Source organism: Terriglobia bacterium, assembly GCA_036496425.1.
GTDB lineage: Bacteria > Acidobacteriota > Terriglobia > 20CM-2-55-15 > 20CM-2-55-15 > 20CM-2-55-15.
Window position 1 is genome coordinate 1 of the sequence record DASXLG010000248.1, and the last position, 55,118, is coordinate 55,118.

Annotated in this window: 66 protein-coding genes and 1 pseudogene (1 of these 67 running past the window's edge); 20 read left to right on the forward strand and 47 right to left on the reverse strand. The window is 56.3% G+C overall.

Annotation, left to right across the window (positions count from 1 at the left end):
- From VGK48_17415 to VGK48_17435, 5 genes are all read right to left on the reverse strand, one after another.
- Window positions 1-579 (reverse strand): MotA/TolQ/ExbB proton channel family protein (locus VGK48_17415; GenBank protein ID HEY2382958.1); only part of this gene is annotated, 579 nt, incomplete at its 3' end.
- On the reverse strand, window positions 570-776 hold the full coding sequence (locus VGK48_17420) for a flagellar FlbD family protein (GenBank protein HEY2382959.1): 207 nt from the start codon (window positions 774-776) through the stop codon (window positions 570-572). The genes VGK48_17420 and VGK48_17415, both read right to left, overlap by 10 nt.
- Window positions 773-1,498, reverse strand: a complete 726-nt coding sequence (locus VGK48_17425) for a glycosyltransferase family protein (protein ID HEY2382960.1) — start codon at window positions 1,496-1,498, stop codon at window positions 773-775. Before VGK48_17425 ends, VGK48_17420 begins: the two co-directional genes overlap by 4 nt.
- Before the next feature lie 10 nt (window positions 1,499-1,508).
- The gene (locus tag VGK48_17430) at window positions 1,509-2,522 is read right to left on the reverse strand and encodes an N-acetylneuraminate synthase family protein (protein HEY2382961.1); all 1,014 of its coding nucleotides are present in this window, start codon (window positions 2,520-2,522) and stop codon (window positions 1,509-1,511) included.
- Window positions 2,483-3,469, reverse strand: a complete 987-nt coding sequence (locus tag VGK48_17435) for a hypothetical protein (GenBank protein HEY2382962.1) — start codon at window positions 3,467-3,469, stop codon at window positions 2,483-2,485. Before VGK48_17435 ends, VGK48_17430 begins: the two co-directional genes overlap by 40 nt.
- Before the next feature lie 388 nt (window positions 3,470-3,857).
- Here VGK48_17435 and VGK48_17440 point away from each other — a divergent pair, with 388 nt between their 5' ends.
- A complete protein-coding gene (locus tag VGK48_17440; protein ID HEY2382963.1) occupies window positions 3,858-4,292 on the forward strand; it encodes a hypothetical protein in 435 nt (144 codons plus the stop codon).
- A gap of 22 nt (window positions 4,293-4,314) precedes the next feature.
- Here the strand turns inward: VGK48_17440 and csrA are convergent, their stop codons facing one another.
- The 11 genes from csrA to VGK48_17495 form a co-directional block, all read right to left on the reverse strand.
- A complete protein-coding gene (gene csrA, locus VGK48_17445; GenBank protein ID HEY2382964.1) occupies window positions 4,315-4,563 on the reverse strand; it encodes a carbon storage regulator CsrA in 249 nt (82 codons plus the stop codon).
- A 78-nt stretch (window positions 4,564-4,641) separates the two neighbouring features.
- Window positions 4,642-5,058, reverse strand: coding sequence for a flagellar assembly protein FliW (locus VGK48_17450; GenBank protein ID HEY2382965.1), 417 nt, complete (start codon window positions 5,056-5,058; stop codon window positions 4,642-4,644).
- A 2-nt stretch (window positions 5,059-5,060) separates the two neighbouring features.
- On the reverse strand, window positions 5,061-5,297 hold the full coding sequence (locus VGK48_17455) for a hypothetical protein (protein ID HEY2382966.1): 237 nt from the start codon (window positions 5,295-5,297) through the stop codon (window positions 5,061-5,063).
- A 42-nt stretch (window positions 5,298-5,339) separates the two neighbouring features.
- Window positions 5,340-5,642, reverse strand: a complete 303-nt coding sequence (locus VGK48_17460) for a flagellar biosynthesis anti-sigma factor FlgM (protein ID HEY2382967.1) — start codon at window positions 5,640-5,642, stop codon at window positions 5,340-5,342.
- 274 nt (window positions 5,643-5,916) lie between these two features.
- Window positions 5,917-6,282 carry a hypothetical protein gene (locus VGK48_17465; protein HEY2382968.1) on the reverse strand — a complete coding sequence of 122 codons (366 nt, stop codon included), beginning with the start codon at window positions 6,280-6,282 and terminating at the stop codon, window positions 5,917-5,919.
- Window positions 6,283-6,289: 7 nt separating this feature from the next.
- Window positions 6,290-6,595: a FliM/FliN family flagellar motor switch protein gene (locus VGK48_17470; GenBank protein ID HEY2382969.1), complete on the reverse strand. Its 306-nt coding sequence runs from the start codon at window positions 6,593-6,595 to the stop codon at window positions 6,290-6,292.
- On the reverse strand, window positions 6,570-7,484 hold the full coding sequence (gene fliM / locus VGK48_17475; protein ID HEY2382970.1) for a flagellar motor switch protein FliM: 915 nt from the start codon (window positions 7,482-7,484) through the stop codon (window positions 6,570-6,572). Before fliM ends, VGK48_17470 begins: the two co-directional genes overlap by 26 nt.
- A gap of 2 nt (window positions 7,485-7,486) precedes the next feature.
- On the reverse strand, window positions 7,487-8,230 hold the full coding sequence (locus VGK48_17480) for a FliA/WhiG family RNA polymerase sigma factor (GenBank protein HEY2382971.1): 744 nt from the start codon (window positions 8,228-8,230) through the stop codon (window positions 7,487-7,489).
- Window positions 8,227-9,378, reverse strand: coding sequence for a flagellar biosynthesis protein FlhF (gene flhF / locus VGK48_17485; GenBank protein HEY2382972.1), 1,152 nt, complete (start codon window positions 9,376-9,378; stop codon window positions 8,227-8,229). The genes VGK48_17480 and flhF overlap by 4 nt, the downstream gene beginning before the upstream one ends.
- Window positions 9,375-11,405 (reverse strand): flagellar biosynthesis protein FlhA, encoded by a 2,031-nt coding sequence (gene flhA / locus VGK48_17490; protein HEY2382973.1) that lies wholly within the window; start codon window positions 11,403-11,405, stop codon window positions 9,375-9,377. Before flhA ends, flhF begins: the two co-directional genes overlap by 4 nt.
- 277 nt (window positions 11,406-11,682) lie before the next feature.
- A complete protein-coding gene (locus tag VGK48_17495) occupies window positions 11,683-12,198 on the reverse strand; it encodes a phosphate-starvation-inducible PsiE family protein (GenBank protein HEY2382974.1) in 516 nt (171 codons plus the stop codon).
- A gap of 107 nt (window positions 12,199-12,305) precedes the next feature.
- Between VGK48_17495 and VGK48_17500 the strand changes: the two genes are divergently transcribed.
- Entirely contained in the window at window positions 12,306-12,614 is a 309-nt protein-coding gene (locus VGK48_17500; GenBank protein ID HEY2382975.1) for a hypothetical protein, read from the forward strand.
- A gap of 127 nt (window positions 12,615-12,741) precedes the next feature.
- Here the strand turns inward: VGK48_17500 and VGK48_17505 are convergent, their stop codons facing one another.
- The 13 genes from VGK48_17505 to VGK48_17565 form a co-directional block, all read right to left on the reverse strand.
- The gene (locus VGK48_17505; GenBank protein ID HEY2382976.1) at window positions 12,742-13,023 is read right to left on the reverse strand and encodes a hypothetical protein; all 282 of its coding nucleotides are present in this window, start codon (window positions 13,021-13,023) and stop codon (window positions 12,742-12,744) included.
- A 175-nt stretch (window positions 13,024-13,198) separates the two neighbouring features.
- Complete coding sequence (locus tag VGK48_17510) at window positions 13,199-15,811, reverse strand: ADOP family duplicated permease (GenBank protein ID HEY2382977.1); 2,613 nt, start codon at window positions 15,809-15,811, stop codon at window positions 13,199-13,201.
- Complete coding sequence (locus VGK48_17515) at window positions 15,808-16,146, reverse strand: PadR family transcriptional regulator (GenBank protein ID HEY2382978.1); 339 nt, start codon at window positions 16,144-16,146, stop codon at window positions 15,808-15,810. The genes VGK48_17510 and VGK48_17515 overlap by 4 nt, the downstream gene beginning before the upstream one ends.
- Before the next feature lie 367 nt (window positions 16,147-16,513).
- The gene (locus tag VGK48_17520) at window positions 16,514-17,608 is read right to left on the reverse strand and encodes a hypothetical protein (GenBank protein HEY2382979.1); all 1,095 of its coding nucleotides are present in this window, start codon (window positions 17,606-17,608) and stop codon (window positions 16,514-16,516) included.
- Between the two features lie 76 nt (window positions 17,609-17,684).
- Complete coding sequence (locus VGK48_17525) at window positions 17,685-19,928, reverse strand: M56 family metallopeptidase (GenBank protein ID HEY2382980.1); 2,244 nt, start codon at window positions 19,926-19,928, stop codon at window positions 17,685-17,687.
- On the reverse strand, window positions 19,925-20,320 hold the full coding sequence (locus VGK48_17530) for a BlaI/MecI/CopY family transcriptional regulator (GenBank protein HEY2382981.1): 396 nt from the start codon (window positions 20,318-20,320) through the stop codon (window positions 19,925-19,927). The genes VGK48_17525 and VGK48_17530 overlap by 4 nt, the downstream gene beginning before the upstream one ends.
- Window positions 20,321-20,423: 103 nt before the next feature.
- Window positions 20,424-24,347 carry a PQQ-binding-like beta-propeller repeat protein gene (locus VGK48_17535; GenBank protein HEY2382982.1) on the reverse strand — a complete coding sequence of 1,308 codons (3,924 nt, stop codon included), beginning with the start codon at window positions 24,345-24,347 and terminating at the stop codon, window positions 20,424-20,426.
- Between the two features lie 169 nt (window positions 24,348-24,516).
- Window positions 24,517-24,714 carry a hypothetical protein gene (locus VGK48_17540; protein HEY2382983.1) on the reverse strand — a complete coding sequence of 66 codons (198 nt, stop codon included), beginning with the start codon at window positions 24,712-24,714 and terminating at the stop codon, window positions 24,517-24,519.
- Window positions 24,711-25,079 (reverse strand): hypothetical protein, encoded by a 369-nt coding sequence (locus tag VGK48_17545; protein ID HEY2382984.1) that lies wholly within the window; start codon window positions 25,077-25,079, stop codon window positions 24,711-24,713. Before VGK48_17545 ends, VGK48_17540 begins: the two co-directional genes overlap by 4 nt.
- A gap of 14 nt (window positions 25,080-25,093) precedes the next feature.
- The gene (locus tag VGK48_17550) at window positions 25,094-25,276 is read right to left on the reverse strand and encodes a hypothetical protein (GenBank protein HEY2382985.1); all 183 of its coding nucleotides are present in this window, start codon (window positions 25,274-25,276) and stop codon (window positions 25,094-25,096) included.
- Complete coding sequence (locus tag VGK48_17555; GenBank protein ID HEY2382986.1) at window positions 25,263-25,661, reverse strand: hypothetical protein; 399 nt, start codon at window positions 25,659-25,661, stop codon at window positions 25,263-25,265. Before VGK48_17555 ends, VGK48_17550 begins: the two co-directional genes overlap by 14 nt.
- A gap of 199 nt (window positions 25,662-25,860) precedes the next feature.
- On the reverse strand, window positions 25,861-27,726 hold the full coding sequence (locus VGK48_17560) for a sigma 54-interacting transcriptional regulator (GenBank protein ID HEY2382987.1): 1,866 nt from the start codon (window positions 27,724-27,726) through the stop codon (window positions 25,861-25,863).
- A 124-nt stretch (window positions 27,727-27,850) separates the two neighbouring features.
- Window positions 27,851-28,495, reverse strand: coding sequence for a fibronectin type III domain-containing protein (locus VGK48_17565; GenBank protein ID HEY2382988.1), 645 nt, complete (start codon window positions 28,493-28,495; stop codon window positions 27,851-27,853).
- A gap of 1,492 nt (window positions 28,496-29,987) precedes the next feature.
- Here VGK48_17565 and VGK48_17570 point away from each other — a divergent pair.
- Together VGK48_17570 and VGK48_17575 are read left to right on the forward strand one after the other, a co-directional pair.
- The gene (locus tag VGK48_17570; GenBank protein ID HEY2382989.1) at window positions 29,988-30,794 is read left to right on the forward strand and encodes a TIR domain-containing protein; all 807 of its coding nucleotides are present in this window, start codon (window positions 29,988-29,990) and stop codon (window positions 30,792-30,794) included.
- Window positions 30,795-31,222: 428 nt separating this feature from the next.
- Window positions 31,223-32,488 (forward strand): hypothetical protein, encoded by a 1,266-nt coding sequence (locus VGK48_17575; protein HEY2382990.1) that lies wholly within the window; start codon window positions 31,223-31,225, stop codon window positions 32,486-32,488.
- 23 nt (window positions 32,489-32,511) lie between these two features.
- On the opposite strand, the gene VGK48_17580 is transcribed toward VGK48_17575, so the two are convergent.
- The 4 genes from VGK48_17580 to VGK48_17595 form a co-directional block, all read right to left on the reverse strand.
- A complete protein-coding gene (locus tag VGK48_17580; protein HEY2382991.1) occupies window positions 32,512-32,916 on the reverse strand; it encodes a hypothetical protein in 405 nt (134 codons plus the stop codon).
- A gap of 147 nt (window positions 32,917-33,063) precedes the next feature.
- Window positions 33,064-33,384: a hypothetical protein gene (locus tag VGK48_17585; protein ID HEY2382992.1), complete on the reverse strand. Its 321-nt coding sequence runs from the start codon at window positions 33,382-33,384 to the stop codon at window positions 33,064-33,066.
- Window positions 33,385-33,486: 102 nt separating this feature from the next.
- On the reverse strand, window positions 33,487-33,930 hold the full coding sequence (locus VGK48_17590) for a TIGR03435 family protein (protein ID HEY2382993.1): 444 nt from the start codon (window positions 33,928-33,930) through the stop codon (window positions 33,487-33,489).
- Window positions 33,931-34,338: 408 nt separating this feature from the next.
- Window positions 34,339-35,127, reverse strand: a complete 789-nt coding sequence (locus VGK48_17595; GenBank protein ID HEY2382994.1) for an energy transducer TonB — start codon at window positions 35,125-35,127, stop codon at window positions 34,339-34,341.
- A 118-nt stretch (window positions 35,128-35,245) separates the two neighbouring features.
- Here VGK48_17595 and VGK48_17600 point away from each other — a divergent pair, with 118 nt between their 5' ends.
- Window positions 35,246-35,575: a DUF433 domain-containing protein gene (locus VGK48_17600; GenBank protein ID HEY2382995.1), complete on the forward strand. Its 330-nt coding sequence runs from the start codon at window positions 35,246-35,248 to the stop codon at window positions 35,573-35,575.
- Window positions 35,576-35,917, forward strand: coding sequence for a DUF5615 family PIN-like protein (locus VGK48_17605; protein ID HEY2382996.1), 342 nt, complete (start codon window positions 35,576-35,578; stop codon window positions 35,915-35,917). It begins immediately after the preceding gene.
- Between the two features lie 267 nt (window positions 35,918-36,184).
- Here the strand turns inward: VGK48_17605 and VGK48_17610 are convergent, their stop codons facing one another.
- Together VGK48_17610 and VGK48_17615 are read right to left on the reverse strand one after the other, a co-directional pair.
- Complete coding sequence (locus VGK48_17610) at window positions 36,185-36,601, reverse strand: type II toxin-antitoxin system VapC family toxin (GenBank protein ID HEY2382997.1); 417 nt, start codon at window positions 36,599-36,601, stop codon at window positions 36,185-36,187.
- Window positions 36,598-36,855 carry a type II toxin-antitoxin system prevent-host-death family antitoxin gene (locus VGK48_17615; GenBank protein ID HEY2382998.1) on the reverse strand — a complete coding sequence of 86 codons (258 nt, stop codon included), beginning with the start codon at window positions 36,853-36,855 and terminating at the stop codon, window positions 36,598-36,600. Before VGK48_17615 ends, VGK48_17610 begins: the two co-directional genes overlap by 4 nt.
- 187 nt (window positions 36,856-37,042) lie before the next feature.
- Here VGK48_17615 and VGK48_17620 point away from each other — a divergent pair, with 187 nt between their 5' ends.
- The 8 genes from VGK48_17620 (at window position 37,043) to VGK48_17655 (ending at window position 40,967) form a co-directional block, all read left to right on the forward strand.
- Window positions 37,043-37,207: a hypothetical protein gene (locus VGK48_17620; protein ID HEY2382999.1), complete on the forward strand. Its 165-nt coding sequence runs from the start codon at window positions 37,043-37,045 to the stop codon at window positions 37,205-37,207.
- Between the two features lie 106 nt (window positions 37,208-37,313).
- Complete coding sequence (locus tag VGK48_17625) at window positions 37,314-37,820, forward strand: hypothetical protein (GenBank protein HEY2383000.1); 507 nt, start codon at window positions 37,314-37,316, stop codon at window positions 37,818-37,820.
- A gap of 38 nt (window positions 37,821-37,858) precedes the next feature.
- On the forward strand, window positions 37,859-38,011 hold the full coding sequence (locus tag VGK48_17630; GenBank protein HEY2383001.1) for a hypothetical protein: 153 nt from the start codon (window positions 37,859-37,861) through the stop codon (window positions 38,009-38,011).
- 153 nt (window positions 38,012-38,164) lie between these two features.
- Window positions 38,165-38,407 carry an antitoxin family protein gene (locus tag VGK48_17635; protein ID HEY2383002.1) on the forward strand — a complete coding sequence of 81 codons (243 nt, stop codon included), beginning with the start codon at window positions 38,165-38,167 and terminating at the stop codon, window positions 38,405-38,407.
- 609 nt (window positions 38,408-39,016) lie between these two features.
- Window positions 39,017-39,298 carry a type II toxin-antitoxin system RelE/ParE family toxin gene (locus VGK48_17640; protein HEY2383003.1) on the forward strand — a complete coding sequence of 94 codons (282 nt, stop codon included), beginning with the start codon at window positions 39,017-39,019 and terminating at the stop codon, window positions 39,296-39,298.
- 12 nt (window positions 39,299-39,310) lie between these two features.
- Window positions 39,311-39,613 (forward strand): HigA family addiction module antitoxin, encoded by a 303-nt coding sequence (locus VGK48_17645; GenBank protein ID HEY2383004.1) that lies wholly within the window; start codon window positions 39,311-39,313, stop codon window positions 39,611-39,613.
- 420 nt (window positions 39,614-40,033) lie between these two features.
- Window positions 40,034-40,363, forward strand: coding sequence for a DUF433 domain-containing protein (locus VGK48_17650; protein HEY2383005.1), 330 nt, complete (start codon window positions 40,034-40,036; stop codon window positions 40,361-40,363).
- 343 nt (window positions 40,364-40,706) lie between these two features.
- On the forward strand, window positions 40,707-40,967 hold the full coding sequence (locus VGK48_17655) for a hypothetical protein (GenBank protein HEY2383006.1): 261 nt from the start codon (window positions 40,707-40,709) through the stop codon (window positions 40,965-40,967).
- A gap of 255 nt (window positions 40,968-41,222) precedes the next feature.
- Here VGK48_17655 and VGK48_17660 read toward each other — a convergent pair whose 3' ends face one another.
- Complete coding sequence (locus VGK48_17660; protein HEY2383007.1) at window positions 41,223-42,716, reverse strand: hypothetical protein; 1,494 nt, start codon at window positions 42,714-42,716, stop codon at window positions 41,223-41,225.
- A 479-nt stretch (window positions 42,717-43,195) separates the two neighbouring features.
- Between VGK48_17660 and VGK48_17665 the strand changes: the two genes are divergently transcribed.
- Window positions 43,196-43,801 (forward strand): sigma-70 family RNA polymerase sigma factor, encoded by a 606-nt coding sequence (locus tag VGK48_17665; GenBank protein ID HEY2383008.1) that lies wholly within the window; start codon window positions 43,196-43,198, stop codon window positions 43,799-43,801.
- A gap of 165 nt (window positions 43,802-43,966) precedes the next feature.
- On the opposite strand, the gene VGK48_17670 is transcribed toward VGK48_17665, so the two are convergent.
- Together VGK48_17670 and VGK48_17675 are read right to left on the reverse strand one after the other, a co-directional pair.
- Complete coding sequence (locus VGK48_17670) at window positions 43,967-44,293, reverse strand: XRE family transcriptional regulator (GenBank protein ID HEY2383009.1); 327 nt, start codon at window positions 44,291-44,293, stop codon at window positions 43,967-43,969.
- 38 nt (window positions 44,294-44,331) lie between these two features.
- Window positions 44,332-44,496, reverse strand: a pseudogene (locus tag VGK48_17675) (type II toxin-antitoxin system RelE/ParE family toxin).
- Between the two features lie 564 nt (window positions 44,497-45,060).
- Between VGK48_17675 and VGK48_17680 the strand changes: the two are divergent.
- The 3 genes from VGK48_17680 (at window position 45,061) to VGK48_17690 (ending at window position 47,297) form a co-directional block, all read left to right on the forward strand.
- Window positions 45,061-45,255, forward strand: a complete 195-nt coding sequence (locus VGK48_17680; GenBank protein ID HEY2383010.1) for a hypothetical protein — start codon at window positions 45,061-45,063, stop codon at window positions 45,253-45,255.
- A 2-nt stretch (window positions 45,256-45,257) separates the two neighbouring features.
- Window positions 45,258-45,983 (forward strand): TIGR03435 family protein, encoded by a 726-nt coding sequence (locus VGK48_17685; protein ID HEY2383011.1) that lies wholly within the window; start codon window positions 45,258-45,260, stop codon window positions 45,981-45,983.
- A gap of 144 nt (window positions 45,984-46,127) precedes the next feature.
- Entirely contained in the window at window positions 46,128-47,297 is a 1,170-nt protein-coding gene (locus VGK48_17690) for a hypothetical protein (protein HEY2383012.1), read from the forward strand.
- A 213-nt stretch (window positions 47,298-47,510) separates the two neighbouring features.
- On the opposite strand, the gene VGK48_17695 is transcribed toward VGK48_17690, so the two are convergent.
- The 6 genes from VGK48_17695 to VGK48_17720 form a co-directional block, all read right to left on the reverse strand.
- Window positions 47,511-47,735 (reverse strand): CopG family transcriptional regulator, encoded by a 225-nt coding sequence (locus VGK48_17695; GenBank protein ID HEY2383013.1) that lies wholly within the window; start codon window positions 47,733-47,735, stop codon window positions 47,511-47,513.
- Between the two features lie 77 nt (window positions 47,736-47,812).
- Window positions 47,813-48,439: a nucleotidyl transferase AbiEii/AbiGii toxin family protein gene (locus VGK48_17700; protein HEY2383014.1), complete on the reverse strand. Its 627-nt coding sequence runs from the start codon at window positions 48,437-48,439 to the stop codon at window positions 47,813-47,815.
- A complete protein-coding gene (locus VGK48_17705) occupies window positions 48,426-48,704 on the reverse strand; it encodes a hypothetical protein (GenBank protein ID HEY2383015.1) in 279 nt (92 codons plus the stop codon). Before VGK48_17705 ends, VGK48_17700 begins: the two co-directional genes overlap by 14 nt.
- A gap of 670 nt (window positions 48,705-49,374) precedes the next feature.
- The gene (locus tag VGK48_17710; protein HEY2383016.1) at window positions 49,375-49,791 is read right to left on the reverse strand and encodes a PIN domain nuclease; all 417 of its coding nucleotides are present in this window, start codon (window positions 49,789-49,791) and stop codon (window positions 49,375-49,377) included.
- Window positions 49,775-50,020, reverse strand: a complete 246-nt coding sequence (locus VGK48_17715) for a type II toxin-antitoxin system VapB family antitoxin (GenBank protein HEY2383017.1) — start codon at window positions 50,018-50,020, stop codon at window positions 49,775-49,777. The genes VGK48_17710 and VGK48_17715 overlap by 17 nt, the downstream gene beginning before the upstream one ends.
- A 96-nt stretch (window positions 50,021-50,116) precedes the next feature.
- A complete protein-coding gene (locus VGK48_17720; GenBank protein ID HEY2383018.1) occupies window positions 50,117-51,100 on the reverse strand; it encodes a TraB/GumN family protein in 984 nt (327 codons plus the stop codon).
- A gap of 161 nt (window positions 51,101-51,261) precedes the next feature.
- Between VGK48_17720 and VGK48_17725 the strand changes: the two genes are divergently transcribed.
- Both VGK48_17725 and VGK48_17730 read left to right on the forward strand, forming a co-directional pair.
- Entirely contained in the window at window positions 51,262-52,701 is a 1,440-nt protein-coding gene (locus VGK48_17725) for a DUF6351 family protein (protein HEY2383019.1), read from the forward strand.
- Window positions 52,702-52,707: 6 nt separating this feature from the next.
- Entirely contained in the window at window positions 52,708-53,280 is a 573-nt protein-coding gene (locus VGK48_17730; protein HEY2383020.1) for a GDSL-type esterase/lipase family protein, read from the forward strand.
- Window positions 53,281-53,324: 44 nt separating this feature from the next.
- On the opposite strand, the gene VGK48_17735 is transcribed toward VGK48_17730, so the two are convergent.
- The 3 genes in view from VGK48_17735 to fliQ are tightly spaced (at most 4 nt apart) and all read right to left on the reverse strand, a layout consistent with a single transcriptional unit that may run on beyond the window.
- Window positions 53,325-54,353, reverse strand: a complete 1,029-nt coding sequence (locus tag VGK48_17735) for an EscU/YscU/HrcU family type III secretion system export apparatus switch protein (protein ID HEY2383021.1) — start codon at window positions 54,351-54,353, stop codon at window positions 53,325-53,327.
- A 4-nt stretch (window positions 54,354-54,357) separates the two neighbouring features.
- Entirely contained in the window at window positions 54,358-55,107 is a 750-nt protein-coding gene (locus VGK48_17740; GenBank protein HEY2383022.1) for a flagellar biosynthetic protein FliR, read from the reverse strand.
- Window positions 55,104-55,118, reverse strand: the 3' portion of a protein-coding gene (gene fliQ / locus VGK48_17745; protein ID HEY2383023.1) for a flagellar biosynthesis protein FliQ. It continues 255 nt past the right edge of the window; only the last 15 of its 270 coding nucleotides appear in the window; its start codon lies off the right edge, out of view; its stop codon occupies window positions 55,104-55,106. Before fliQ ends, VGK48_17740 begins: the two co-directional genes overlap by 4 nt.

The following is a 55,118-nucleotide window of genomic DNA, read 5'->3' on the forward strand; positions in this document are numbered from 1 at the left end:
CACACCGTAAATCGTCGCGACGAACGCGACGGCGATACCCTTGCCCACTTCGTCGATATTGTTCAGGTGCTGCATAACCTGAATCAGACCGAGAACGGCGCCGATGATTCCAATGGTCGGCGCGAAGCCGCCGGCCGCTTCATAGACTCTCGCGGAGTGATCGGCGCGTTCTTCCATATACTGAAGTTCCACTTCCATGGTCTGGCGCAGCTCTTTGGGCTCGTTTCCATCGACAGCCATCATGATGGATTTACGGAAGAAGTCGTCCTGGACTCCGGCCGCATCCTTTTCGAGCGAGATGATTCCTTCCCGCCGCGCCTTGTTCGTGAACCTGACGACCTCATCGATGACTGCTGTCGGCTCGATCGTGTCTTCTCTGAAAATATGGAGCAGATCGGCCGCAGCCTGTTTGACTACTTTTAATGGAAACGAAATCATGACCGCTCCAAGCGTCCCGCCGAAAACGATCAGCCCGGCGGTCGGTTGGAGGATTTGAAAGACAGAGCCTCCCTCGATGGCCTGACCTGCAAGAATTCCGATCAGCGCGATCAGAATGCCGAGGATTGTTCCTAAGTCCATTCCAATACCTCCGGTTTCCTCTGGATCGCGCGCTTATATTCAATGATCTTGCGCAGCAGCTCGTCGCGGGTTTCATCGACGATGATCTTTTCCCCGGTCGTCAAAGACATAACCGCGTGAGGCGAAAACTCGATCGTCTCGATGAGATCGCAGTTCACGACGATCTCCTCCCCATTGATTTTTTTGACGACGATCATGCCGTGGCCCTCCGGACATTTACCGGCGGCGCGGTGCCGCTCATGCTTTCATCGGCAGCCTCGATCAGGTTCTTGAGCTCAAAATCGACCGTACTGAAGCGTTCGGCCAGCTCCCGGTTGTACAGATATTCATCAATCGTACCGACGGTGAAACTGAGGTCCGGCCGGCTGTATTCCGGCGGCGCGCTCAGCAGCGCGCAGGTGAGAGCCTTCGGATTCTGGATGGCATAGAGGGTCACATGTTCGCGCCAGAGTGGGGTGTTCGCAACGGAATCCATGAAACTCAAGGCTTCCCAGGTCAGGGCTTCTCCCCTGACACCGACAGGTAAATGGTTCTCGATGGCATAGTCGACATTTCCGCCCTTGAGGGTATCCACGACCCGATCGATGCTGTCGGGATCCGTAAACGGATTATCCGCGGTAACCCGGACGACGATGTCGGCCTCACAGGCCCGCGCTGCCGAAACATAACGGCCGAGCACATCCGATTCGGCGCCGCGGAAATTGGGGATACCCCGCCGTTCACACTCCTCGATAATCACGTTGTCGCGTGGATTCGTCGTTGTGGCGACCACAATTGCGTCGAGCGTACGCGACCGTGAGATCCGCTCGACAAGATAGACGAGCAACGGCCGCCCGGCGATCTTCATCATGACTTTGCCCGGCAACCGGGTCGACCCCATGCGGGCCTGAATAATCGCAACCGTCCGTGGTTGTTTCATGAAGCCAGCCTCATTGCAGCGACTCCCACTGCACCGGCGCTCCGGCTTCAATCGCGGTGAGGGCCTGTCTGCCTACGACGGACCCGACAAATTCGGGCGCGATTCCGGTGGCCGGACGCAACGCGTGAAGCATGCCGGCATCAATGATCTCGCCGGGCGCGATCGGCCGGCTTGCGTAAAGGGCCCTGCGCGACGCTGTCTTGTTCCGGCTTTCAGATTCGGAGGCAAACTTGCCGCGCTCGCCGAGAACGGAGCCGATGGCTCGCAGCTCTTCGATATGAGCTTTGAGAGTCTTGGCATCCATCGACACGGCATGATCCGGTGTCTCTACCCGGGTCTCGATCATGAAATGCCGCTCGATAACCTGCGCTCCGAGCGACGTTGCAACGATCGATCCCAGGGATCCGACGCTGTGATCGGAGAAACCGACAGGAACTCCAAAACGATCGCTCAAATACTGCACGGACTTGAGGTTCAGTTCTTCGCGCTTCGCAGGATATGACGAGACGCAGTGCAGGAGAACCACCTCGTCGTTCAAATGGGTGTGCATCCAATCGATCGCATGCTCGATTTCTTCCGCCGTGCTCATCCCGGTCGAGAGCAGCACCGGCTTGCCTTTTCGGGCCACGTGTTCGATCAGCGGCCGGTGCGTAATGTCGCCGGACGCAATTTTGAACGCGCTTACGCCGAGATCGTTGAGGAAGTCGGCACTCTCTTCATCGAACGGCGTCGATAGAAATTCGATGCCGACCCGCTTTGCCTCTTTGTGCATGGCGCGGAAGGTGTCGAACGACAGTTCCAGCCTGGTCTGGGAGGGGACCGCAGATTTCGCCGACGCCGGACGGTCGGCACGAAACATTTGAAAGTTCACCGCATCGGCGCCGGCCCATTTTGCGGCCCGGACGAGCGCAAGCGCCCTTTCCTTATTTCCTCCGTGATTGAAACCCGCCTCCGCGATTACATAAATCCTGTTGGGATTTTCGGTCAGCAGGCCGTAAAGGTTTTGACTTGGCTGGTCAGCCATATTTGCCTCCTTATAATTTCGACTACTCGTGACAATCCTTTGCCATCAACAAGTGTTGGGCCGGCCTGGCTGAGTCGTTGGATCATAGGCCGGTTTTCAAGCATCTCCGTGCTGTAGCGCACCAGGTCGTCTGACGAAACGCGCCGCACAGGGCCGGCGCTCAGAACGGCGCCATGCTCGTGAAACGCATCTGCGGTTCTCAACTGAATCCGATCGAAGGCAACGGCAATGGTCGGAACGCCGGATGCCAGCAGGTCATATAGCGTTGGCCCGGAACCGGAAATCGCAAACCGGCAGGTCGCCATCGCATCCGCAAATTCCGCGTCGCTCATGGGCGTCGTGCCGATGAATCCGCGCGTCGTAATCGGCATCAGGCCCATGCGCCACAGCTCCTCCGAAATCTTTAGAGCGAATTGCGAGGTCGATCCGCCGCCAAAGGTCACCAGGACGGTGTCCTTGAGCTTGCCTCGGTTGACGGTTTCTCGCGTGATCATGTACTGCGGGCCGAGAAACAGTGCGCGATCCTTGTCGGCCGCGTATGGAAACAGGCGCGTGATGCTGCCGTCGATCGCGACATCCGAATGGCACTGGCCGAGGCCCAGGTCATGAATACTGATGTGGGTGGAGCCCTGCCGCCGTATCGAGGCCGTGATGCCATGCGCTTCACGCAAATCCGTTATGACCACCGGAGGAAATGCCGATGATGCCGTCGTGGTGAAACCCGACGCTTCGATGAATTCGCGGCAGTTTTCCGAAAGCGGAAAGAAAACTACCGGCTGCCGGCGGCTTAGAGCGCGCGCCAGACGCACGCTCCGCATGGCATGGCCGTAACCCAGTTGCGGGCCGGCATCGACAACGATTCCGACTTGTCCTTCGAGATCCATGGGGATGCCCTGGCCGGCCTGGGGATAATCGGTGGGTAATTCGACTTCAGTCTCGTTGCTCATCACATCCATGTGTTTAGTCTTCCTTTCAGCGCCTGGATCTCGTTTCTCCGAAACGGGGTTTGTTCCAGCGCTGTGACCACTCAGCTAATGCACTTACGCTGCCGTTCCAGAGATAAGAATGTCCTTTTTATAAAAGCATCGGCGGGGCCGGCCCAGCGCCTTTGCGCATAAAGCTTTGCGAGATTCGATCGTGCATTCGCACCAAGGTCAGGATGCGGTCAGGCGTCGAGCCGTCGTGCCGGTGGCCAGAATTATGACTTCAGCGGTGATGGATCTGACACGTTGAGAAAAGTCTAAAGTTCCGGAAAGCCGGAACGATACACCTTTTGTGCAACGAAGCAGGCTGCGATGGTGTGGCGCTTCGATTTCAGGCAAAAGGAGTTAAACGGTGGAAATCAACCAGGTTTTAGACGCACTGGAACGCGAGAGGGAACTGCTGCGGGAGTTCCACGAGATTTCGAGTCAGCAGGCCGATCTTCTCGATGATGAGAATCTGGATGGAATGGGCAAGCAGCTGGACACCCGATCCGACCTGATGCTCGAGTTGACGGCCATTGAAAGCACCCTGGGAACCTGGATTACGCAGCTCCGGGCCGAGTCCACCATAACGAGCGGCGTCCTGCATGAGTTGCGCTGCATCAACGAAGAAATCGTGAGTCTGGCCAACGAAATCGTGAGTCTGGACGAACAGATGCACTGGCGGCTGGATCTCATCAAGCAAGAGACTGCCGCGGACCTGAGAGGTTTGAGCCGATCTCAAAATTCCTCATCCGGCAGCTGCGCAACGATTCAGATCAGACCAGATTTCCGGCTTAACGGGTGATCGGATACGAAATGGGGGACGGTTAAATCTTGGTCTCGGGGTTGAGACCGGTTGCGAGGGCTTCGAGGGTTTCCTTGTCTGGAATCTGTGACTTTACAGCGGAAACGTTTTCCTGTTTGATGGCTTCGTAAATCTCGTACCGGTAAATGGAGATGTGGGCCGGCGCTTTGATACCAAGCCGCACGTTATCGCGGCCGATGCGCAAGACCTGAATTTCTATCTCATTACCGATAATCAGTTTCTCATCCTTCTTGCGCGTGACTACCAGCATGCGGATTCCTCCCTATTTATCGGGTCTCTAACTTTTCTGGTCCCATAATAAGCGAGAGACCACCTTCGGGCAAGGTTCTTAAACGAGAGGGTGTCGTACGGAAAGGGCGAGGTCGGTCAAAATCAGCTGGCGGCCAATCATTTTCTTATGATTGACGATCAGCGGAGCCTGGAAATTGCCGGTAGCCTGCCTGGGCTCTTTGCCGACAATGCAGATAGTGAATGCCATACGGGGATCGCCTTCCGCGATTCCAATGGTCTCCCATTCCCGCGCCGGAATCTTAGTGTAGTAGTCGGGCATAACCAGGGCAGGATCGATAACCATAAACCCGATATCTTCTCTGCACGCCATCTGTAACAAATGGAACGGCGCGATTTCGGGGTTGGCCAGCATGCGAAAATCCTTGCATTCCGAGAAGCCGACCAGGCCTTCATCGAAGTGAATGATGGCGTCGCCATCGGGAACTGAGGACCCGCCACCGGGTTCGAGGGACATGATTACGCCTCGCCTGAAACGCGGCGCGAGGTAGCCTGTAAGCGGGTATTCAGCGTGATGAGCTGAGAGAGCGCCAGAAGCCGCTCGAGATCGGAAACGCAATCGGTGGCATCCCGGGAAATGGCGATGAGACGCCTCTGCGCGCAGACACTGGCGTCGTATGACGACGCATCGATCTCAACGAGTGCTTTGTGCTTTGCGCTTTCCAGGCGCAATAGTTCGTTCACTAGCCCATCCATGGGACTTTTCTCCTGTTTTCAGGGCAAAGGGGTCAAACCCCCTCAGTCCTGTTTGGTGTTCGCGTCAACCAGCTTCTGAGCGATGTCCTTCGCGGAAACCGCATACGTACCGGCTTCCAGCTCTGCCTGGACTTTATTGAAGCGCTCCGTCCTCGCTTGATTAACAGAGTTCGCCAGGCGGTTCATTTCCGCAGCTTTCGATGAAACCGCGACGGAATCCGAATCTCCCGTAGCACCTGTCTGATTTGTCGAGTTTGTCGAGTTCGTGCGCGTCAAATCCGCCTTTTGAGCGATTTGCGATCGATCGATACCCTGACTGCTGATGTTGATTCGGTCAATATTCATTGGGGTCTCTTCCTCCATCCAATATATCGGCTGAAGGTTATCAGAACTTTACTTCAAAGTGCACATGTCACAGACCAACCTGTCGTCCAGAACAGTAGCAATCGAGTGCCCAAATTCAATGCTCGGTGACCACGCGGCCGGTCGATCGAGTTCAAGATCCAACGTTTCAATAGTTTACACTTAAGTCCAGCGGTTACCGCCGACCTTGAAGACGCTCCGTTCCTACCCATCCAGCTGTCGGGTAATTGACGGATGGGCGAAATCGTGACATCCCTTAATTTCTGCTGACCAGGCGGGACATGCCGAGCAAAACTTCGACTTCGCCCTCGTGCAGGCCGCAGTTCCTCGCGATATCTGCGATTCCGATACCCCGCTTGGCCATGGTGACGACATGATTTCTCACATCGAAACCAACGGCGGAAGTACGTGCCGTGGCCGGCGCCTGAACCGGCGCTGGCGTGGACAGCTTCGCCAGATGTTCCTGAGCAGCGCCGACAAAGCCGGCATGGCTCGATTCCGCTTTGGACCATTCCGCCTGCAGAGCCTTCAGTGTCCTGGCTGCGCCCCGGAACTTGGAGTTGACGTACAGGACGATCGCCACCATGAACAGCCCATACAAAGCCAGAAACGCATAGATCAAAATGGGATTATGAATTGAGAGATTTAAATCGTTCGCCAGCACTGGTGATCTCCGTGATTCGAATTCCGTAAAAACCGTCGACGGTTACGACTTCTCCACGAGCAAGGATTCTGTTGTTCACGACGAGCTCGACCGGCTGGTCGATGCCCGAATTCAGTTCGATGACCGATCCGACTCCGAGCTTTACGATCTCCTCCAACAGCATTTCCGTTTCTCCGAAACGGATCGCCACTGGAAGCTGCACGTCCATGAGAACCGCGAGGTTCCCGCTGTCGTCAAAATCCGTTTTATTTGGTGAGGCTGAGTTGTCCATTCACTGGCTCCTGTCTTCTCGGGCGGATAAGCCCGGTTATGCCGAAGGATTTGCGCGTGGAATCCATTTGTGCCTTGGCCTGCATTTTGCTTTTGCCTGCCACCTTGATACTGACCGGCCACTCTTTGCGTTGATCCAGCACGATCGTGTCGCCGGCCTGAAGTGAGACCAGCGACTGCAACGGAAACGAAGTTTCCGCCGTCTCGATGCTGACTTTTACGGGAACCTGGCGCAGCAGATGAAGCAGCCCGTCGTCATGGACGATCTTTCGGCGGCTGTATTCTTCCTGGTCGAAGATGTGCATGATCGGCTCGAGCACCAGTGTCGGAATGGCGAGATGCATTTTCGTCAGCGTATCGCGCATGCGGACCTGGAACCCGAAATGGATCACCATTTCGTTCGGCGACGTAATCTGGACCATATGCGGATGTGTTTCCGTCGCCGTCACCGAGAAGTCGATGGTGTAGACCTGCCGCCAGCTTTCCTTGAGATTGTCGACCAGCAGCTTCAAAACGTTCTGGATGATGCTCTGCTCGATTTCGGTCATAGGCCGGACGGTCGTGATGGGCTGGCCAATCCCGCCCAGCAACCGGTCGATTATCGGAAAGACCAGGGCCGGACCGATTTCCAGCGCGGCAAGGCCATCCAGCGGCTTGAGGGAAATCGCGGCATAGCAGGTCGGATCCGAAACCGTGTTCATGAATTCCGAGTAGCTGATCTGCGCGATGTCATCGAGCGAAATCTCGACCACCGTGCGAAGGTAAGCGGACAGGGATGATGAAAAGTTCCGCGCGAAACGGTCGTGCACGAAGTGCAGCGAGCGGATCTGATTCTTGGAAACCCGGTCGGGACGCTTGAAGTCGTATTTCTGGATCTTCTTTTCAATCATTTTCAGCCTGCGCTAACCGCTCGTAAAACCGCTTCGACATCCGGCACAACCTTGGTCAAGCGGCCGCGCAGGCGCAGGGTTGCCTTGGTGTGCAGCTGCGAAACCCGCGATTCGTTGACTCCCAGGAGTGCGCCGATTTCCTTCATCGTGAATTCTTCGTAGTAGTAGAGCGACAGGACGAGGCGCTCTTTCTCGGGCAATTCTTCAATTGCGCCGGCGAGCATCGTCGTCAGTTCATTCGCTTCGAACTTGGTGTATGGGTCGTTGGTTCCGTCGTCCGGATAATAGTTGATGTAGTTGTCGCTGTCTTCGCTGTCGCCCAGGTTCTCGAACGAGCCGACCGTCAGACCGTGCAGCTGGTCGACAAGAGCGTGAAAGTTTTCGAGATCCTCGCCCATTGCCTCGCACACTTCTTCATCGCTGGCGGGCCGGCCGAGCTTCTGGGTCAGTTCCGCGTAGGTTCTCTCCAGGTCCTTGCTCTTTTTGCGAAGCGAGCGGGGCGCCCAGTCGAGACTGCGCAGGCTGTCGAGGATGGCGCCGCGAATACGTACTTCGGCGTAAGTTTTAAACTTGATGTTCCGCTCCGGCTCGAACTTATCGATCGCGTCAAGCAGGCCGATGACTCCGGCGTTGACCAGATCGCGGATCTCAATGTTGCTGGGCAAGCGGACCGCGACGCGATGTGCGATATGTTTGATCAGCGGAAGCGATTCGTTGATGAGTGCGTCTCTCTCCAGTTCGGTCATATGACAGGCTCCAGGGGTAGGACATAATGCGACAGCTCGTCCGCGACGGGAAACACCAGGTCTTCCGGCACGCGCTGCCCGTTAGTCAGATAGGACACAGCAAGGTCGTTGCGGAGCAGATCTCCGGCCAGAGGACCTTTTGAATCGGTTTCATCGATCTTCGTGAAGATCACGCTATTCGGTCTGAAGCGCTGAAACCGGGAAACAATTTTTGTAATGTCTTCGGAACGCGTTGTGGCGCTGATGACGAGTTGCACTTTCGCATCTGCCGTTGCCGTTACCGTTTCCAGCTTATTCAGCCGGGCAAGATCCGAAGGACTCGAACCGGGAGTGTCGATCAGAATGAGGTCGCGGTCGTCCAGACCCGCCACCAGATCTTTCAGCGTGGCGACATCAGCGCAGCTGTAGGTCGGAACGCTGAGCAATTCACCGAACCGGCTCAACTGTTCCTGGCCGCCGACGCGGAACAGGTCCGTCGAAATCAGCGCGACTTTCTTTTTCATTCTCACCGCCGCATGACCGGCGATTTTCGCGATGGTCGTGGTCTTTCCGACGCCCGTCGGTCCCACAAATACGCTGACCATCCGGGTGCGGGCCTGCAGTTCCGCCGGCGGCGCAATCACAATCTGATCCGCAAGCAGACGGCGGACTCGATCGCGCAATTCCGTAGGAGCCGGGTTGCCGCGGGCTCCCGTCGAGATGAGGTGATCGGCCAGATCCGCTTCGATGCCCTGCCGAAGCAGCTCGGCATAAACCCCGCCGTTTTCAGATCTGGCGGGAATCGCCTTGCTGAATGAACGGAACGATCTTTTCAGCTCGCTGATCTCATCGATCAACTCATCCATGCGCGCGTCGCGGACCGGCGCCGGAGTAGCGGGGGAAATCAGGGGTCGCACCCCTAATTCCTTGGAAATAGGGGAAGAAACCACAGGAAGCACCGAAGGCACATGCGCTTTCTGCGCTTCCAGTGGTTTCGTTTCTTCTTCCAGAGCTGCCGTAATTTCCCAGGCTTCCTTCTTGAACAATCCAAATCCGCTGCGTTCCGCAACCGACCGGGTGTTCAGGATAAGTGCATCGCTGCCGAGGTCCCGTTTGACGTCTTCCAGACCCTCTTGCAACGATCGATTCCTGTAGGTTTTGACTTTCATTGTCCGGCAACTCCAAGAGAGACAATCTGAATATTCGGCGGAATGTCGTTCGGCGAAATCACCGAGAGCTGCGGCATGAACCGCTCGATCAGCTTCCGCATGTGGAATCGCAGTCCGCTGGAGCACAACAAGGTCCATTGCGACGACATCGTTTTCTGGCAGGCCTCGGTCAGGATTCTCACCAGCTGTTCGAACGTGTTGGCATCCACGGCCAGGTACGTCCCGGCATCATTGCGGATGACCGCCTTGTTCAACCGTTCTTCCCAGTGCGGCGCCAGCGTAATCACGGGCAGTTCGCCGCTGTCGTTCGCAAGTCCTTTGGTGATCGACCGGTTCAGCGCGCCGCGGGTGACTTCCGTGAGCGTGACGTGATCCTTGGTCTGGGTTCCGTAATCCGCAAGCGTCTCGAAAATCGTGACCAGGTCGCGAACCGAGACTTTCTCGCGCAGCAGGTTCTGCAGCACTTTCTGGATCTCGCCGATGGAGAGGGTCTTCGGTACAAGTTCTTCAATCAGCTTGGGATGCGTTTCCGCGACATAGTCGATGAGGGCTTTCACTTCCTGGCGGCCGAGCAGCTCGAAGGCATGGCCGCGGATCGTTTCCGTCAGGTGGGTGGCCAGCACCGTCGCCGGATCGACCACCGTGTAATTCATCAGCTGTGCGCGATCGCGGTTTTCCCTGGTGATCCACACCGCCGGCAATCCGAATGTCGGCTCGTTGGTCGGTGTTCCGTCGATCCTGTCCGTAACGTTGCCTGGATCGATGGCCAGAAACTTGTCTGCGGCCAGCTCGCCGCGGGCGATTTCGACGCCCTTCAGCAGAATCGCATACTGGCGCGGACCGAGTTTCAGGTTGTCTGTAATATTGACGGGCGGCACGATCACGCCCATATCCTGCGCAATCTGCTTCCGGATCGAGCGGATCCGGTTCAGGAAATCGCCGCCTTGCTGGACATCGACCAGGCCGATCAGGCCGTAGCCGATCTCGACCGCAAGACTGTCGATCTTGAGGAACGATGTCGTTTTTTCGGCCGCCGCGTCATCCTTGACCGGCGCATCCGTGGCCGGCTCGCTCGCGCGTTCCTTCGCGGCCTTCGCCAGCGTGAAAGCGATGAAGCCCAGGGTACCGGCGAGGAAAAAGAACGAGAACTTCGGAAAGCCCGGAATCAAACCCAGGCCCCCGACAATGCCGGCTCCGAAGAAAACCGGCTTCGGATTCGAAAACAGCTGCATCGAAACGTTTTCGCCCATGCTGACGTCGGAGGCCGAACGCGTTGTTACCAGGCCGCCGGCGATCGAAATCAGGAGCGAAGGAATCGCGGTGACGAGGCCGTCACCGATCGTCAGAATCGTGAACGTGGTCAGGGCCGTCACCACCGGCATTCCGAACTGGAAAACCCCGATGAACAAACCGCCGATAATATTGATCAGCGTGATGAGAATCGAAGCCATCGCATCACGCTGCGTGAATCGGATGGCGCCATCCATGGCGCCGTAGAATTCGGCTTCCTTGCCGATCTCCGCCCGTCTTTCCCGCGCTTCCTGCTGGTCGATGATCCCCGCATTCAGGTCCGCGTCGATCGCAAGCTGCTTGCCCGGCAACGCATCCAGCGTAAACCGTGCCGTCACTTCCGAAATACGGACCGCTCCATGGTTGATCACGACATACTGGATCACGATCAAAACCAGGAAAATGATGATGCCTACTGCATAATTCCCCCCGACGACGAACTGTCCGAAAGCCCGGATCACATCCCCCGCAGCAGACATTCCCTGGCTGCCGTTGAGAAGAATGAGCCGCGACGACGCGATATTCAGCGAAAGCCGGAGCAGTGTCGTCATCAGAAGGATCGAAGGGAACGAAGAAAACTGAACGGGCTTGAGTAAATAGACCGCCGACAAAAGAATGACTACAGATAGCGTGATATTTGCCGATATCAGTATATCGAGAACGATCGTCGGCAGCGGGATGAGCACCGCGATCAGGATAATGATGATTGCAATCGGCATTGCGATCTGAGACTTCATGACGGCCTCGATAAAGCAAGCGCGGTGCCAACCTGCAGAATTTGCCTGGCCCAGCTTCAGGCGGGCGCCATAAATACCGCAACTACAGTCAGATAGAGCAAATCTCGCTTCATTTCCCGAGCCCGGGAAAATACCGAACCCGCTCACGAAAGGCAGCTTTCCGACGGTCTCGCTGTCAGTATTGTGACGCACGCACAAAGCAGATCTGCCTTTTGTGCCTTTTGAGGCTAAACTCCCCGTTCACTACCAGGAGAATGCGTCGGATTTGTGACAGCCGCTAATCGGCTTCGGATTTTATGGGCCTGTCGAAATGAAAGGAGCTGTAACGAAGAATCCAGATCGCCACGGCAAGTGCAACAACCGTTGCGGCAATGAGTCCGAGCTCGACGAGCATATTGTGGAATTGGGCGGGGTTGCCTTCCTGTTTCGTCGATGTCGCCGTAATGACCAGCATCCGCCGGATGCCGGCGATGATACCTATAATAAGGAACGGTTCAGCCCTGAGAATGTGAGATTCCAGCGACACCGCGACTGTATAGACAATCTCCATCGTCATCATCACCAGAAGCACGACATTGAGAATCTCGATCGCATGGTCTTCGATTCCCGGCGGCCCCAGCAGCACAGCCTGGCTGAGGTCATAAACGCCGGAATAAAGAAGCGATACGGCAATCAGGACTAACGCGATGCCGATCAGCACCAGTACAGCGCTCTCCGACATGCCAAGTAGATGAGCCGCCCGCAAGGGCCACGATTTGGATCGCGAATTACCGGCGTGCCTGTCTTCAGCCATGGCCGGATTGTAACGGCATTATCCTGCGCGGCCAAGAACGAACCTTTCATAGACCGGCTTCGCGGTTTCTCGCCTTAGAATCATTAAGAACGGGGAGGCCACAGCCTATGGACGACAGAAAGGTTCCGACGATCGAAGCCCTTGATGCCGCATTTAAAGCACACCAGACAAAGAAGGTTGAAGATCGCGAGAAAGAAGCGGCCTGGTTTCTCGGCGCGATCAACAAATCAGATCCCTTGAAGCGAGAGATCTTACAAGTACTGCAGTTGATGAGAAATCAGGCCGGCATGGACCCGGAAAAGTTCGTGATGTCCCCCGACGACATTTCGCAATGGATTTTGCAAATCTCCGCTAGATTCTTTTTCATTGGCTGGGAGGCGCGTGGGGCTACGAACGACCAGCGGCGGGTCCACTAAATCGGCAGTAGATCGATGAGGCTGCCTGCGGCCTGGGCCAACGGCTTAGGCTTCATTCGTCAAAAGGAGCGCTTTCATGCGGCGGCACATTGCACGATCATTGCGTTTCAGCGCAACAGAACCAGGGTCACGTGCGTTTCCGCTGCCGCCACGGACGCACACTGATCGCATTCCTCCGGTCGGCGCGCTCCTGCGTTGCCAGCTCAGCCTCACTAATTTCGCCCAATTCGTGCTCGTAAGCTTCGACGGCCGCGGCAAGGGAGCGGAGCCGCCGTTCTTTCGCTGCCCGCTCTGCGAGCGCCAGATTCACCCATCCACTCAGCGAAGCCACACGGCCTTCCGTGACCGCCTGGTTGGCAGCCTCGATCAGCTCGGAATCTACCGTCACCGTCATGCGTTCCTTGCTCATGTCGGGATACTAACAAAAGTATGACATTTATCCGATGCGTGGAGATCGCGCCATAGGCCTTCCGAACTCTCGGGTTTATCAATTTACTCCCCGCCCAGCCACGAACCCGGGTCTTTCGCACACAACTGGTTAACAGCCGCGGCGTTCCACGCCGCTTTTTGGCTATTGCCGGCACTCACTCGCCGGTACGTAGAATGCGCATGGGATCCATGGTCGCGGCGCGCCACGCTGGAATCAGCACCGCACCACAGCCGACCACAGCCAGCGCGATCATTGAAGATGTCAGCGAAACGGGACTCCACAGGCTGCTCTCCGTCCAGGCAGCGATTGGACGATGGAGTATCGCGACGAGCGCCAACCCAACGCCCATTCCCAGCGCAATTGTCATCATTGCGGATGTAAAGATCTCACGGAGAATACGCGCATTTGATGCGCCCAATGCCATGCGCAGCGCAAACTCTCGCGTGCGCAGTGAAACGGCACATGAAACGACACTGTACATGCCGACAGCGGCGAGAGCGAGAGCCAACGCCGCACACGCCGAGAACAGATATGCGGAGAACTGCTGACTAGCCCACCCATTTTCCCAAAGCCTTTCTTCGAGACTCGAGTTACCCATAAGAGGTTGGTCAGCATTTATTTCTGCAACCTTCCGTTTCAGTTCCTCGGCAATTCCTTCGGGCGCTCCAGACGTTCGGACGAGGAGCAAGACGGCACCTAACGCCCGTAACGAGTAAGGCACATAAACCTCTGGCAACACCGGTCTTCTGAGACCATCGTTGCGTACATCACCGATGACACCGACAATCTCAATCTGATCGTTGGCAGGCGACTTCGTCGATCCATCCCAGTTCTTAGCCAAGACGGCGAGCCGTACTCGTTGTCCTATCGGATTGCCATTCGGCCAATATCGCCGTGCCAACGTCTCATTGATCAGGCCGACGTACGCGCGACGACGGTCCTCCGTGTCCGTCCAGATTCGCCCGGCGCGAATCGGCACTTGGATCGTCGGGAAATATTCTCGGCTAACTTCCTCGGTTACGACCTCCTGGTCGGCGTTCGAGACGCCAGGAATCTCGATGAGGCTTCGCCTTGGCACGACAGGCGGCGGCGGTTGAGGCCCAAGAAGAGCGGCAGACTCAACACCTGGCACGCTGACAGCCGCACTCCTGAGCCGCTCCGCATAGTCCGCCATTTCTTGCGTTCCAACTGATCCGCGAAGCGTCCCGGTAAACACGGCAACGTTTTGAGGGTTGTAGCCAAGCGGCGCAGTCGTGAGCTCGACAAGCGTCCTCAGCGCAGCTCCGGCAGCGGCCAGCAGAACGACAGTTGCCGCACATTGGACCAGTGTCAGGAGACGATGAGTGCGTGCCGTGCCCCTCCTACCAACCTCGCTTCGGCCGCCCACACCACTCAGCTTCGAACGTGATAGGGCCAACGCTGGTGATAGCCCTGCTGCTAATCCAGCAAGCACCGCAACCACAGCGGCGAACACCAGAACACGAATGTCGATGGTGATAGCCATCTCCCAGGGAATGAGACCAGGGGGAACCCACGCGATGATCACAGCGAGCAACCCATACGCGACGGCGACGCCAAAGACGCCACCGGTCATCGACAATACGAGGGACTCCGTGAGCAATTGCTGCAGAATCCGTCTCTGCGAGGCGCCGACGGCGCGCCGCACCGCCAATTCGTATCGCCGCTGAATTCCCCGCCCGATGAGGAGAATCGATACGTTGGCGCAGCCAATCACGAACAGCAATGTCACCGCACCTAACAGAATTCCCAGCATGTTGTGCAGGTTGCCTGCTTCATAATCGCGCAACGTCGTCAGGCTCACCCTCACGTCCCGCCGGCCGCCTCTGCTCTTGGCGGGATCAAACTGTTGTTGTTGAACCAACGCCTGCAACTCCGCAGTCGCCGCCGCTGTCGATACACCAGGCCGAAGGCGTAGCAGGGTCAGGGTCGAACGCTGGCCATTGTTGGAGGGATACGGTATATAGAAAGCAACATTACTGAATCTGAATCGCTCGGGCATGACGCCGATGATGGTGTACGGCTGGTCGTCCACCTGAAGGGTACGGCCGATTACATTGGACGCGCCGGCATAGTGCGTTTGCCAATAGCGATAGCTCAAGACCACGACGGGTGCCGAATCGCTTGTCGGCGAAGCCTCAAGAGACGAGTCGTCCGTGAATGTACGCCCGACGAGCGGTGGCACGCCCAGCATTCGAAACACGTTCTGCGAAAGCTTTCCTGCTTGAACCATGTCGGGTATGCCTTCATTTTTCGTCCACACCCAGGACGTCTCCCATAAGATGACGGCATCCAGCGATCGCGCTTGTCTCAATAAATGAGCCTGGTCGCCTGTGAGAAAGGTGCGCATGGACGGCCCGGCTCCCTCTGCTTGCGACATGACAACTAAACGGTCTGCGCCGGTATATGGATAGGGATTCAAAACGAGACCTTCGACCGCACTGAATACAGCCGTCGCCGCACCAATACCGAGCGCAAGAGACACAATCGCTCCGGCGGCATAGCCGGGATTCCTCGTCAGCGTTACGAACGCATAGCGCAGGTCCTGCCGCAGTTGGTCCAGCCATGTCCATCCCCAAACCTCACGGCTGGACTCTGTTATGAGCGAGATATTCCCGAACTCGCGGCGTGCCTGCCGCAACGCTTCGTCCCGCAGCAGGCCCGACTCCATCAATTCGTCGGTCCGCTCGGCGATGTGTGCAGCAATCTCCACCTCAACTTCGCGCCGTCTTTGCCAAAACCAATTCATGACCTTACCGGCTTCATGACTCGTGCTATGCCTTCAAGCATCCGCTCGAAGCTTGATGTCTCGCTTTCAAGGTGTTTTCTGCCCAAAGCCGTGATTTTGTAAATGCGAACACGGCGGTTGTGTGCAGACAGCCCCCATTCCGCAGCAACTGCCTTAGCCTTGAGCATCCGCTGGAGCGCCGGATACAGGGAACCTTCTTCGACCTGAAGCAGATCGCCGGACAGTTGCTTGATGCTCTGCACCAGTGCGTAACCGTGAGACGGGCCGCGTCGAAGAATCTGAAGGACCATCATCTCCAACGCGCCGGGGAAAAGATCGCGTTCGGAATCACTCATAATTGTTTGCTCTAGGCCTAGAGTAAACAAGTATAAATGCAGAGGTCAAGCACGATTGGAGCAAAAGCCTGGAAATGCCGGCTGCACACTCGGCCTGCGCGATGGGCAGGAATGAGACCAGCCGCGAAAGACACCAGTACAGGGAGGAGGCCTGACGCCAGCTGTGGAAGGCAGTATGTAATGAAAGCAGAATGGATATCAAGCCACATTGGACTTTAGATCAATTTCCAGGTTTAAGGGCATTGACGTGGATTGCGGACACGGGATGTCGTGTGACAGAAGCGGACTTCGTGGCAATTCCGATGGGATTGCCAGACCTTGTGGCGTTCGCTTGACGTTCAAGCCTGTTTGGAAAAAGAACCGCCATCTACTTGATGCGCGCGATGGCCTCCACGAACAGGCTTCTCACATCCGACAGGTGCGTGGCCGGGTCATTGTTGTAGTCCATCATGCGATGTAGGTACGAGCGGTCCTTCGTTCGGGCCTCCACGATTTCGCGCACCAGTTCGCCTGCCGGACGGCGATGGTGAAAGGCCCCGACGACGTCGAGTTGGGCGCGTTCGACCGCGCAATAGATGCTCCACGTCGTCGCTGTGGCCGGGCACTTGCGATCGTCGGCGCGATTCCAGACCGCGTCCGATGTGATTATCGTTGCGGCGCGTTGGAGAATCTCGCGGTCGACCGCATTCGGCGGCACTTCCTGCTTCCCGTCGAGCTGGAATCGAATTGCGCTGTTGCTGACGCTGAAGCCCGAGATCGGAAACCAGCCGACATAGGTTCTTGCGACGCCCGTGCCGCCGGTGTAGATCTCAATCTCGATGTCGTCTGTTGACTTGTCAAGGTCGGCGGCGCCTTGAGTCCGGACGCGGTCTTCGACCAGGCGGAAGAACTTCTGGAGGTCCGCGAACGTCGTCTCCGGATCGTTGTTGTAGTCGACGAGTCGCGCGGAGTACTTCTTCGTGGTCACGACGTTGACGACTTGCCGCGCCTCATACATCACTGGGGATGCAAGATCGCTCATCTTGCCGGCCCAGACTTCGCTCGGCTTCGCATCACGACGCCAGAAGCCGGTGACAATGCCGGGGACGCGCCGTAGGGTGAAGATCGGGTTCTCGTCGAAAAGGATGCCGCACGAACCTTCCTGGCCGTCCTTCGTTGCGTGAAATCGGCAGTCCGAATGCTCCGGCTGATTGGCGCCCGCATCGTCTGCGGCTTGTTGCAATGCGCACATCAGACTGAAGGTCTTCGCATGCATTGGGCAGTCGCCGGTGCTCTTCTTGTCCCAATATGCAGGCGTTGGGATCAGTCGCGCAGCGCGGTTGACGATTGCCGCAGCCCATGGTCCGACGTCTGCTTTAGTTGTCGGGGCCTTTGTCGTCGGCAACGGCGCCACCGTTTGGGTTTCCGAAGCCTGCGTGATCAGCACTGCGCTGAGGAGTGTGGCGATTGTGAACAGCCGCATCGTTCTACTCCGGCTACGCGTTTTCAACGTCACAGCTATTATTACTAGCCAACATCATAAAGGTCCTCCGAGGCTCCTATCGCCAGCCCCTTGAGGCCAGGGCCACGAGATTGTCCACAGATAAGCGGCTGCCGGCACGGGCGTTCGCGCTGCGAACCTGATCCGGCGATATCCCCGAGTTGCGCATTCTCACGAAATCGTCGATTTTGATGCCTGTGTAACCGAGACTTTGCATCTCCCGCACGTAATCCGGATCGACGCCGTGATTGCGAAGCTCGGTCAAGGTGTCGAGCGGCAGTTTTGCATATCCAAGTGCGCCGAGTTCGCGTGCGTAATCCGCATCGATGCCGTGGTTCCGAAGTTCGATCAGTCTGTCGAGAGTCAGGTTCGAGTATCCGGCGGAGGCAAGTTCCCGGCTGTATTCGGCGTCGACGCCATGATTGCGAAGCTGGATGAGTGTGTCGACGGGAAGCTTCGGATAGCCCTGCGCCGCAAGGTCACGTGCGTAGTCCGCATCCACGCCATGGTGACGGAGCTGGACCAGTTCATCCAGAGGCAGCTTCGCGTAACCCAAGCTTGCCAGGGCACGAATGTATTCTCCATCGACGCCGGAATTCCGGGCGCGAAGGAGATCTTCAATAGAAAGCTTCGGCAGGCCTGCAGCCGCGAGATCGCGAATGAAATCGGGCGAGACGCCGTGCCGCGACAGGTTGAGTAGATTGCCGAGTGTTCCGCCGTTATATCCCAACCGGCCCAGCTCGCGAAGATATGAAAGGCTGATGCCTTGGCGCGCGGCCTGAACAAGTTCGACGAGATGCGCCGGGCGAGCATAATGCTGAGCAACAAGCTCATCCAGGAAGGCGAAGCCGATATCCGTGCGTGCGAGCAGACGCTGCTCGACCAGGCCTGGCCGCTCGAAACCCCGCTTGGCGAGTTCGTCAGGAAACGTCGCGCTGGCTGCAAAGGTATATGTCCCGGCGCCAACGCCGTTTCGGATAACCCCCTCGACGGCAAATGTCCCGGCGTCGCGCCGCATATCGAAATGCACGGGACCTCCAACACCGGGGAATCCTGCCGGAAGCTCCGGCGTGTGGTCGAGGTCGATGGTGGTTGAATAAGAACTGCCGCCTTCTCTCAGTTGGAGATGCAGGATTCGCGCCTGACCTGTGGGACGAACTTCCCATACACCAACGGCGTCCGCGGATTCCGGCGATACGGCTTGCACAAGGCCGGCTACCGCGAGCCCGAAGGTTGAACGCCCCGGCAACTTGACGGGCGAGCCTGGCGCCGCAGGCTGCCGGGCGGCTGTTGTCGCTGCGGCAATCGGGATCAGTAATGCAAATAGGATTCCGAGGGCCAGAAGATGACTGCGCAGCGCAGGCAGTGTACGGTTGCGAGCGCCGTCGAGCACTGCCAGCAGGCGCTTTTCAAGCTGCCCCGAACCCGCCATGCTCACGACAAGCGCGGTTTGCCGGCCGCTCTGGAGCGAATAAGCGATGTCCAGCAGATGGCCGGCATACTTGCGCGGTTCATCGGTTCCAAGAGAAAGCACACGATCATCACTTGCCAGCTCGCGCTCGACCCGGAGACGGCGTGCAATCCACCAGGCACCCGGATGGACCCAATAAACCGAACACACCACGGCCGCCAGAACCTGAGTCAAACAATCATTCCGCACCACATGCGCTATCTCGTGGAGTAGTACGGCCCTGCGGCGATCCTCTGACCAGGTATCCGCGATCGCCGGAATCACGATCGCACCGCCCAGAATTCCGAATGCAGCCGGCATGATCTGCTCGTGGCTGCGCCATAGTTTGATCCTTCGCCCGGCGCGCATTCGTTGACAACACTCCAGCAGCAGGCGCTCCCATTCCGGATCATGGACTTCGCCTGCGCCACGCATCAGCCGCCCTGCCGAAAAGAATTCGGCAATCAGACGAAGCAGCAGAACAAATGCCACGCTTGCGTAAACAAGTTCGAAAGCGCGGAACCAGGGGAAGCCTGCCGGATTCGCCTGCAACGAGCGTTGCTCCATTGAAATGTTCAACGGCTCTGCGATCTGGACAGAATCGAACGGGGAATGTGGTTGGCCCGCAACGATGCCCGGAGATTCGATAAGGTTTTCGGGCGCCGTCGTCACGATGGTCCAGGGCGGCAGCACAAATGAAAACACAGGAACCAGCAGGAACCCGGCGGCGGCCAGTGTCCAGACCAGATGACGCGTCGCCGCGGACATCCGGCGGCCCCACAATGCCTGAAGCAGCCCGGCGGCAAGAAAAAGAATCGAGGCCTTAAGAAGGATGGAAATCGGTGTCATCATTTGTCTCCGTGTTTGCGGGATTGCTTCAACAAGGCGCTGAGACGTTTGTATTCTTCGTCCGATATGGCGGCGCCGGACGTCGCATCGAGCAGGGCGGCCATGGCCGAGCTTGGCGAATTGTCGAAAAATGTCCGTACCAGATCCTTCAAAGCGGAACGGCCTGCGTCTTCAGGAGCAGTCGAGGGGAAGTACATGAACCGCGGACCATCGTATTCTCTGGCCAGCAGTCCGCGCTCGATCATGATCTCGAGCAGCTTGCGTACGCTCGATGGACTCGGCGCGTCCGGCAATTCCGCCCGGATCTCCTCGACCGCCGCCCGGCGGCGGCGATGAAGAATCTCCATGATCTGGCTCTCGCGCCGTGTGAGATGAATTCGTCTGAGTCTCGGCATCGAAACACTCCGTAGGGCGATTTTTTTCGCTGTGGGCGAATATATTCGCCATTGGACCCGGAGTCAAGGGATTCTGTTCACTTAATTTGACTCCCCGCCTAAGCTAGGCGGGGAGTTTCAGGGCGAATGCGTGGCCGTGGGCTGTGAAGGCGAAGACCCGGCGGCCATCCACAAGCGTGGTCGAAGCCGGCCAGAGCAGATCCAGCTTGCGATTGTTCTGTTTCGCTACAGCTGCTGGCGGAACTGCCGCTTGAAGTGAGCCATCCGTAGCGCGGAGCGCGTAGGTTTGCTGGCCGACGGAATACATGACGGCGTTGTCATGGGCGGCGAACATCCGGATAGGTTCTCCGGCGTCGCGGCTGCCGATCTTCAGGGTTTGGTTATGGGTCCAGGCGCGGGCGCCGGAGACCGCGTCGAAGGCGTCGACGAAGACCTGAACCGTGTGGGTGTTGATATCCGGCACCACGCTCGCAACGAAGATGCGGCCGGCGGCGTAGGCGATCCAGGCCTGATCGATGCGCTGTTTTCCTTTCCAGGTGGCGAGCTGTTTGCGGTCGCCTGTGCGCACGTCGACGCGATAGAGGAAGACGCTGTTCAGGTCGGCCTGGCTTCCGGCGGCATAATATAAATAAGGTAGCGGGTCCTTCACGGCGACCGACGCGGTAAAGCGTTCGGTTGGGAACCGCCACGCGAGGGCGCCGGTGTCGGGATCAAGCCCGACGATCGAGCGATCCAGCGGGACGCCCTCGGCGTCCTGGGCAGACTTCCGGCCGGCGCTCACCAGACGATCTCCGATCAAAACCGGATCGCCGGCCACATCGAAGCCGACATCCGACACCCATAGCAGCCGATGATCCCGCTTCAGTTCCGCGATCGTGCGGCGGCCCTCTTTCGAATCGAGTCCGGTGAGATCCGCGTATCGCGCCAGTTCCTTTCCGCTGCGCGCCTTGTTTCCTTCGGCCTGCGACAGCCGTGCTTCGAGCAGCACCAGCGGAGGATAATCCGGATCGAGCGACGATGCTTTGGCGGCGAAGACGCGCGCTTGAACCAGATCATGCCTGGCCAGATATGTCCGTGCCAGCTCCGTCTCCGTGTCCTTGTCCGTCACGGCGTTTGCCTGCGCTGCCGTCGCATATTCCTTGATGCCCGTGACGTCGAGGATAAAGAGCCGGCCCGCTTCGGCCAGGACGGCGGGCGTTTCGGGTCCTTCGTAGTGCCAGATTTGTTTGCCGGTTGCGGTCTCAACGGCGGAAATCTGAAGCGGCGAATTGTAGACGACGGCCGTGCCGTTCAGGAAAGTCACGCCGGGTCCCATGTCGACCGACGGGTATTCCCAGATTTTGGCGCCGTCCAGCGTGAAACCGTAAAGCGTGTTGTTCGATCGCACGACGAGGCCATCCTCGTCGACGCGGTCGAGCAGAACGCCGCGGTCCGTCACTTTGATGGTGTTGAGGATTCCTCCGGAGGCTGCGTCGAGAACCAGGATATCGCCCTGAGCCGTACCCAGGTAGAGCCGGTTCCGGAGCAGCCGGAAATGTTGCACCCGCCTCTGGACCGGCGTGCGCCACAGCAGGCGGAATTTCGTCAGGTCGATGGCGCAAACCTCGAAGTCTTTCGACAATATATAGAGGACGTTGCCCTGAGCCATAGCTCCGGCCAGCCACTTCGGCCCCGCCACTGTCCGCAAGACGTCGGCGTATTGTTCGATCGCGATTTCGCCCGCAGCCTTCCCGGTTTCCAGATCGACAAAGAAAACGCGCCGCTCCGGCTCGAAGACGGCCAGGCCCTTTTCCGTCAGGAGCTCCGAGGGTTTCTCCGAGTGGACGCTCACGGACCAGGCGTCGCTCCCATCCGATTTGCGGATGGCCCGGTACGTGTCCCGGGATTTGAAGATGAAAATCTCGCCGTACGCCTTCGTGCGCGCGGTCCATGGCGCCTCGGTGCCGTCCACGGCCAGGTCGTCCCGTCTCCACAGACGATCGCCCGTGCGGCCCTCAAGGAGATCGAAACGCTGCAGAGCCGGGTAATAGATGTAGACGTCGGTGCCGATCGGCGCGAATCGCGGGGCATCGTTTCCGAAATCGGCGAGTTCGCTATGCCAGCCCAGGCTGCCGTCCTTCGCAAACGCATATAAGCCGATTTTCCGTTGCGCAGGAGGAGCGTTCGCGTCGATCGAGGCCACGAGGGTGAGGGTGTCGTTGCCATAGGCATTGGTGAGAATGATGTTTTCATCCGCCACTTCCACACGGCGGACCGAACCCTTTTCGAGATTCACGAACTGCAGGACTGTCGACTTGCCGTTGCGTTCGGCGTAGACAGCGCGCTGCAGGGGTGTCGCCTTTCGTGGAGCAAACAGATCCCGCTGGTTATGAAACGCCGCCGCGTTGTTCGCGCGGATCATACCGCGGATGGGATTGGCATACATGGGATCCCAGTTCGACAAGACCGTCTTTTCGGATTCGGATTGCGGAAGGGCGCGCATCAAAGCGTCGCTGGCCTCGTCGAGACGGTTCAGCTTCTCGAGCGCGAGGCCGCGGTAATAATTGGCAGCGGGATATTGGGGATCGCTGGCAATCGTCCGGTCGAACGCTTTCAGCGCACCCGCGGCCAGATCATTCTGGAGGAAGTACACGCCGCTCGAAAATGCCTGGAAGGCTTCGATGCTGTGGCCGGTGGGAGCCTGCTTCTCCGGTCCTTGCGCGGCGGCGACAATCAGGACGGCGAGTTGTCTGGCGAGATCGCCCTGCAGCTTGAAGAGGTCTTTGAATGGGCCGTCTGCCGTACTGGCAGAGCGGATAACCTCACCGGTTATGGGATCGACAATGCGTCCGATCAGCCTCACGTCATTGCCGGTTGTCTGGAAGCTCCCGATGATCAGGGCGTCGACGCCGATCGCCTTACCGATCTCGCGGGCGGTGGCAGCGGGAAGCTGATCGAACTTAGGGATCTCCACGTCATGAACCGTATCGATCACGCGGGCGCGCTCGACGACGGTGAGGCCGGTCACCTGCGCGAGCTCGGCGGTGATGGTTTCGGCAATGCCGGCGGTGTAGGGATCGAGCGCGCTGTCGCCGCTCAGGTTGAGGAAGTTGAGGACCGCGACGCGATGGATGGTCTTCGGCTGCTGTTTCGCAACCTTTTCGGTCGATGGGACGGACGGCACGCGAGCCGCAGGACGCGACAGCCTGGAGCCTTCTCGATCGACCGCGCCTACGGAAGAGAAGAAGTACACGGCGACGAGGATCAATGCGATGGCCGAAGCGGCGAGAAGTGCGGTGCGGCCTTTGGATAATTGCAGCTTTGGCGCCTCGAGGCCCAACGCAACCCGGACTTGGTCAACGGAGTTGTAGCGGTTCTTGCGATCGATTTCGATGCAGCGTTCTACCACGCCCTTCACATCGCCGGGCACGCCGGGCGGAAGCTCGAGCGGCGCGGGCGGTCTGGGGCGTACGCCCGACAACATTTCACCGAGAACGCGGCCGAAGCAAAACAGGTCTGCGCGGGCGTCGCATTTCGCGCCCATTGCCTGTTCGGGAGCGCCGTAGGCAGGCGTGCCGCCCGGAGTGTTTCCTGTTTCGAAATCGACGGGATCGATCGGGCGGGCCTGTCCCAAATCCAGGATTTTCACGTGGCCGTCGCGGGTGAGCATGAGGTTTGAGGGTTTCAGGTCGAAATGGATGTGTTTCATCTCATGGATCGCCTTGAGACCGTTAAGGATCTCGACGACGATGGCCTGCGCTTCGCTCCAGGAAAGCGGTCCTTCAAGGAGACGGTCGGCGAGAGTGCGCCCGTCGATGTACTCCATGACAAGGAGTTTGGTTCCGTCCTCTTCCACGAAGTAAAGATAGATGCGGCACACGTTGAGATGCGTGACCTGGTGGGCAATGAAGACCTCGCGCACCGGGGCGCCGGGGAGATTATGGAAGACCTTCACCGCGACGACTTGGGCCGTGAGCGTGTCTAAGGCTTTATAGACAATGCCGGAGGTTCCCCGGCCGAGTTCGCGTTGGAGGTGGTATCTATTCATATATGGAGTGGCGGCATTATATGATTTCCGGTAAAAGTGTCAACGGATTGAGGTTTTGGGTTAAAGCTGCCCCATTCCCCGCCTTTCCAAGGCGGGGAGGCTGCGCGCATCAAAGATTCCAGAATTGCGCGCAGCCGGGGCGGTTAGTAACTTCCATCAACAATAGGTTCTACAGCGGGGGTTCCGCTTTAATCAGCGACGCATCCAGCGGCTGACCCGTGTTCTGCTCATACGCCTGAACCGCCTTGCCGATGATGCTCACCAGCGCCGCAGCCAGGCCCGCATCCTGCTGAACCGTGCCCGTGGTCTGGCTCTTCACAATCGACAGGGCCAGCTCAATGATCTCGAGAGCGAAGTTGGTGTTCATTGCGCCTCCTCAAATGCCCGGATCGCGGTGGTCAAGTCCGAGAGATTCTGATTCAGCGTGTCGAGATACTGCTGCGGAGGAGCGTTCGTCGTCATCGCCCCGCGATAGGCGATCCACGAAGCCCGCGCGAGATTGTACGACTTGATCAGCGCATCCAGCGCCGGTTTAGCCGAGCCGTCGAGCGGAAGCACCCGCGCCTGATCGATCGTCACTCCGGCGACCATCAATGCGTCGTACGCCACCGAATCGGCCTGATTCAGCGCGCCCGGATGGACGACATAACGGTTGGCGCACGCCGAAAGCGAGATCACGAGCGCCAGGACAAGTAAAAGCCCAAACTGATGTTGTGCTGCAAATTCAATCATGGTCGTTTCTCCTTTCATAAGCCGCCCCTGCAGGTTTTGCAGAGGTGTAGATACGCCGCCGTCAGCGCGGCCCAGCCGCCGCGAAGCCAGAACTGCCATCGTTCGAGGGCCGCGACCCGCTGGTAGAGATCGCGGATCCCGGCCAACTCGCCTTCGATGTACCCGAGAGCCCGGAGGATTTCGTCATCTTTGTTCATAACGGCCTCCTCCGGACCTGCCGGTCAGATCGCGTACGATGTCGAGGATGTTTTTCGACGACTCGTCCGCCCGATGCACGACGTCCAGCAGGTCATCGCTGTCGGCGAAGACTTCGTGACTCAGGTCGAAAGTGTCACTGCCTTCCTGCGCCAGCTTCGCGGTGACATAGAGAGATGTGGAAATGGTCACCATCTCGCAGGCGAAATTGAGGATCTCTTCGACGATGTCGAGGAGATCCTCGGCAACCGCCTGGGTGCTCGGATGGGCGCGCAGGCAGGCCGCGGTAATCTCCGCGCGTTCGGTTAACAGGTCTGCATGCGCCAACCGGAGGCTGGATTCCTCATGATCGGCGAACTCGAGGTTGTCTTCTTCTTCAAACTTCATGGTCTTGCTCCTTTTTGTGATTTGTTTTTGCGGGCTGTGCCCGCGTTCGTTACGCGGATGTATAAGGCACGGCCCCTGCCGAACGGGCGGAGCAAAACCAAACGTGATTTTTCAGTGGGTTATCGATCCAGTGCGGACTGCGGCGGGCGGTTTTTGAACCGGCAGTTCAAAATCTCTGAACTGCCAGTTCAGAACGCAACTATCGTTCCTTATTTTCGTCCTTGAGAAGGCGGTAAATATAACGTTCGCTGTACCCCATGCGCCTGGCGGTCTCCGCAATACTGCCGGTTTCAGCGTAAATCCTCGCGGCCTCGGCCCTCAGTATCTCGTGCGCGATCTTGCGGGCGTCCATTTGAACGGCACCTTGTGCAGGCGCTGCGCCTGCTGCTGCCGCAGCCGCACGCCGGGGCTCGGTCAGCGCGGCCGGCAGATCCTTCAGCCGGATGACGTCGGAACGGCCGGCTTTCGCAAATGCAATCCCGGAGCGGACCAGGCCGCGAAGGTCGCGGATGTTGCCCGGCCAATCGTAGGCCAGCATGGCTTTCAGCGCATCCGTCGCAACTCCGGTAACGCCCAGGCCGGTCCCGAAGCGGCCCAGAAAATAATTGATGAGCAGCGGGATATCTTCGCGGCGGTCGCGCAAGGGCGGGACGACGATGGTGATGTCCTTCAGACGCTGGTAGAGATCCTTACGAAACTTGTGCTCCCGAACCGCCTGTTCCAGATCGACATTCGTGGATGCGATCACACGGACGTCGACTTTGACGGTGCGTTGGGCTCCGACCGGCTCGAACTCGTACTCCTGCAGGGCGCGGAGCAGTTTGGGCTGCATCTCCAGCTTCAGCTCGCCGATTTCGTCCAGCAGAAGCGTCCCGCCGTCGGCCTGCTTGAACTTGCCGTCGCGGGATTCGGTCGCGCCGGTGAAGGAGCCTTTGACGTGCCCGAACAACTCGCTTTCGAACAGCGTTTCGGTCACGGCCGGGCAGTTGACGGCGACAAGGGGTTGATCGGCGCGGCTGCTCCTCGCATGAATACGGCGGGCGACCAACTCCTTGCCGGTCCCGGTTTCCCCGTGAATCAGAACAGGGATGTCCATACCCGCGGCCACCTCGATGTGTTCGAAAACGGTTTGAATGGCTTCGCTCTCTCCAATGAGCTCATCGGCGAACCGGTGCTCGGCTTTCAGCACGTCCCTTTCATGACGGATCGATTCAACCTGCCGCGACTCGCGCAGCCCGGCTACCACGGTTTCCGCCAGGTCCTCCGCCCATTGCAGGTGTTCCGGCTCGAAAGCGCGCGCGCCGCGCACTCCTTCCAGATAGAGGACGCCTTTGATCTGTCCGCTGGACAGCAAAGGAACACAAATGGTGGGGGGAACGATCGTCCCGGGCATGCGAGGTTCGCGCTTCGCATACACCTCCGCCACGAGCCGGGTGTTGTAAGGAAACGGCGTATCGAGGCCCGAATCGGCCTCGCGATAAACCTGAAGAACGAAATCGGCAGGCTCGGGACCGATGCGCCTGCCGTTGATCAGGATCGCTCCGCGCCTCGCAGGAATGATGTCCAAAATCAAATCCAGCAGGCCCGCCAGCAGCTTGCCCGGATCTTGAATCGCGGTCAGGCAGCGGCCCGTCTTTAAAGAGGCCCCGAGCCCGCCGCGGTAATAGGCCTGGGTGTCCTCGATCGAGGAGTAGTCTACGCGCAATGTTTCCAGCTCTTGGTTTTTCGCAATCTCGCCGGCGCTCACGGTGAGAAATTTCTGCGGCACCTTGTCTTGAATCAGGCAGACAAAGATCGTGCTGCCGCACTGGATCCGGCTGCCCTCCTTGAGGTCGTCCCCGCGGAGACGCACTTCACCGTCGACCCGCACTCCGTTCCGCGTGCCGAGATGGCGGAACCAGAGCTTGCCGGCCTCCCGCCAGAACGAAAAATGCTGCCGGGAGGCCAGCTCATCGTTGAGAACGATATCGTTGCCGGCGGCTCTGCCGACGGTGGTTTCTTCGTCCTTGAATGGAAACTCGGAATCCTTCAGTGGTCCTGAAAGCGCTCTAAGTCTGTCGTTCATGGGGCGGGCATGTTAGGGCTGTAGCGATGCGATTGCAAGAAAAAAAACCCCTTGCCGCACCGGTGAAACGGGCGGCAAGGGGCTAAGGAGAGTTCGATGAGTTACACCGGCGCCAATTTACGAACTACGTCGACATCATTGTCACGGAGTCGCTCCAATCGGTAGATCCGAGAGGGCCCAACGCCCGGACCTGAAACGCATAGACGGTGCCGGGAGTGAGGTTGCCGATCAGCATTCCCTTTTTCACCGTGGTCATCGTTTCCGTCGTCCATGGACCGGGATTGCCGTTGGCCATCGCGGCGTATCGCAGGTCGTAACTCGCCGCGTTCCGGATCGCAGCGACCCGGACCAACAGCTGTCCGCTGTTGGCGCCGTGCACGATCTTCTTCACGACCGGCGGAGTCAGCGGCGCCGCCGACGATTTTGTCGTCGTGGCGGGCTGGAAACCGCTCGTCGTAAAGATAGCGAGATCGTCGCCGCAATTCGCTTCGACATAGACCGCGAGTTGCCTCATCATTTTGATCAAGGTCTCACGGTCGCCGTCTTTTGCGGCGATGGCTTTCTTGCTTCCATCCAACGCCGCCGCGATTGCGGCCGCAAACGTGTCGATCATTGTCTTGAACGTTGCCAGATCCACAGCAGGGTTCAGGAACTTTGCATTTCCCGTCAGTCCCGCCAGCACCGCCGTGGCGCGGGCCAGGACACTGGCGTCGCTCATGGTCCTGAAACCCAGCATCGGTCGTATCGGGTTGATCTTATTTGTCGTCATACCGTCATCCTTTCGATGTGTTTTGGTTCATTGTTTATGTTTCGGAAGAATCCAATCCGGCGCTTCACCGGTTATTTTCTCCCCGCCAGGGAACGCGCATATATTCGCAATCCCGCAGCCAAAGCCGCCAGGAAATACCAAGCGTGATTTATCAACGAGTTAGCTTTTGAGAGGGGATGAACTGCGGCCGGATTTTGAACTGCCAGTTCAATTTTTGAACTGCCAGTTCAAAATCAGCACGATGGAAACCAAATCCGAATCTTTAAACACAACATTTAAAGATGAACCAGAACACGCGATCTTTGTCGCCACAATTTAAAGATGGGATTAATGATCGACATCTTTAATCGCATGTTTTAAAAATGCGACCAGAAATGCCAATCATTAACCCCATGTTTAAAACATGAAGTCAAACTCGCAATCTTTAATCGAGTCCTTCGAAGATCGGATTAAAGATCTCGATCTTTGAGCCCAAAAGTCAAAAATGGCGTTAAAGATGGATATCTTTAAACCGATCCCGAAAAGATGTGATCCAAGATGGCCAACATTAACCCGATCTTGAAAAAATAGATTTAAAGATGCGGATCATCAATTCAATCCTCGAGACACCGGGTTAAAGATCGAGAACTCTGGATCCATGTTTTGGAAATGGCGCTAATGATCGCGATCTTTACTACTTCCCTGAAGAATGCGCTTAAAGATCTGTATCTTTATTCCCATTTTCAAAACATGAATTTAATGTTCTGGGGCTTCAAACCCGAAATTTAAACATCAATCCAAAGATGTAAAGATTCGATCCATGGTCGGCAAGATTAAGCCAATGTTTTAAAAACGCATTTCAAGATTCCGATTTTGGGATGCATCTTAAAATCATTAATCCCATCTTCAAATCATTCTTTCTGTTTTTCGATGTTTTGTTTAAAGATGCCGAACATCAGAATGTTGTCCTCGCCTTTCGGACGGAAGCAACCGAACCATTCTGGACCTGCTCAAGGGTTCCCGCTTTTAAGAATTCCGGAAAGTGACATCTTCCCGATACTTTAGGTTTTGTGAATTCGGAAAATAGTGACGGCGCAAATTGCCGCTTCGCACCACATGACTTGCAAAAATGTGAGGCACCGCTGACTTGATTACCGCAGTTTTCACAAAAGGGCATTGCGGTGATTAAACAGCACGCATCCTGTTGTTGTCAAAGTTGAGAGTGGATGTTTAGGAAGGTCAAATCACTTACGTTTTCGCGGTCGGCCACCAGCGTGAGTCTTGCGCTTGGCTTGGATCTTACGGAAATACTCCGGTCCTCGTTCTTTCATCAACCTTGCTCCCGTAATCTCACCAGCCGCCTTCAAAATCCAATCGTCCCGTAGCCGCTTCCCGCAGTGCGGGCATTGCATCTATGTCGGGGATATTATGGTGCCTCATAATGAAGCGGGCCACTCCTTTGTTGAGCAGGCCCGACCGGACCACCTTCCCCCAATTGGGTTGAAATCGACATATGGAAAGTAAGGTCGAACAGCTAAAGGCGCTAATTGTCGAGGGCGAGAAATTCAGCTTCGCCAATTTTTCAATCCGGACGGACTCTAAATACGGAGGAGAGGATACTCCAGCATGGCTAACATGGAAGACCCGCGTGCGATTCGTATTGAACGGACTGGTAAGCGAACAGTCAGCGCCAATGGCATTGTGCGCTAAAGCGCAGGGTATTTTAACAGCCGGAAATCTCGCAGATAGCTTCGACGCCCAAAAAGGTATGCTTCTTGCGGCACTAAAAGAAACGCTGACAGTAGTTGAAGGTGACCCGTACGGCGAAGCGGCGCAACAAAAAGCTGTGCCGAAATCTGCGGTAATTTCCAACCATGTTTTCATTGTGCATGGACACGATCACGCGTTGAAGACGGATTTAGAGGTATTCCTCAAGGGCATCGGGCTAGAACCTATTGTGTTGCACCGTCAGCCGGATGAAGGGAAGACGATAATCGAGAAGTTCGAGAAGCATGCTGACGTGGGTTACGCATTTGTTCTCCTCACTCCTGACGAACTGGCTTACACGGTAGACCAGGAAAAGCTGCCTGAGGATCAACGCAAGAAGGAGTATCGTGCCCGCCCGAATGTGATATGGGAATTCGGCTTTTTCAGCGGCCGGCTAGGGCGTAGTCGGGTTTGTTGCCTGCTCAAAGGAACCGTCACAAAACCCAGTGACATTGATGGCCTTGTGTACAAAGATGCTTCCGGCGGTGTGGAAAGTATTGCGTACGCCATCATCAAGGAGCTTAAAGCGGCGGGATACATAATCAAGATCTGACATATGGAGCTTATCGCGGCAACAACCGCCAACCGCGCAGCATGCTCATGAGCAGGTTCGCTTCGCTGCGTACCTCGTGAAACCGAACATGCCATTCCTTCGTGAGGTTATCCAGGCCAACCCCATGGGCCGCTCTCTCCACATTTCCCGCACCACGCGCATCGGCACGGGGCGGTATTGCTGCACCGAGTGCATCTGAAAACGGACTTCCAGACACCGTGTTACGCGATCGTACGCAAGGCTGCGTATCGCTCCATCATCAACGGCATGAGGTGCCGTCTGCACCGGCTCGGCTACATGCTCGCAATCGACAACCCAATGCCAACAGCTGGCGCACCAGTGGGAATATAAGGCGTCCACTGGTCAACCTCGTCGGGATTGGAGTCGAATTGGCTGGTGTTCACCATCCAGATTGTATCCTATACATCATGATCAACCGCTTCTGCACGCGCTGTACCACTTGTGGTCACAACAATACGCTGCGCATCACGCTGGGCGCCGAGCAACGCCAAGAGCACACGTTCTCCTGCTCGGGCTGCGGTATCGGCACAAAGGTGGCACTCGAAATTGATTTCAATGAACGCATACCGCTCGCGTTGCCAGACGGCGCGAATTTGTCCGAACAGATCAAGCCGATGTTCTCGCAGCCCAAAGTGATTTTTCAGGCGTCAGATAACTGCGCGGTTTGCGACCATGAAGGCACGGTCACCAATCTGGACCCAAACTTCCTGGTCCCTGAGAATCTGCTGCACGCGGATGGCGGATTTTCCTGGATGCAGGAAATCGAGCGGATCGGCATGATCGAGGAGCAAGAAAACCTCAAACCAAAGCCTCACATCCACGACATTATTCAAGGAGTCGGCGGTGTTCGCGAACTGAAGCGGGCCATTACAGCCTTGGCCAAATCGTGGACTCTCCAACGCGTCGGCAAATCGGAGTTGAGGGATAAGGTCATCGAGGAGTTCCGTCTCTGGGCCAACATTCCGGTCCAGATGACCCTGAATCAGTTCGCGATCATTTGCGCGAGCCTCTTTCTTGGTCGTGCGCGACAAGACGAAATCGATAACATGGTTTCCGAGGTCTGCAAATGCAAGAACGCAGATCCATCGGAGTACCAAAAACTCCAGATACGTTTGAGAACCAATTTCAATGAGGTGCTGGATCGGCAAATCGGCGTCCTGGAGGAGTACGCCAAGGCATATGATCAGCTTTCTCAAACGTTCATTTACGCCATCCGGAATACGCCTATTGATGGAAATGTAGTCGCTTCATCCAAGGACGTGCGTGCCGTTCGGATGTTTTATGGCAACTGTTTTGAAGACTTAGCCACGGGATTTGATTTGCCAGCGTGTTTAAACAACATCAAGATGGGCCGAGCGTTCGATCAGTTTGCGCAAATGACCCTGGCAAAATACCTCACTATCAACAAGGCGGGTCGTGCGAATCCGTTTGCCGACAATGCCAACTTCGCGATCTTGCACGAGGAGTTTGATAGCACCATCCGCAATGCCTCGCACCACGGGGCCTTACGCGTTCGTAACGGTCATCCGGAGATTCTGGAGTATCGGTCAGGAGACGCCGGTAACTGGAGGGAGATGTTATTCTCGGAATATCTCCTTCGCTGCAATAAGATCATGATGTGTGCCATGCGTCTCCTCATCCTCCAGATCGTGATAGCGGAAGATCTGGCGTAGCACTGGTGGCTAACGCAAAGGAATTAGTAGGCCTGTAGTGGCTCCAAGCCTGTTCTGCCAGTGGGATCGTAAAGCTGGGTTTTCAGCAATCGATGGACGATTTTAATCACATCGTGCGTCTTGTCCCAATCGTGGCTCATAGGGCTCGTGAAATGCGCGGCAGCCTTGTCCGCCATCGTAAGAAAATTGAGGATCAGCTGCTTTTCATCGGGAAATAGTTTTTTGACGTCGACACGTCTTCCCCCAAGATCATCCACGGTTATGTCATCCCTGCGTGCAACGAAGGGAGTAAGCCTGTTGTCCTCTTTCCCAATACCGAGCACATTCAGGTACATCCGTGCTGTGACTAAGGATGCAACAAAACAGGCTTCCAGCCACGCTGGGTCGCTATACCACGGCTTGTCCGCTCCGTCGAGGTCATGTGTCATCTTATAGTGCGCAAGCAGAATCCTTGTGCGATACGGTAAATGTTTCTCAAAGTATTCATTCACTTGATCTGGACTCAATTTGTTCACTCGTAAACCACCAATTCTTGTCTTCAGTTCAAATGACCCGGCACTATTCTCACTGTTTCGCTATGGGACCTTTCCCGATTTCGCTTTGAGTAATTCGTGATTTCCAACGAACGTAATCGTATTGTCATCGTCACGCAGATTTAGCGCGTTTGCGAAGATTGATATTTCGAGATCATGCATCTCGAACGCCTTTGCCTCAATTTCGGCCGCCGAGTTCAATATCTCCGCCTCGCCTTTGATCGGATCATACAGACCGTGAAAATGAATTATGTTATTTCTGAATTTCGCCAAATCTTCGGCTTGTTTTAGGGAACCCTTCATGTCGTCAGCAAAGCGCTTGTATCGGTGTTCGGCAACAGGGGAAGTCAGATGGTCAGGCATTGCGTTGATGAGGTCGCGGTGAACGCAGGCATTGTGCCGTCGATCTTTATTCTGATTTATCACCTCTCTTATCATCCGCCGATTTCGGGCTGAGAACGTTGGTCAGTTCTCGGAGGGTTTCTCGATGTGATCGATGACCAGTACATCGACAGGCTGCTTTGAGAGTTCCAGTTTGATCCCGGCCTCCCTCTCCAACACGGAGAGGAGCGATTTGATTTCGTTCGGCGGACGAATATCACCCGGGACGGCAATATCGCCGGGACTAACCTGGTTTACGACACCCGGGCGTGTCAACTCCAGGTCATAGGTCACGGAAAAAGAAAATCGGCTCGTCACACCGGTTTGATCGACGATGGGTCTGCCGGTCTTGCGTCCCAGCAACGGGATAAGTTCAGGCATCGTGACGTTGAAGCCGTAGACCCAACCGGCTTCCTCTGCGGCGACGCCCTGCCTGTCGTCCACCCCATCCGGCAGGTCCGCAGGCTTGGCCGTCACCCACGCCGTGCCGGATTTCTCTGCGAACTTCGAACGATCTTTGACGGTCATCACGTATGGGGCCACTTCGGATGAAGCTAAGGCGAAGGCTCAAGCCATAGCCTTGAGAGCTCTGGCCGATCAACTTGAGCATGGCGAAGCAACGGCCGACCTTTCCAATATTTCCTTTGCGGCCGCATGAGTCAGTGGCGCAGTAGCAAAGCGCGGCAAGAGTAACGAGCTTTCCGACGTCCTGCTCCGGTCAGGGATATATTTGTTGAGCCGCTGCATCGCGGCGTCAACATTGGCGAGCGAAGCCGTTCTGTCCTCGATCGGCAGGTACGTGAGATCGATATCGACCGAGAGGCGCTGCAGGTCCCGCACAACCACAATCCAGAGAAGTAAATGAGGGGATGGTTAGATTGCCTTTACCTGAACTGAATGCGGCAAACCATCTTGGCCACGATGCCCTCCAGGCTCTTAGCGGTTAATCGCGAAATTTACGGTAACAGTCGCCACAACTCGGACAGGGCGGCCATCGACGATCGTAGGTTTATATTTCCACTGACTGACCGCTTGCAGGGCACTCTCGTCGAGGCCAGCACCTAACGGCAGGACGATCGAAATATTTGTGACATCTCCGGCCTCGTTAATCTCTACCTGAAGGCCCACCACGCCCTGAATTCCCAAACCTCTTGCAACGTCCGGGTATTTGGGGCCGACCTGTCTCAATAACTTCGATGCCTGTGCGGCACTCGTAAGTCGAATGGGTTCTGTGTCGCCACTGTTGGCAGGCGCTTGTTCCTGTTTTGTTCCGCCCATGTACGACCGCCAGTAACTCGGAACGAGTTGTACCAGAGTTTCAGGGCCGACAATGACGTTCTTCATCGCCTGCAGAACATCAGACACTGTCGCATTGCTGCTAACGGCGACTTCAATGTCAACCCGCATATCCGATCGAGATGGACTCAGTTTATCGGAGCCTCGATCGCGATGATGTATGACACGCACGCCGCTCAGACGAAGCCGCGATTCCGTCAACTCAACCTTGTTAACGAACACCTGAGAATAGAGGGTCCATGGCCCAATCTCACTCTGGGTCAGGAGTTGGCCATTTTCATCGAACTCCTGGTGGCTACTCTGGCTGAATGTACGGAGCGTCAGGACCTTGTTTTGATAGGCATCGGCAAGTTGGTTTTGGACGACATTTATGCGTGTTTGGCTTACCAGAGCCAACAGCAGGATGGCAGAAGCGGTAGAGGAAAACATCGGTGGATCATAACATCGGTATTGCCGAAGCGAAGTAAGCCACCTCGCCGGTTGCGTTTGGACAAATAGCAGGTGCTGCGGCGGTAGCTTAGTACTGGGCCGGGACTATAATAGGACCGTGAGCAAACTTGAGGAGGCCGAAAAACTATTGGCCCAGCTGACGCGTGGCGAAAAGGCGCAGGTACTGCAGTGGCTGGCACGAGATCTCGGAGACGCGTTTCCTGGAATTGAGTCCAATCCAAACATATGTGGCGGCGAGCCATGTATCGTGCGGACCAGGATTCCAGTTTGGTTGCCCGAACAAGCACGGAGGCTGGGTACACAGGAAGCGGAATTACTTCGAAATTATCCAACATTGAAAGCTGAGGATCTCGCCAATGCATGGGCCTACGTTCGCGCCCATCGCGCTGAGATCGATCAACAGATTGCGGAAAGCGAGGCCGCCTGATTGGCCAGGCTTTACGCGAATGAAAACTTCCCGCTTGCTGTCGTTGTGAGGCTTCGCGAACTCGGCCATGACGTTCTCACCACTCTCGACGCAGGCAAAGCCAATCAGGCAATCAAGGATGCCGAAGTGTTGAGGTTCGCCGCATCGGAGGGTCGCGCAGTGCTGACGCTGAATCGCAAACATTTCGTGAGGCTCCATCAGACGGCAACTGCGCACGCGAGCATCGTTGTGTGCACATATGACCCGGATTTTCCTGGGCAAGCGGAACGGATCTATGAAGCGATCAAGAATGTGGACGATTTGAAGCAGAAAATTATAAGAGTGAATCGGGTGGCCGATTAAAAAACATCGCGAACCGAACGATTCGATTTCTCCTACGTTACTGACCTGTGCAGTTCCATCGGGAGTTCCATAGCTTCCAGCAGATCTGAAAGGCAACGACGGTCTTGCCGGTATCGCAAACTGGCGTCCGCCAATGAAAGTTGAGGTCGTTGCGGCGATCCTGCGGCGTGATCAGAATCCGCCTGGACCGGGCAGATCCACGGGATTATCTTCGCGGAGTGAGGCTCTTCTGCGTGCAATCGCGAGGACGATCGGGAAGGACCGGCGCTACCACAGCCGCACACCTGATCGGGCTGCTGCCTTTCGCAATGGTCCATCTTTACAGGCCAGCTTAAGTTTTCGACGCTGCGCGAGTTCCAGGTATGCCGCGTCGTACACGGAGAGTCCATGGGCAACCGCCAGTTCCGACAGTCGGGAAAAGGCGAGCGAGGACATTTCGTGATCGATACGCAACGGAAGCGCGCGAAGCCAGACCAACGCGGTCTCGCGCTCTTCCTCCGTCAGTTTTCGGCGCCGGCCCAGAACTGTCAGGGCATTCGCCACTTCCAGCGGCCAAAGTGCCGGTACTTCAAGCGCTGCGCCGTCGGCTATGGCGTCCAACATCTCGGCCGTTTCAGGAGTTGCTTGACTGGGATGAACCCAGCCGATGGCCACGGACGCATCGGCTACGAATGTCCGCGTCACAGCCGTCCTTCTTCAATCGCCGATTGGACATCGCGGCCGGTCAGCTTTGCTTTGGATCTCAGCCGGATCTGTTGCTGCAACTCACGAAGCCCCTCGACGGCACGGCGGACGTCATCGAGCCGCTGAGCATTCTCGGGCACAATGCGTGCAACTGGCCGGTCGTGGCGGGTAATCACAATCTCCTCGCCTTTTGATACACGGTCCAGGAGGTCTCCGAAATGAGTCTTCGCCTCAAAGGCAGTTACCTTGGCCATTTGTTTCGATCCCTCCGGATTAACCAATCATTGACTAGTTTATCATGGGCCGGACAACGCGGGCGATGGGGAGCCGGGACAATCCCAACGCTGCCGCCAGACCCAGGATCACCCCCGAAAAGCACCAGACCGAGCCCTGTCTCAGCACCATCCTTCGCACTCGGCCTGCCTGCGCCCCAAGCGCGACGTGGATTCCGATCTCGCGGCGCCGCTGCTCGATGTGTACCCCAGGATCGAGAAAGCGAAGAGCGCGAAGGGTAAGAAGCCATTTAGTGCCACGGGCGCTTTTGGGATCTGGGCGGATCGGAAAGACATCGGTAATAGCGTGGAATACGTCAACCGCATGAGTTGAAGAAGATTACGGGATAACCCGAACTTGATTCCTGCCGGATCCATAGTTAAGGCTTCACATCATGCCGTCAATTTGTTGAGAATATGTCAGGCAAAACATGGACGAAATGAAAGCTGAAGTAAAGCGAAGTGTCCGGAATGCCGGCTTGGCGGGATTTGCGTCCTTCATACTGATCTTGATCAGCGCGACGGTGCGGCTGCCCGATACGCCGGCCACCGTGTTTAACGGTATTACCCCATTCGCTGATTTTGAGCTGGTTCATAACAAAGCGGAACTGGAAGCCATGCTGGGGCCGGCCGGGTCGGAGGCTCGAAGGGTTATTGCCGGAAGAAAGTCGGCCCCCGGCTTCGACTTCATCTTTTCGATCGCTATATTCATGCTGGCATTGTGCCAATTGCAACGTAGGCTCCGGCCCGATCAGAACTTCTTTACACTGGCTTCAATGGCCATGCTGGCAGCCGCTCTCTTCCTCGATTACTTCTTTGTGCACCGGGCGGCCGTAGTCGCCAACGAGGCCCGGATCACCGAGGACATGGCGCTCACGTTGCGCACCGTGGGATGGGTCGAATGGTCACTCGTCCTGTTTGCGCTTAACGCTGCACGTTCTTTCTGACAAAGACGCCTCCGGTGCTTCGCTTCGGAGCGGGTCTGATGCGGACCGCGGCGCTCTCAGGCGTCATTGCGGTCTCCTACAACGAGCGTTACATGGGGCTCGCCGTGCTCCTCATGTTTGTCGGCTTGTGCGGCGTTTCCGCTTTATTCGTCTTCAATCCTGAGCTTGCGCTCGAACACGCTGGCGATTAGAACGGGCCAGCGGAAGAGCCGCCAATGACGCGAATGTCGTGAATTAATTGGCGGAATTTGCGCGATTGGCGGCAAAAAAGGTTCCCGTATAGCAGTTCTAGATGATCAGACGGTTTAGCAGCATTGCGTTAAAATTGACCGCAGGTGAACCACATGAGCATCAAAGCAGTCTACGAGAACGGCATCTTCAAGCCTCTCGAAGATGTCCCACTCAAGGAAGGGACTGAGGTCGAAGCGTACCCGATGGAGAAGAAGGGGAATGGCGATCAGGGAAGCTCTTCGGAGAAACGCGGAAAGTCTCTTCTCGATAATCCCGCTTTCGGAATGTGGAAGGACTACGACGAGATCGGGACTGGCATCAATTTCGAGAACCGCCTGCGCCAATACCGGAAGTGAATTCTGATGCGTATAGGTACGGAGGCTGTCTCTTTGCGGTCTGTGATCTCCTGTTACGCGGCCCGCTGACGCAGGGTTGCCACCTCAGATAACTCCAGGGTTGAATCACACGTTGAACGCCGCCGAATAAAGCACATTGGATCGAATGAGAGAGGACAAGCCTTCCGTTCCCGTTCTTCTCTAAGAGAGCGGGAAGGGGAACGCTGGAGGTCGGCGGAGTTGGAAACCAATGAGGATCGCCGGCAAAGAGCCCGCCGGCGGGACGTCGCGTTAATGTCCGAGGGCTTCAACTCCGAAACCGATCCGGCTGTGGCATGAGAGCAATGGGAAGGGGTCCCAGACGCCGGATCAATGAAATCCCATCCGGGATCGACTCAATTTGACAGACCTTTCAGGATAAAGCGATAACCGTGCAGCGAATTCGCGAGGATTGCCGGACGGGTGCTGCGAGATCCCGAGTCACGTCATCGCCTCCAGATAGGGACGGATGATCCTTTAAACCCGATTCGGACCCCGATTCGCGAGCGAACATGCGGCAAAATGAGGATTGCCTAGAATGGCGGTGTGTTATGCTTAACGTAACGCATATCGGCGAGAGCAATAGTCAAGATGATCGTTAGCTACCGCGGCAAGAACACAAGAGACTTTGTCCAGGGGAAACGAGTCAAGGCCTTCTCTGGGATCGAGCACGCTGCGGAGAACACGCTTGCGCAACTCGACGCGGCAACGATTCTGGCGGATTTGCTCCGGCCCGGCAATCGCTTCGAAAGCTTGAAGGGAGATCGGAAAGGGCAGTACAGCGTTCGCGTTAATGATCAATGGCGGATATGTTTTGAATGGCCCAAAGGCTCTCCCGGACCCGTGAACGTGGAGATTATTGATTATCACTAAGGAGTTTTTTGAATGGCACGTATACCAATTCATCCCGGCGAAGTACTCGCCGAAGATCTGAAGGCCCTGGAGATGAGCGCCGCGGCGCTCGCGCGGCAAATCAAGGTACCTACGAACCGCATCACGGAAATTGTAAATGGTGAGCGGGCTATCACAGGTGATACAGCCCTGAGGCTTGCTCATTTTTTCGGTACGAGCGCCCAGTTTTGGCTGAATCTTCAGAGTCTCTTTGAATTGCGGCTTGCGGAACAGAAAGCGGGGAAATCGATTAAGGCTCTCCCGACGCTAAAGCGGCGGGCACCCGGGCATGCGTGATACGAAGAAAGCCGGGGGCCGTTTAGTGGTCACGCGGATTCGCCGTTTCCCAGCCTTCGTTGATTGCCTCTTGCATTCGCTGGAGATCGTCTGCCGATATGCGGATGAAGCAATTGGGTGATTTCTCGATCGAGTGGAAGAGCGTCTCTGTTCCCAAAAAAGGCAACGACAAATACGATTCGAAGGCGCTTCCCGAAGGCCGCTAGCTCATCGGATGGCGTGAGCGCGGCAAGCGCCGCCGCTCTGCGGCCGGTTTAGTCCTGCAGGATGCACTCGACGCCGCGCGTCGAAAGAAGCACGAACTGGAAGGCCAGGCTCTCGGTATCGCCGAGCATGTCGAGGAGGAAAAACCGAAACCGATCCCGCTTCATACCGGGGTGAAGCGTTAGCGTAGTACTGGGCCGGGACTATAATAGGACCGTGAGCAAACTTGAGGAGGCCGAAAAACTATTGGCCCAGCTGACGCGTGGAGAAAAGGCGCAGGTACTGCAGTGGGTGACACGAGATCTCGGAGACGCGTTTCCTGGAATTGAGTCCAATCCAAACATATGTGGCGGCGAGCCATGTATCGTGCGGACCAGGATTCCAGTTTGGTTGCTCGAACAGGCACGGAGGCTGGGCACACAGGAAGCGGAATTACTTCGAAATTATCCAACATTGAAAGCTGCGGATCTCGCCAATGCATGGGCCTACGTTCGCGCCTATCGCGCTGAAATCGATCAACAGATTGCGGAAAACGAGGCCGCCTGATTGGCCAGGCTTTACGCGAATGAAAAACGAAGTGTCCGGAATGCCGGCTTGGCGGGATTTGCGTCCTTCATACTGATCTTGATCAGCGCGACGGTGCGGCTGCCCGGTACACCGGCCACCGTGTTTAACGGTATTACCCCATTCGCTGATTTTGAGCTGGTTCATAACAAAGCGGAACTGGAAGCCATGCTGAGGCCGGCCGGCTCGGAGGCTCGAAGGGTTATTGCCGGAAGAAAGTCGGCCCCCGGCTTCGACTTCATCTTTTCAATCGCTATATTCATGCTGGCATTGTGCCAATTACAACGTAGGCTCCCCCGATCAGAACTTCTTTACACTGGCTTCAATGGCCATGCTGGCAGCCGCTCTCTTCCTCGATTACTTCTTTGTGCATCGGGCGGCCGCAGTCGCCAACGAGGCTCGGATCACCGAGGACATGGCGCTCACGTTGCGCACCGTGGGATGGGTCGAATGGTCACTCGTCCTGTTTGCGCTTAACGGCTGCACGTTCTTTTTGATACCTGGATCGGCGTCATCAATTGCAACTGGCCCCATGCGATCCGGAGCGTCAGGTTACGAATGTTGTCGTTTTGCGCAGACAATGTGATTGTCAACTTCTCCCCCGCTCCGGAAGCCTGCTCCGGCGTCATGGTACTTTGAAGTCGACTGGTAGCTTCTGTGTATTCCGGACCATTCCAGACAGTGATTCCGAACGAATCCAGACCCTCGGTTGTATTGCTGGGTCTGTCAGTGGGTGCTCCGTTAGGAATGTTATGGAACCAACCGAAAATCATCCGGAGCAATCCTCAATAAATTCCCGTTGCCTGACGGTAAAGATCAAACTCGAAGAACGATGCGGAATTCAACGCACAGAACCATAGGAACTGATTCGGGTGAGAGTATTCTCAGGCCAACGCCACACCCATAACTGTTTGGCCGCCAGGTCCCATAAAACCGTTCCATCGTTCCAACTTTGACGGAGCGTTGTTCCGTTCCACGTCGAGATCCATTCGTGTTCGCGCTTCACTGTAAATGGAATCTCACCGCCCAGAGCCCCGGTAATGTCCCAGTAGGCCTCGAAGACCGTTACGCCGCCCACTTCGGCAGGAACATCGGCTAAGACTAGAGCTCCGGATGGCAGGTGCGAAAAGGCACCAACAGGCGCACTAGCTATAATCTCCCGTTGTAGCTGCCATGATCGTGCCCAATCCATCGTCCGATATATCGTCGCTATGCTGCACAGCACAATAAAAATGGCGGACAAAGCGAGTTCCGATCGGAGCGTTGTTGCAGACCTCCGGGCACCTAGAATTGCTCCGAATCCGACACAGAACCATGTGCCTACCCCCAGGAATGTTCGCGAAAACACACCAGTGCTCGAAAGACCGTAGCCTGCCATCGCATAGACGCCAGTGCACATTATTGCCGCGAAGACTGCAATCACTGGCGCAAAAAATGAATGCTTGAGTGGGGACAAACACCAGATCGCCACGAGTAACGTGATTACTGCCGCAAGAGGATAAGCGACCTCCCGAAACGCGAGGAACAATTGGTGCGGTAGCCGAACGAATGATCCGACAAAGATTAGGTACCAATTTGCAGCAAACGATTTGGATACGCTGGGAAGATAGTGCGCCGCTACACGATTCCAAAGGAGCGCAACCGTTTGGATGCTGCCGAAGCAAACAACACACTGCAAAAGTTGCTTTCGTGATATTCGTGATTCTCGCGAAAACCAAACGAGCGCAATGACGGAGAGGAATTGGAAATAGAAAGTCTCGTATGTCAAGATCGAGATGGCATACAGAACAAGAGCAGGCCAGTATTTTCCCGGTTCAAATGCTTGACTGCGAAGAAGAATCCGTGCGCTGACAAGAAATGTAAACACAGCCAGAAGGCTTCCGCTGGTAGTCGGCCAGACCGTGCTGCCTAACGCTGTTGGCAATGCAAGCCAGCACACACCCGCAATTAAACCAGGCGTCTTGTAGGTCGGCGTGAATACATCAACAAAACGCCGGATTGCGTGTGCCACTGCGAGAGTCAGCAATGCGCAAACGCATTGCCACATAAACGGATTGGCAGTCAGCAACGATGAAACGATCACCATGAAAAGGGCATAGATTGGGCGCGGGGCGAAAACCGCCAGGACGGCATTAAATCGTGCGGCAGAAAAGGGCGCGCCGTGTCGCGCAAAGTCCGCGATTGTTGACCAGTCGTCGTGATAGAAACCTAGAACAAAAGGCCTCCAGGCGACGAGGGCCATCCAAACGGCAGGAAGAAACAAATCAGAGAGTTTCCATCTCTTGACGGTGCGACCTTCTTCCGTCCAGCCCCCAGGCGATCCTGTTGCGATCATCGCGGCGATTATATCTTCCAGGAAATCTGTAATGGATTCTTAGTTACAGGGCCCAGTGACGTTCAAGTCAAACACTCATTGATTTCGCCGGATCGGTCTTGGATCTTCCGTCCTTCTTCATGCAGAAACTTTACAGAAGCATGAAGACCTGTCCGGGCAGTTGCGGATATTGTTGCAGCCACAATCCAGAGAAGTAAATGAGGGATGGTTAAATGACTCTCCCGGGTTTCGGCCTGAAAAATTGAATTACCGCCGAACGGCGCCCTGCAATAAAGGTACATGGGTTTGCCGTCCCGAAATTCGACATCTCGTCCCAGGACCGGACACTTCACGGTTACGGCGCCGAATTCAGATTATTGATACAACGCAACTTCAGAGATGGACTTCCGCATGCCATGTGCCCGAGCGTTTGTTGAAGGAAGATGTCAACGAATTTCGGGTTTGGAGAGTATTAACACTCTGAAGGAGTCCAGGTATCGATGGAAGCCGAACGCACAAACGATTCCGGAGCAGAATTGGATTTCGACGAAGTTGTACGTCGAAACTGGGGGCGCATATTTGGATTGATCACGAAGTTTGAGCGCGATCGGGACACGGCACGTGATCTCACGCAAGAATGTTTTTCGCACGCATGGCGAGGCTGGCAAGGCTTCAGGCAGGATGCAAGCGTCCGGACATGGCTGTCGCACATTGCCATTAATGTTCTGAGGAGCCATGCGCGGCGGCAAGCCAGGCGTGCCGCGGAACGCGACCCTGTCTGCCTGAACGATGATCATGCCCGCACCCAAAGCTCCCCGGAGACGCTCCTGCTGGTCAAGGAAAAGGTTCAGGCGATCTGGAGTGCCAGCAGCTTCGTTTCGATGCAGCAGTCAACCGCTTTTCGACTCCGGTTCGCTCATGATTTGACGATGGTCGAAATCGCCGGAGTCATGGGGATCAGCGAGGGTGCCGTTAAAGGACACCTTTTCCGCGCCGTTCAGACGATCCGAAGAGTCATTCGCGGGAAAAATCAGCGAATCAAAGGACGCGGTGCCAGGCGCCCTCGATCTCTCTTGAACGAATTTCCGTATGGGTGTGTGGATTAAGCGGAACGCCACCGTGCAAAAGAGCATCAGTTGATCCTGATTGGTTGCGTAAGCATTGTTTCGCCAATTGCAACTGCCTTGGTCGTGAAGCCGCGTAGCGCGGGAAGGTGTTGGTCGCTTTTTTAGTATTGTTCATTGGGTCATTGTCGCAAACCCACAGATGATTTATGCCGCGGGGCGGCCGCGTGACCGGGAACGCGATCTACGAACATCCAAAGCCAGGCCGAGCCGATCTGCATAGATAAGCAACTTCTCAATGCTCATTTGCGAAATCTTGCCGCATAGAAGATTGCTCACAACAGGCTGATGCTCATCGAGAACCTTCACGAGATCTGCCTGTGTATATTTCTTCCGTTTGATTTCATCAGCAATGGCAATGAGTATGTTGGCCTTGAATTTCAATGCCAGAGCTTTCCCGGCGGAAAGGCCTAAATCGCGGAAAACGTCTCCACGTGTGACATGGCTTGGTTTATTTCTTTGATCGCTTCGCATGCTTTCTTTCTTCCTCTATTCGTTTCCGAACCATCCCGCTAGTCCGTCTTCCTGCTCTGCTTTTCGAAGCAATGAAGCACGTAGATCACGTTTTCGATCTTCGAAAGGTAGATGACTCGATACCACGTCCGCTCATCGGCTGTTTTTAGCTCGTAAACACCAGGACCTACCGATTCCATGCGGCGTGTTTCGATCATGGGCTGACGGCCTGTTGCAGTTCGAACAGAGCAAAGCCGAGATCTCCTCGTGGTCCTTCCGCAAAGCTTGCCAGCACGTTCTTACATCGCCTTCCCAATGGATCTCCGCGAGCTGTGGTTTGGTCTCTTTCCCACTCACTTGTGGAGCATAATACCAGCCGACGACTATAATGGATTTATTATAATCACAGTCGAATGCTACCAAAGGGGCACTGGTAAAGAAACTGCTCGACAAACAGCAGCGAACCCGTTGCCAACGTCAATGATTCGCTCGCCGGCAGGCCATAGAGGCTGCGCATAGCGAACCAACAGCTAACGCGATCGGCGCGGCCTCCGGTCTGATGATCAGGCGATTTCAATGATCTGCTTTCACCCTAGCAAGTCCTTGGCAGCGCGTCACTTATGGTGGATTCCAGGCTGAATGGGTGCTCTTTACAAAGCGAAGCCGGATTGTTGTTCAATTCCGCTCCGTGCAGAAGCTTTCCGAAAACTAATGAACGAAAGGAGCCGCTGCTCTGTCTAGCAAATAGAAGACGAATCCTTGCCGATGACGGAGGAAACGAGGAAACCATGCGACGCAGCTCCGGTAGAATCCTGCTCGCGTTACTGATTGCGCTGAGTCGTTCAGGCGCTCTCGTGCTTGCACAAACGGGCGTGGATAAGGTACCCGAGTGGCAGAAAGCGGCAGGTGGCAAGGTGTTGTTTGATGTGGCTTCCATCAAGTTGGCCAACCCAGCCATTCCTGCGCAGTCAACCGAGAACTGAAAATGCGCTATAGGAACATTGCATTCGCGTTTCCGGCCATTATGTTCGTCGTCTACGGGGCGGCGCATGCGCAGTCCGCCCGCCCTCAGTTTGAAGTGGCTTCGGTCAAAACGAACAAGTCAGGAGGTCCTCCGGGCATCCTTGGAACGGAAGGCAATCGTTTTATCGCAGAAAACTACCCAATTGTATTGCTGATCCAGAGGGCATACGGGTTTCCCGATGAGTGGCTCACGAGGGATCGGTTGATTGGCGGGCCCGGCTGGATACAGAACGACCGTTTCGATATTGAAGCCAAGATTGAAGGCGATCCACGCGCAATTCCGAACGAGCAGGTGTGGCTCATGGTCCGATCGCTTCTGGAAGATCGGTTTCAGCTGAAAGTACACCACGAGACGCGAGAGTTTCCGGTCTTCAATCTGCTCGTCGCAAACGGTGGTTTAAAGATGAAGTTATCGAGCGACCAGACTCCCCCCAAATCCGACGAAGAGGTCGCTACCTTCGACCCAGCGTCTCCGCCCCGCGGTGAAACGGCGGCAACACGCACTCCGTCAGGTGACTTCGATTTCCGCCTCGAATTCGTTCCCGACGAGTTGTCGGGTAACCCCGATATATCCGGCCCCACCATCTTCACCGCACTTCAGGAGCAGCTTGGTCTCAAGCTCGAAAGCGGCAAAGCGCCTGTTGACGTGCTGGTTATTGATTCAATTCAACGCCCTTCGGAAAACTGACTCGTGGAGTTCTGGGGACAGACACCAAATTCGTCAGGAGATAATTCGGTGTCCCGGAACCTCGCGGCACGATCAAACGTATTTGGTTTCCTGGAGTCGAAGCGCATTCGGTCACCTCAAACCCGTTCCGTATTTGGAGGCTTTATGACCTTTCGCAGGTCACTGTTTGCAGCCGCAATCGTTGTCGCGGTTACAGGTCTTCTTCCAGTATTAGTCCCCGCGATGGTGGTCCAGACCACAGCGTTGCCTGCCGAAATCAGCGACAAGGATTTCTGGCGGATGATCGTGGACCTTTCCGAGCCGGGTGGCACGTATACCTACGAAAACTTCATCTCTAACGAGCTTCAATACCAGGACGTGGTTCCGGCACTCAAAAAGACCACGAAGCCGGGCCGGGTCTATATCGGCGTCGGTCCCGAGCAAAATTTCACGTACGCGGCGGTATTGCAGTCGAAGCTGGCGTTCGTCATCGACATCCGCCGGCAGAACATGGTCGAGATGCTGATGTACAAAGCGCTCTTCGACATGTCTCCAAAGCGCGCTGACTTTGTGAGCAATCTGTTCTCGCGCCCGAGGCCCGCTGGCCTCGACAGCAAAACAACACCGGCGGCGCTTTTTACCGCCTACGAGAGCGCCAAAGTGGATCCCGATCTGTCGGCAAAGAACCTGGCGGCCATCAAAGCGTACATGACCAGACATGGTTATGAACTCACCAGCGAAGACATCCGCAGCATCGACAAGGTCTTTGACGCTTTTACTCGTGGTGGACCAGGCATCAACTACTATTTTGCCAGTGCAGCTCCGGTGGGGCTCGGGCCTTCCAGAGAGGGGACCTACACCCGGATGATGAACACCACCGATAGTACCGGCCACAACTCGTCATTCCTGTCGGCTGAAGAGAACTATCTGTACGTGCGTGAGATGCAGCGCAAGAACCTGATCGTTCCGTTAGTCGGTGATTTCGCCGGGCCGGCCGTGATCCGCAATATCGGCCGCTATCTGACCGAGCACAAAGCAACAGTGGGGGCGTTCTACATTTCCAATGTCGAAACCTATCTCAGTGATGCGCAGAAACAGACCTTCTACGAAAACGTCGCCACACTGCCCGTGGATTCTTCCAGCATGTTCATCCGCCACATCCTGGGTAACCCGGCGCGAGGTTTGTCATGGTGGAGGCCGGGTATGAGCAATGTCAGCACCGTTGCACCTATGAGCCAATTCATCAGCCAAATAAAATCCGGACGGAAGCCTACCTTTCAGGAGATTGTTCGAGAGACGAAGAATCCTGACGTACTCGGTGGCGTTTCGCGATGATGAAAGAACGGGCACATCGTCTGTCGGTCGTTCCAACATCGCGGGTATTGAGGATCGTCCTCAGGACCCGCACGATTTCACTCGCGCCGCCCTCCCGCGGCGTGTTGTTCAAGCGGATCACTTTTTCCGCTTAACACCACCGAATCAGAGAAGAAGGCGACTGGCGCATTCCCACCCCTCCGCATGCCCCGGCTCCCGGCCTTGAGAGCCATCTCACTTTCGCCGAAACTTACGCCGTGAATTCGTGGCGGGTTTCTTCACGCCATTCGAAACGCCGGCGAGGTCGGAGGTGGCGGCATAGACGGATTGGACTCCAACGCCGGACGGATTCTCAACGCGCTCTCGAACCAGTGCCGCGATGCTGCGGCCGCTAGCCTCCGCCTGACGCCGGAGCCGGCGCAGTGTTTCGTCAGGAAGCTTGATGGTGATACCCTTCATAACCTCAAACGGTAACTCGTTTATGATAATTGGGCAACGCCGTGCACAGACGTATGATCTGATCAAGTACAAGCAAACTAAAGCTTGGGAACGATCGTGAGAAAGTACTGCTTGACCTGGCTCCAGGTCATCGGCCGCAGCATGTGTGGCATCGGATCTTTTTCGGCGTCAGCGAAGTATGTGAGCGATTTTTTCAGATGGATATCGCTGAAGCTCGCTGGGGAAAACTTTCGTTCAAGCAAACGAAGAATCTCATCCAAACCGTACTGCTGGGACAATACATACAAATCGACGAAGTCACGCTTGGTTCCTCGGCTGGCAATCGCGGTGAGTTTCATTGCCGCGATGTCCCGCGGATCGGCAACGGCTACTCCTTCGTAGGTCGTGAACGGAAACAGTATCGGATAGTGGTATCCAAGGAAACTGACTTTCGTAGAGCCGATGTGAAGGTGCAAGGTCTCCGGCGCTTTCGATTGGATTGCCAGCCCTGCAAGGCATTGTAGTTTGCTCAAGAGAGGATCTTCCTCTACCGTCTCAGAGGAGAAAAAATCCAGATCGACGGACGTCCGGTATCCCAGCTGCAGCGCCAGAGCCGTGCCGCCTGCCAGATAAAACGAAGCGAGAACCGGCATGCGGCTCAACCTGGCGAGCGTCTTTTTCGCCTCTTCCGGCAACACCTCCGGATGCCAATCAGCGTTTTGCATGCGTTAATAAACGAAGAACGGCTACATCGTGCGCCGGAATCTGGTAGATCAAAGCCCAATAATTGGCCGATTTAGGAGTGAGCCGCCCGTTGGTCCGTATCACCTCTTTGATTTGCTCTTCCGAAAACTGCTCCTGCAGCCAGCCAACAGCCTTCGAATCCCCCAGCTCGAGAATGCGTTCGATGGTGTATTCCGGGTGGGCGTGAGGATCGAACGATCCATCGTCAATGTCCCAAAAATATGCGCGTAAATACTGCGGAATCACTAAGTTAGTGTAGCACGGCCGGGCTTCGGCAGCAACCCGTCTCACCTGCAGCAAAATCGAGACGTGCCGGGATACGCGTTGGTGGTAAGCAAGAGCGGCGCAAAATTGAAGCCAGGCTAAAGAGGACGAAGCGATCGGAGCGAGCTTAAACGGCTATGGCCGGATCTTCCGGGGAATGCCTGTCGCGATCTGACGCCGCTCGAGAATGATTCGCCCCAGCCCGCCGCCCAGGGAATCCGGGAAGCGCGTTTGCCCGCCTCTCGGCCGCGGTCGAGGAACAACTGGGGATTGATCTTGGAGCCGCGAAGAATTCCTGTTGAGAACCTCCTCATTAGACCAAGCGGCACGGCCTTCGGCGAACTAACACAAGTCTGAACGTCTCAAAACGTAAGTTTTGGAACGATATCGGAAGGCGCTGAAGTCAAGGTCTCTACAGGCACACGGCGATTTCCCCATGGAAACATTCCGCGCTGGCAACAGACGGCCTAGGTTTTCTTCTTCGGCTTCTTCTTTTCTTTTTTCGGTTTGTCTCCGCGTCCCATAAAGATAAGTATGCCAGTTTTCCATGAAAACAGGAAGATCGAGGATAGACAGTGCTACTACTTTCGTGCGCAAGCTTCGGGACCCGTGGGAATGGAAAAGTAATAAACCTTTGGGCAACTGTCGCGCCCTATCCGACGGAGTATGGAAATTGACGCAAAACCCTCAGTTCGAGGTGTTCTTCGAATGGATCGAAGTCGCGGTCGTTGTGGAGGAGTGGAAAGCCGCGCTCGATGCAGAATGTGGCGATCCAACAGTCGACGGTCTTGCGGACTGTAATTCCCTTGCTTCGAAGCTTGCGATAATTTGCAGCACTCTGGATAGCGTTCCGGCGCCCGATCATCAGGTAGATTGGAAAATTTGAGAAATGGCGCTTCACGGAACGGAACTCTTTGTCAGAATCGATACCTTGCAGGACCTCGCTCAGGATCACATCGCCAAGTGCAGCTTCGCCACGACGGATGATGCGTTCGAGAAGGTCGGTTTGCTCGCTTTTCGAATCACGAAAGAAGTCGATCCAAACTGTTGTGTCAACGATTGCCGGCACGAGGGCGCCCGGTTCGCGAGGAGTCGAGGTCTCCACGCCAGTGGATCTTGCCCTGGAGTGAAAGGATTGTTTCCTGCTTCTTCAGACGGATGAGCGTTCGCAAGGCTTCGTCAACCACAGCTTTCTTCGTTGGCAAGGATGTCAGCTTCTGAGCCTCAGTTATCAACTGATCATCCAGGATGATGTTGGTTCGCAATTGGACCACCCCCATGTGTATAGTATCGCCCACTTATGTGTATGATCAATCAAATGTGGAACAGCGCCAATCCCCTCTGTTCCGGCACCAGCCGCTACATTTCCCGCATCGGCCAGAAAGAGTCTTGGATCAGGCGGCAGGCTTCCGGACCAGCGAGGCCGCGTCGGCAGGTTTGAGTCTGGTGACCTTCAGGCCCTTCTTCATCAATTGATTCACGATACCGGTTTCGCCGGCGTAATGCGCCGCGCCGACCGCAAAGAAATACGAGCGGGTTTTGTTGGTGCTGCATTTCGCGGCGATGCGGTCGGCCATCCGGACGTTACGATCGTCGAGCAACCGGGTTTGGAACTGTTTCCCGAGAATCTGCTCTTCCGGATCCTCTTTATTGAGTTCGGCGGCAAGAGGAACGAGATCGCCGGCGAGATAGAGATTCACCAGCCGATGGATCGGATTTTCTTCGCCGGGTTTCGGATGCTCGATTTCATCGAGGGCAGCTACCAGCAATTTGGTCTGATCTTCCATGGAAACGCTGTTTAATATGGACGTCTGCTCCTCGAGCGTTTCGATGCCGCCGGTTTCCTTTCCGGCTTGAACCGCATCGTTGTAAAGCTTGAGGTCGAGAGGCAGTTGTCCGGCGAGCAGGTCGGGAACGTATTCGATCAGTTCCAGTTGTTCGGCCGCCGCAAATGGCGTCATGCGTGACAGCACGGGAGTGAGAAGCTGAACCGCAGCCGGTGGAAAGCTATTGCCCAGGCCGCCGGCAAATACTTTGAGAAAGCGCTCAAAGACCGCATCGCCAACGACCTTCCGCAGGTCCTGCGATTCCGGCAATTGGCCGGCGCCGGCGGCCGTCTGGAGCGAGTTGCTGTCGAACGGGATCTCTGTATAGACCGCGTCGGAGACGGCGAGCGCTTTCTTCACGACATCGGGAATCGCCAGCACACGCTGGTCGGGGATGTGAATCGTACCGTAGAGATAACTGGGGACCGGACCCTCGATCCGCCACAACAGCGGGTTCTGCGTCGGTTGAATCGCGGGCGTCTGCGCATGGACGGCAGCAATCAAACATAGGACAAGAATCAGGGCAATCGGTAGAGACCTTCTGCTGGGCATGGTGCGATAGTACTACGAGGGAAGGAACACAAGAAGCATTGCACCATTGAATCATTGGAGGTTTCTGCATTTTAAATTTGAAATGCAAAAACTTCGAATGATGCAATGGTGCAATGCTTCTTGTGTTCCTTCCCCCGTTTTCTTGTGACATACTCCGCGCCATGAACCCGCTCATTCTCGTGTTGGCTCTGGCGTGTGGGGATATGACCGCCTTTCAGATGCCCGGCATGTCCGTCACGATTACGAAGGCGGAAAAACCTTCAGACAACCTGCCGGCACGGTGCCGGGTCGACGGCGTCATCGATGCGCGGACCGGGGCAGGCGGAAAAGCATACGGGATCGGTTTCGCGGTCGCGCTGCCGGATAACTGGAACGGGCGGTTTCTGTTTCAGGGCGGCGGCGGGCTCAACGGAAACGTGGCAAATCCGACCGGGTCGCAGGCGGCAGGAGATATGTCTGCACTGGCCCGCGGCTTTGCGGTCGTCACGACAGATACCGGCCATAAAGCAACTTCCGGCGGATTCGACTCCAGTTTCATGGCCGACCAGCAGGCGGCGCTCGATTTTTACTATGAAGCAAACGGCCGCGTCGCACCGGTTGCCAGGGAAATCGTCGCGAAGTATTACGGCCGGCCGCCGGATCACTCGTATTTCGTCGGATGCTCCACGGGCGGGCGCGAAGGAATGATCATGTCGCAGCGCTATCCGTCGTACTTCGACGGCATCGTGTCCGGAGATCCCGCGATTCGGACCGGCCATTCCAATCTCGGCCTGGCCTACTTCGCCGCAACGATGAACGGCGTCACTCCGAAGATGTCCGATTCGGACAAGAAGCTCGTTGTCGACTCCATCGTCAAGACCTGCGACGAGAAAGACGGCCTGAAGGATGGACTGATCTTCAACGCCAAAGCGTGCAACTTCGATCCCGCCACTCTGGTCTGCAGCGGGGCGAAGGCCGAAAGCTGTCTCAGCTCCTCTCAGGCCGCAGGGCTTCAGAAAGCCTTTGCGGGACCTAAAGACTCCCGCGGCAACGCGATCTATCCCGCTTTTCCGTATGACGCCGGCATCATCGATCCCGCCGGGATTCCCGGCATTCTCCGCAGCGGCGGCAACAGCCCGGTAAATCCGCCGCCGGGCACCACATTCGACGCGGAAAAAGCCGCTTCCGATCTGAACACCAACGCGACCGCCACCGCCGGCGATGCTCTCTGGACAAACCTCTCGACGTTTTCCGGCCATGGTGGAAAAATGATTTTCTATCACGGCATGAGCGATCCCTGGTTTTCTCCCCTCGACACCATCGGTTACTACGAAACCATGAGCCGGGAAAGCGGCGGCATGGACAAGGTCAAGGACTGGAGCCGGCTATTCCTTGTTCCCGGGATGGGACACTGCCAGGGAGGTACAGCCACGGTCGACAGTTTCGATATGCTGTCGGCCATCATGAACTGGGTCGAGAACGGCAAGGCTCCGGATGCGGTCACCGCGAAAAGCCGCACGCAACCGGTGCGATCCCGGCCGCTCTGCGCGTATCCTTCTTATGCGGCATATTCGGGCCAGGGCGACCCGCAAAACGCGGCCAGCTTCAGCTGCCGCAACTGAAAACCAATGACAACTATCCTTGCGCTTTTACTTTTTCTGTTTCAGGCGAGTCCCCGCACGCCGGTTATCCTGGCGATGGGCGACAGCATGACGGCCGGCTATGGAGTTCCAGCGGAGTCTAATTATCCCGCCCAGTTGGAACGGGCGCTGAAGAGCCGCGGATACGACTACCGCGTCATCAATCAGGGAGTGACCGGCAGCACGACCACACAAGCCATGGGCCGGCTGACCCGTGCGCTGGCGATCCAGCCGGATATCGTCATCATTCAGCTTGGCGGGAATGACATCTCGCAGGGAATTCCGCGAGCGGTCTCCATCGGAAACGTCCGCACGCTCATTCAAAGGTTCAAGCCCGGCGGCGCGAAGATTTTCTTTGCCGGCGGCAGATTTGCCTACCTCGACGCTCTGGCGAAGGAAATGGACGTTCCGGTCATCCCGTTTTTGCAAGGAGTCCAGGGCCATCCGGAGCTTTTGATTTCCGATGGCGCTCATCCCAACGCCGACGGGTATGCGATCGTGATTCAGAACATGCTTAAAGTGTTGGAACCTGCCCTGAAGAAGGAAATTAGCCGCAGATGACGCGGATGACGCAGATGGGGGCGCCCCCATCCGCGTCATCCGCGTCATCTGCGGCTAATTTTCTCCTTGTACACCCCCGCGAGGACTTCGGCGACGTCCTTGTACAGTTCCGGCGGGATTTCCTGCTCGATGTCGACACTGCTATATAACGCGCTGGCCAGCGGGCCATTTTCGATCATCGGAATATCGTGCTCGAGGCCGAGGTCTTTGATTTGGCGGCCTTTCGCGATCAACCGGGGAGCCCCCATCCGGTCGGGCTTGTATTCCAGCGCGACGGGCTGATGGCCGGGGTTGGTCACGATGACGTCGGCCTCTTTCACGCGGGCCATCATGCGGCGCGCGGAATCGCGCTGAATGGATTTGATCTTGCCTTTAATCAGGGGGCTGCCTTCCGTGGCCTTCATATCGTCTTTGACTTCAGCCTTGGTCTGCTTGATGCTCTGCTCGAATTTCCGGCGCTGAATAAAGAAGTCGGCGATCGCGAGAATGACGACGACGGCAATCAGGGAACTCGCCACCCGGATGGTCAGGCTGCGGATGACCGCGTTCGACGCGTCGATTGAACGCGCCGGAAGCGTTACCAGATCATTCCATGAGGCAGCGAGCATTTTCCATGCGATCAGCGCGACCACGCTCACCATGGCGACCAGCTTCAGCCACTGCATCCAGGAAAGCTGACCCTTCAACCTGGAGAGCGCGTGCGCAGGATTCAAATTCTCGAAACGGAGTCCGGCCTTTTCGGGCGCGAAAACGGGAAGACCCTGAATAAAGTTGCCGGCCAGAGCGGCCACCAGCGCGGCCGTGAATACAGGCGCCACGGCGAAGAGAAAGTAGACTCCCGCCTGATGAATGAGTTGAGAGTTGTCCCCGGTTGTGGCTTGTTCAAGCAGACTGGCGAACAGCGAGCGGAAACCGGCGGGCGATTCGAGATAGTAGAAAGCCGTCACGGCGCTGGCGGCGAGCGTTATCGCGCCAGTCAGTTCCTGGGAGTAGGCAAACTGTCCTTTGTCCCGCGCCTGCTTCCGGTGCCTCGCAGTCGCTTTTTCTGTGCGTTCCCCGCTTCCCGATGCCACTGGATTATTTCCTCAGGACCATGGTTTCCATGATCGGTCCCATCGCGCGCGGCAAAAATGCCAGCGAAGCGCCCAGGACGACGAGTCCGACAAGAATCTTCAACGGCGCTGCCAGGACCACGGTGTTGATCTGGGGTTGCATTCTCGCGACGAAGCCGACGGTGATTTCGATCAGAAATGTTGCCAGGAAGACCGGCAGAGCGATCTTCCAGCCGATCACAAAGATTTCCTTCGATACTTCCATCAGCGAGCTGAACCACTGATTGGTCGTGATCGTCGCGCCTATCGGGAACACTTTGTAGCTGTCCGCCAGTGCGCGAAACATCACATAGTGCTGGTTCGACGCCAGGATCATGACGTAGCCCAGCATCGTCAGAAATCCGGCCATGACCGTCGACCGGTTCTGCGTCGTCGGATCCGTCATCTGGGCCGCCGAGAATCCGAGATATACGCTTAGAAGCTGGCCGCCGAGATGGAGTCCCGCAAATGCGATCCGGATGCCCATGCTCAGGAGCAGCCCGATGAGGAATTCTGCCGGCAAAATCAGTCCGGGATTGGAATAAACCTGGGGGTTATACGGAATGATCACCGACATTGCCGCCGAGATCGAAAACACCAGGACAATCTTCAGATACTGAGGCAAACCCGAATAGCCCCAGATCGGAGCGAACAGCAGCGTCGAGCCCACACGAATACTGACAATGAGGACATGCAATAAATAAAGGTAAGGGATTGCGAGCGAAACGAACTTCACCGGACGTACGG

Bases quoted from the DNA above. Each gene is read 5' to 3' on its own strand.
- flhF (HEY2382972.1), bottom strand. From the start codon at position 9,378: ATGAAAGTCAAAACCTACAGGAATCGATCGTTGCAAGAGGGTCTGGAA.
- VGK48_17450 (HEY2382965.1), bottom strand. From the start codon at position 5,058: ATGTCCCTCGAACCCGGTGGCGGGTCCTCAGTTCCCGATGGCGACGCC.
- VGK48_17590 (HEY2382993.1), bottom strand. From the start codon at position 33,930: ATGACCGTCAAAGATCGTTCGAAGTTCGCAGAGAAATCCGGCACGGCG.
- VGK48_17505 (HEY2382976.1), bottom strand. From the start codon at position 13,023: ATGAGCAAGGAACGCATGACGGTGACGGTAGATTCCGAGCTGATCGAG.
- VGK48_17500 (HEY2382975.1), top strand. From the start codon at position 12,306: ATGGACGACAGAAAGGTTCCGACGATCGAAGCCCTTGATGCCGCATTT.
- VGK48_17530 (HEY2382981.1), bottom strand. From the start codon at position 20,320: ATGCCGAGACTCAGACGAATTCATCTCACACGGCGCGAGAGCCAGATC.
- VGK48_17665 (HEY2383008.1), top strand. From the start codon at position 43,196: ATGGAAGCCGAACGCACAAACGATTCCGGAGCAGAATTGGATTTCGAC.
- VGK48_17525 (HEY2382980.1), bottom strand. From the start codon at position 19,928: ATGATGACACCGATTTCCATCCTTCTTAAGGCCTCGATTCTTTTTCTT.
- VGK48_17685 (HEY2383011.1), top strand. From the start codon at position 45,258: ATGCGCTATAGGAACATTGCATTCGCGTTTCCGGCCATTATGTTCGTC.
- VGK48_17640 (HEY2383003.1), top strand. From the start codon at position 39,017: ATGATCGTTAGCTACCGCGGCAAGAACACAAGAGACTTTGTCCAGGGG.
- VGK48_17625 (HEY2383000.1), top strand. From the start codon at position 37,314: ATGAAAGCTGAAGTAAAGCGAAGTGTCCGGAATGCCGGCTTGGCGGGA.
- VGK48_17470 (HEY2382969.1), bottom strand. From the start codon at position 6,595: ATGGACAACTCAGCCTCACCAAATAAAACGGATTTTGACGACAGCGGG.
- VGK48_17635 (HEY2383002.1), top strand. From the start codon at position 38,165: ATGAGCATCAAAGCAGTCTACGAGAACGGCATCTTCAAGCCTCTCGAA.
- VGK48_17645 (HEY2383004.1), top strand. From the start codon at position 39,311: ATGGCACGTATACCAATTCATCCCGGCGAAGTACTCGCCGAAGATCTG.
- VGK48_17545 (HEY2382984.1), bottom strand. From the start codon at position 25,079: ATGATTGAATTTGCAGCACAACATCAGTTTGGGCTTTTACTTGTCCTG.
- VGK48_17655 (HEY2383006.1), top strand. From the start codon at position 40,707: ATGGCCATGCTGGCAGCCGCTCTCTTCCTCGATTACTTCTTTGTGCAT.
- VGK48_17720 (HEY2383018.1), bottom strand. From the start codon at position 51,100: ATGCCCAGCAGAAGGTCTCTACCGATTGCCCTGATTCTTGTCCTATGT.
- VGK48_17560 (HEY2382987.1), bottom strand. From the start codon at position 27,726: ATGAACGACAGACTTAGAGCGCTTTCAGGACCACTGAAGGATTCCGAG.
- VGK48_17585 (HEY2382992.1), bottom strand. From the start codon at position 33,384: ATGCCTGACCATCTGACTTCCCCTGTTGCCGAACACCGATACAAGCGC.
- VGK48_17595 (HEY2382994.1), bottom strand. From the start codon at position 35,127: ATGTTTTCCTCTACCGCTTCTGCCATCCTGCTGTTGGCTCTGGTAAGC.
- VGK48_17515 (HEY2382978.1), bottom strand. From the start codon at position 16,146: ATGAGTGATTCCGAACGCGATCTTTTCCCCGGCGCGTTGGAGATGATG.
- VGK48_17700 (HEY2383014.1), bottom strand. From the start codon at position 48,439: ATGCAAAACGCTGATTGGCATCCGGAGGTGTTGCCGGAAGAGGCGAAA.
- VGK48_17580 (HEY2382991.1), bottom strand. From the start codon at position 32,916: ATGACACATGACCTCGACGGAGCGGACAAGCCGTGGTATAGCGACCCA.
- VGK48_17615 (HEY2382998.1), bottom strand. From the start codon at position 36,855: ATGGCCAAGGTAACTGCCTTTGAGGCGAAGACTCATTTCGGAGACCTC.
- VGK48_17730 (HEY2383020.1), top strand. From the start codon at position 52,708: ATGACAACTATCCTTGCGCTTTTACTTTTTCTGTTTCAGGCGAGTCCC.
- VGK48_17570 (HEY2382989.1), top strand. From the start codon at position 29,988: ATGGAAAGTAAGGTCGAACAGCTAAAGGCGCTAATTGTCGAGGGCGAG.
- csrA (HEY2382964.1), bottom strand. From the start codon at position 4,563: ATGCTGGTAGTCACGCGCAAGAAGGATGAGAAACTGATTATCGGTAAT.
- VGK48_17660 (HEY2383007.1), bottom strand. From the start codon at position 42,716: ATGATCGCAACAGGATCGCCTGGGGGCTGGACGGAAGAAGGTCGCACC.
- VGK48_17680 (HEY2383010.1), top strand. From the start codon at position 45,061: ATGCGACGCAGCTCCGGTAGAATCCTGCTCGCGTTACTGATTGCGCTG.
- VGK48_17425 (HEY2382960.1), bottom strand. From the start codon at position 1,498: ATGAAACAACCACGGACGGTTGCGATTATTCAGGCCCGCATGGGGTCG.
- VGK48_17695 (HEY2383013.1), bottom strand. From the start codon at position 47,735: ATGAAGGGTATCACCATCAAGCTTCCTGACGAAACACTGCGCCGGCTC.
- VGK48_17535 (HEY2382982.1), bottom strand. From the start codon at position 24,347: ATGAATAGATACCACCTCCAACGCGAACTCGGCCGGGGAACCTCCGGC.
- flhA (HEY2382973.1), bottom strand. From the start codon at position 11,405: ATGAAGTCTCAGATCGCAATGCCGATTGCAATCATCATTATCCTGATC.
- VGK48_17550 (HEY2382985.1), bottom strand. From the start codon at position 25,276: ATGAACAAAGATGACGAAATCCTCCGGGCTCTCGGGTACATCGAAGGC.
- VGK48_17455 (HEY2382966.1), bottom strand. From the start codon at position 5,297: ATGGATGGGCTAGTGAACGAACTATTGCGCCTGGAAAGCGCAAAGCAC.
- VGK48_17555 (HEY2382986.1), bottom strand. From the start codon at position 25,661: ATGAAGTTTGAAGAAGAAGACAACCTCGAGTTCGCCGATCATGAGGAA.
- VGK48_17460 (HEY2382967.1), bottom strand. From the start codon at position 5,642: ATGAATATTGACCGAATCAACATCAGCAGTCAGGGTATCGATCGATCG.
- VGK48_17520 (HEY2382979.1), bottom strand. From the start codon at position 17,608: ATGCGGCTGTTCACAATCGCCACACTCCTCAGCGCAGTGCTGATCACG.
- VGK48_17725 (HEY2383019.1), top strand. From the start codon at position 51,262: ATGAACCCGCTCATTCTCGTGTTGGCTCTGGCGTGTGGGGATATGACC.
- VGK48_17540 (HEY2382983.1), bottom strand. From the start codon at position 24,714: ATGAACACCAACTTCGCTCTCGAGATCATTGAGCTGGCCCTGTCGATT.
- VGK48_17690 (HEY2383012.1), top strand. From the start codon at position 46,128: ATGACCTTTCGCAGGTCACTGTTTGCAGCCGCAATCGTTGTCGCGGTT.
- VGK48_17565 (HEY2382988.1), bottom strand. From the start codon at position 28,495: ATGACGACAAATAAGATCAACCCGATACGACCGATGCTGGGTTTCAGG.
- fliM (HEY2382970.1), bottom strand. From the start codon at position 7,484: ATGATTGAAAAGAAGATCCAGAAATACGACTTCAAGCGTCCCGACCGG.
- VGK48_17430 (HEY2382961.1), bottom strand. From the start codon at position 2,522: ATGGCTGACCAGCCAAGTCAAAACCTTTACGGCCTGCTGACCGAAAAT.
- VGK48_17510 (HEY2382977.1), bottom strand. From the start codon at position 15,811: ATGAATTGGTTTTGGCAAAGACGGCGCGAAGTTGAGGTGGAGATTGCT.
- VGK48_17495 (HEY2382974.1), bottom strand. From the start codon at position 12,198: ATGGCTGAAGACAGGCACGCCGGTAATTCGCGATCCAAATCGTGGCCC.
- VGK48_17630 (HEY2383001.1), top strand. From the start codon at position 37,859: ATGCGGACCGCGGCGCTCTCAGGCGTCATTGCGGTCTCCTACAACGAG.
- VGK48_17575 (HEY2382990.1), top strand. From the start codon at position 31,223: ATGATCAACCGCTTCTGCACGCGCTGTACCACTTGTGGTCACAACAAT.
- VGK48_17480 (HEY2382971.1), bottom strand. From the start codon at position 8,230: ATGACCGAACTGGAGAGAGACGCACTCATCAACGAATCGCTTCCGCTG.
- VGK48_17420 (HEY2382959.1), bottom strand. From the start codon at position 776: ATGATCGTCGTCAAAAAAATCAATGGGGAGGAGATCGTCGTGAACTGC.
- VGK48_17435 (HEY2382962.1), bottom strand. From the start codon at position 3,469: ATGAGCAACGAGACTGAAGTCGAATTACCCACCGATTATCCCCAGGCC.
- VGK48_17670 (HEY2383009.1), bottom strand. From the start codon at position 44,293: ATGCGAAGCGATCAAAGAAATAAACCAAGCCATGTCACACGTGGAGAC.